We start from the raw sequence: 51,146 nt of genomic DNA, 5'->3' as shown, positions 1-51,146 counted from the left end.
GCAAGGCGATCGCCGGCACGGGCATGGACAGCACCGCGCCAAAGTCAAAGGCAATCGCCCAGCCAAGCACCAGATACAGCGCCGTACCGATCAATCGCGGCGCATCGATCCAGAGCAGCTTGACCGCGATACCGGCCAGTGCGACCAGCCAGACCGCACCAAGGAACACATAGCAGCGCGGCGACGGCATATAGCGTAAGAGAATCGGGGTATAGCTTCCCGCGATCAGCACATAGATCATGCTGTGATCCAGCTTTTTCAGGCGCCGCACCACTGCTTCGCCCTTCTCGGAAAAGTGGTACACGCTGCTTGCGGAATACAGAGCGATCAAGGAAAGGCAGAAGATAACGGCCGCAGCAGCCAGCGAACCTGATACCGCACTGCCGAACAGCAACCGCACCAGTACGATCAGCAAACCAAGCCCGCTGAGCACCGCGCCCACAAAATGTGAATAACTGGAAAACGGCTCCCTGGCTTTCTGGAATACGCGGGGCATATTGTTTCCTCCTCAATTTAATATAGTTTATAAAACTATTTTATATCTTTTATGATACTACATTTTTCAAAAAATGCAAGCACTGTTTTGTAAACATTTTTCCCTTGCAAGCAAAAAATACACCTGCCTTTTCGAGCAGGTGTATTTCCCTTTTAAGCGGTTACAATGACCGTCTGCGATTCCTCGTCCCAATCGACTGCAAAACCGCACAGGTCGCCCAGACTACGCAGCTTATAATAGGTATACCCGTCAACATTATAAGCCGCGACCATGCTGGGTACGCTGTCCGCCACGGTCGGCTCTGTGATGGACTGAACCGTGCGGGTCTCGCCGGACAGGGGCGCGTTTTCCGTCCCCAGCGGCGTGTATGGCGTAAACGACTGCAGCTCCACGCGATTTTTCCCGCTGTTCCACTCTACGTTAAACGCGCTGCCCGTTCCCCCCAGCAGGACCGCAACGTCCCGCACGCGCACATAATTGTTGCCATTGATGTAGTAGGCCGGCAGCTTGGCCAGCTCCCCGTTGACCGATACCGCGGCCAGCGCCGGAACCGCCTGGTCGGTCTGCCGCAGCAGCGCGGACACCGGCCGGTCCATCGTGATCCCGTAACGCGAAAGACCCTGTAGGGTAACGGAAATCTCGGACAGACCAGGATTGGTCAGCGCGCTGACCTGTATCCCCGCCTGTGCCAGCAAGTCCGGCATCCAACTGTCATACGCGCCGAACGGGTAGGAAAAATAATTGACCTTTTCCTGGCCGGTATGCGTCAGGATCAACTGTACGCTGCTCGACAGGTCACCGCCCACCCGCGCGTTATACGCGCTGCGCGATTCTCCCTTAAGGCGCATCACCCCGTTGATGCCATCGGGCGCGTTGTTTCCGCCATACTGCGGGTTATGCAGGTTATAGGTATGCGAGCCGACCTCGACAGCGCCGCTGTCCACCATCTCCCGCAGCTCATCCCAGGTCATATTGTGCCGTGCGGAATCGGCGTCCCCTTCCTGCCGGATATTATGCGCAACAACCGCAATCGCGGCTTTCATACCGGTGTTCTGCAGCACCGGATAAGCATAATCATAGTTGGAGCGGTAGCCATCGTCGAAGGTTACCATCACCGCCTTGTCCGGCAGCTGCATTTTCCCTTCCCGAATATTGATCAGGTCCGCCGGCAGCAGCGGCGTATAGCCGAACTGCTGTAAAAATTCCATATCCAGCCGGAACCGTTCGTCCGTGACCGTCATGCTGTTGGTTTTGGACGGGTCGGTCGTCAAATCGTGATACATCAGCACCGGCAGTTTCGTGCCGGCCGCACCGCAGGTTCCGAAAGCGGAAAGCATCACCGCAAGGCAGGCCGCCAAAAGCCCATCCCTCAAAAACCGTTTCATCGCACTGGTTTGCCCCCTTTTATCGCAATCCCCCATGGTTTATTGTTTAAGTATAGCATATTTTTGTGCCGCTGTCCACCTGCCGGCCGTCTTGCGGCCGGTTCCGGTCTGTGGTATAATCACAGCAATACGCCGCAGGCCGTCCGGCGGCAGGCGCATCGATTTCCCCAAAAGGAGGCTTTCGATCATGGACAACCGTTATCTGATCGATTTCTACAACCACTATGACGAGGACAGCCGGCTGCGGCTCCCGCACGGAACGGTTGAGTTTCTGACCACCATGCATTACATCGGGAAATACCTGTCCCCCGGCAGCCGCGTGCTTGAAATCGGCGCGGGAACCGGCCGCTACTCCCACGCGCTCGCGCAGCAGGGCTACACCGTGGACGCGGTGGAGCTGGTCGAACACAACATCGAGGTGTTCCGCGCGCACACCCAGCCCCAGGAAAAGGTGCGCGTCGTTCAGGGCAACGCACTGGATCTGTCCGCCTTTCCGAACGGCACATACGATATCACGCTGCTGCTCGGGCCGCTGTACCACCTCTACACCAAGCGGGACAAGCAGCAGGCACTGCGGGAGGCGCTCCGCGTAACAAAGCCGGGCGGTATTGTTTTCGCCGCTTATGTCATCTCTGACGGCTGCCTGCTGGACGAAGGCTTCCACCGGGGCAATATCGATGTGCGCGCGTATATCCGCGACGGACTGCTCGATGCGGAAACCTTTGCCGCTACCTCGCAGCCAAAGGACCTGTTCGAGCTTGTTCGCAAGGAGGATATCGACAAACTGATGGCGGATTTCCCCGTGACCCGCCTGCATTATGTGGCGTCGGATGGCTGTGCCCTGTTCATGCGCGAGGCGGTCGACCAAATGGACGAAGCGGCCTTCGCACTGTATCTGAAATACCACTTCGCCACCTGCGAGCGGCCGGATCTGGCGGGCGTCACCAGCCATGCGCTCGATATTTTCCAAAAGTGAGCCGCCGGACAGATAGCCCGCACCCTTGCACCGGCCGAGGGAAAGGACTATAATATAAGGAAAGGAATGAGGTGAACGCATGTCCGAGCTTGATGCGCTGATCGACGAGGTTTTTTCCGATCAGGATATCCAGCCTGCCGATGTGCCGCGGCTTGATCTGTATATGGACCAGGTGTTGTCGCTGTTCGACGAGACACTTTCGGCGGAAAAACGCGACCCAACTGACAAGTTGCTGACAAAAACCATGGTCCACAACTATGTCAAGGAGGGCTTGCTGGCGCCCGTGCGCGGCAAAAAATACACCCGCCAGCAAATCATGCAGCTGCTCTGCGTCTACCATCTCAAGCAGACGCTCAAGCTCAGCGACGTGAAGGCCCTGACCGGACGGGACGGCGTGGATTTTGAGGCCGGCTATACGCGGCTGCTCCAGAACAAGGAGCGCATCCGCGCGCTTATCCCGCCCCTGCTGCGCGAGTATCTGCCCGCCGACCCGCATGATCCGGACGAGCGTCTCGTGCTTTGCCTGACGCTGAGCGAAACCGCGATCTATCTGCGCCGCCTATGCGAGCGCCTGATCGATACCATACCGGAACAGAGTGGAGGAACTACCTGATGTCTATTGAAAAAGCAAAAAACCATTTGTCCCGCTTCGGTGCGGCGCAACGCGTGTTGGAATTCGACACCTCCTCCGCCACCGTCGAGCTGGCGGCACAAGCTGTCGGTTGCGAGCCGGCCCGCATTGCCAAAACGCTGTCGTTCCGCACGAACGGCGGCGTAATCCTGATTGTCACCGCAGGCGACGCTAAGGTGGATAATCCCAAATACAAGGCCCGCTTCGGCTGCAAGGCAAAAATGCTCGCCTTTGATGAGGTCGAGCCGGAAATCGGCCACGCGGTCGGCGGGGTCTGCCCGTTCGGCATCAACTCCGGCGTGACCGTTTTCCTGGATGAATCACTCCACCGGTTCGAAACGGTATTCCCCGCCTGCGGCTCCGCGAACTCTGCCATCGAGCTGACCATTCCGGAGCTGGAGCAGTTCTCCGGCTACAAGGCATGGGTGGACGTATGCAAGGGCTGGCGCGAGGCATAACCGTTTCCCTTGCGCAGTTCGGCGCCGGAACGGACAAGCGGCACAACCTGCACGCCATTCAATCGTTTGCGCAGGAAAGCTCGGATGCCGGCGCATCCATGCTGTTTTTGCCGGAATACAGCATGTTTTATGCAAAAACGAACAGGCGGTCGCTGAACATACAGGCCGCAGAGCCGCTGGACGGTCCGTTCGTGACCGCCTTGGCCGAGCTGGCGCGGCGGCATGGCCTGTGGCTTGCCGCCGGTGTATATGAGCGCACGGATGGCCTGCCGTACAACACCGTCGTTGTGCTGGATGCCCGCGGCACGTTGCGCGGCTGCCACCGCAAGCAAATGCTGTATGATGCGTTCGACTACCGCGAATCCGATGAATGTCGGGCGGGCGACTGTGCTTTTCCGACAGTAGATACCCCCGCCGGACGCCTTGGCATTATCACCTGCTTCGAGCTTCGCTTTCCCGCGCTGGCTGCCGCGCAACGGGCCGCAGGTGCGGAAGTTCTGTTCGTCCCCGCCGGCTGGGTCGCGGGGCCGAACAAGCTGCTGCACTGGCGCACCCTCCTGTGCGCCCGCGCGATTGAAAACCATATGACCGTACTCGGCGCCGATCAATACGCGCCGAACCGCTTCATTGGCCACAGCGCCGCGTTCGCGCCGGATGGCGCCGGACTCGGCGCGCTCGAATCGGGCTGTGGTCTGCTCAATATATCAATATGAATCGAGGAATCAACATGCAATTCGATCCCACGCTCTACGTTATTACGGACAGCAGCTACCACACGGAGGACAGCCTGTTGAGCGCGGTCAGTGAGGCCTGCGCCGGCGGCGCGACGCTCATTCAGCTTCGCGAAAAGGATACCGGCGGCCGCGATTACCTTGCGCTCGCGCGGCGGGTCAAGGAGGTCGCCGACCGCTTCCGGGTGCCGCTCATTATTGACGATCGGGTGGACGTCGCCCTCGCCTGCGGCGCGGCGGGCGTGCATGTCGGGGCGAGCGACCTGCCGGTTGCGGTCTGCCGCAGTCTGCTGGGGCCGGACCGGATCGTCGGCGCGACCGCGAAATCCGTCGAAGCCGCCAAGGCCGCTTATGCGGACGGCGCGGACTACCTCGGCACAGGCGCGATCTATCCCACCACGACCCACGTTGCCACCAGGCTGACGCCGGTTTCCACACTGAACGAGATCTGCCGCGCCGTTCCCATTCCGGTGGTCGCCATCGGCGGCCTGCAGGCAGATAATCTGGACGTTCTCGCGGACAGCCCGATCGCGGGTGTGGCGGTCGTGTCCGCCGTTATGAAAGCGGACGACCCGCGCGCCGCAGCGGCCGCAATCCGTCAAAGGGTGCTGTCCATGCGCGAAAAGCGCTGACGCCGCGCTCCCCCATGCAGCAGAATACGAAAGCCGCAGGTCCTCTCACGGAGCCTGCGGCTTTCTATATGGTGTATTCAGTTGTCTTTTTTATGCCGCTCCCGATACTGCGACAGGGAAAGCCCCTCATATTGCTGAAACAGCTTGTACAGCGCCCGCGATGAGGTGAAGCCGATCTTTTCCGCGATCTCCTCGATGGACAAATCGGTCGTACACAGGTAATTTTTTGCGTATGCAATGCGGAGCAGGTTGGTGTTTTTCATAAATGTTGTAGAGAACATCGCTTTATAGGCCCGATTGATGTGGCGCGGCGATACGTTAAGGGCTTCAGCCACGCTTTCCACCGAAATATTTTCCGGATAATGCGCATGGATATACATGGACACCTGCATCGCCAGGTTTTCATGACCGGAGAAATGCACGTCCCTGACCGGCGCTCTCATGATCTGCCGCAGCGTCAAAACGAAAAACTGATAGCACAGCATGACTGCCTGCGTATTCCAGCCGAGCCGGCGCTCCCTGATTTCCGCAAGGATGCGTTCGACGTTTTGCCGTGCGTCTGCATGTGCGTTGAGTATCTGAAAGCCTGTTCTATCGACCGGAAGCAGCGCCTGCCGGATATCCGCAAGCTCGGCTGTCCCATCCGGCCCGTTCATGGCAAGCCGCTCGCAGGGGACAATGTCAAAGATCAGCGCAAAGTACCGTTTGGGTACGTCAGGGTCGTAATACAGATGGTACTTGATATCCTTGGAAAGGACGCACGCCTGCCCCTCCCGCAATTCCTGCACCGTACCGGCAATATTGATCCTTACATTCCCCTCCAGTACATAATAGATCTCATACATGGGATGGTTATGCGGGAATTCGGCGATCCAGCGGTCGAGCATTTCCGCATAATATACAACAAATTTATATCCGGAAAACGCAAGCTCCGCTATGTTCTTCATATACTGCCGGTCATTCATATTTACAGCAGCGATCCTCCCTCATGGTACAGATGGCCTATCGCATCTGCCGCCTTATAAGCCCCAAGCACCTTCTCATAAGTGACCTCAAACGGCTGGTTGTGTATGAAGCCCTGCTCCAGCGCCGCTTTTGTCATGATATCGTACTCTTCGTCCGTCAGGTCGCTCAAATGCATATCATCAAAGGTGATGGGCAGGCCCACATCCCGACAGAAGCGGTAAACCTCGTCAAGCTGTTCATTGGATGCGCCCTGCATCACGAGCTGGCAGCAGGTGGAGAACGCCACGCCCTCGCCGTGGTAAACATATTCCTCTCGGTCCGGCAGCGCCAAGGTGCCGAAATAAAAGCTGTGATCCGAAGAAGAGCCGTTGTTTTCAAACCCCATGCCGCTCATCAGTATGTTCACTTCTATTATAGCATTATATGCGTCGCTCAGCGCCCTTTTTTCCGCGGCCAGCTTGGCCTGCCGGCCGTACCGGAACAGCATGTCGTAGGACAGCTTGGCGATCGCCAGCGCGCTGTGCGTACCCACGCCGCCGTGGTGATTATTAAAATAATTGTCCTGACACACTAGGCCGCCGACATAGGTGGAAAGCGCGTCGCCCATGCCAGAGACGAATTGGCGTACCGGCGCTTTCAGCAGGATCTCGGTATCCACCAGCACAAGGTCGGGGTTTTTGGGGGAGTTGATCGCCTCGGTCATCATGTGCGTCTGTTCGTCGTAAATGCAGGATGCCGCGCTGGTATAGGCGTCGGTCGCCGCAATTGTCGGAATGATGACCTCGTTGAGCAGCCCGCCCTTAAACGCCGCCGCCTTGACCGAATCCACCACCTTTCCACCGCCAATGCCAATCAGCGTCTGTGCGCCGAACGACTGCGCCGCGTCCATCAGCTTCTGGATATTGGACCAGCTGCATTCGCCGGAAAACTCATAAAAGGAGACTTCTTTTCCCGCGAGCGCGACGGATATGGTGTCCTTCAGGTCGCGCATCCGGTTTTTGCTGGCGACGACCAGAAATTTTGAACCCATCCAGTCCACATATTTGTTCAGGTCGTGAAGCACGCCGTAGCCCTGCACATACTTTCCGCAGCAGCCCATGACTTGTGTCATCATTTCAGTATTCCCTCGCTTTCCCTCTAAAACAGTCGTCCGGTCACAGGCGCAGCATCTCTTCCAGCTTTGCCGTGATGCCATCGCGGTCCATGCCGTAATAATGGTAGATGTCGTCCGTCGAGCCCAGCACAGCGAACTCATCCGGCATGCCGACACGGCGGAAATTGCCCTTGTAGCTGACCTCGCACAGGACCTCGGCCACCGCGCCGCCCAGACCGCCGTTGATCGAGTGGTCCTCTACGGTGACGATATTGCCGGTCTTCTGCGCCACACGCAGGATGGCGTCCTCGTCGAGCGGCTTGATGGTGTGCATATCCAGAACGCCGATGCTCGAGCCATGCTTTTCCTTCATCATTTTGGCCGCCATCAGGCACTCGTACAGGTTGGAGCCGCACGAGATGATGTAGGCGTCCGTACCCTCCAGCGTCTCGATCGCCTTGCCAATGGTCAGCTCATAATCCTCGGCGTAGACGTTCGGCGAGCCTGCGCGGTCGATGCGGATAATCATGGGACCTTCGTAATCCATCGACGCACGGATAAACTTGCAGCACTGCGCCGCATCAGCGGGAACGACAACCGTCAGGTTGGGGATAGCGCGGTAGAGCGCCAGGTCTGCGATGTCGTTATGGGTCGGGCCGCCGCCCGCGGTCACGCCCGAATGGGTGCCGATGAGACGGACCTTCACGTCGTTATACGCAATGTCGGTATGGATCTGGTCGGCCGCGCGCAGGGGCAGGAACGGACCGAACACCTGAGAGAACACCGTGCAGCCGGACAGCGCCAGACCTGCCGACGCGCCGACCTGGTCGGGCTCGGCAATGCCAAAGTTGAAGCACCGCTCCGGAAACTCCTTGAGCAGCTTGCCCGCCGAGGAGGACGGCGCCACATTATCACTGAAGGTAAACACAAAATCCTTGCCCTCGCAGGCCATCTTGTAAAGCTCCTCGCCGTACGCCTCGCGGGCGTTGGAGAGCATCATATCAAAATCGTAAGTCGTTTTCGCTGCCATCGTTCATCACGCCTTTCTCATTTTTGCAACGTCCGCGAGCGCGGTCTTGAGATCCTCTTCACCGATGCCGCCGCCGTGCCACTTGTGGTTGCCTTCCATGAAGGAAACGCCCTTGCCTTTGACCGTGTTGGAGATAATGAACGTCGGCTTGGCGCGCTTTGCATAGTCGCGCTCCGGCAGGTGGTCGAGCGCCGCGCAGACCTGCGCCATGTCGTTGCCGTCCTCGATTTCGATGACCTCCCAGCCGAATGCGCGCACCTTGTCCGCCACCGGATCTATGTTCATGACATGTTCGGTCGTACCCGTCATCTGCAGGCCGTTTTTGTCCAGGATGCAGGTCAGGTTGTTTAGCTGGTAATGGCCGCCCGCCATCAGGGCCTCCCAGTTGGTACCCTCGTCGAATTCGCCGTCGCCGATCATGACGATAACGCGGTAGTTTTCCTTGCGGTAGCGCGCGCCGAGCGCATAGCCGACCGCGATCGGCAGGCCGTGGCCGAGCGAGCCAGCCGAAACCTCGATCTGCGGGCATTTCTTTCGGTTGGAGTGCATGCCAAACTTGTACTGGTCGAGGTTTTCAAAGTGCTCGACCATGTAGTCCTGCGTGTACGCCCCCAGATCGGAAAAGATGGTGTACAGCGTCTCCGAGCAATGGCCCTTGGAGAGGATGAAGCGGTCGCGGCCCTCCTTGTGCGGGTCCATGACGTCAAAGTTCAGGTATTTGTAATACAGCGCGACCGCCATCTCCACAATGGACAGCTCGCCGCCCAGATGGCCCATACCGATGCGGTAAATAAAATTCAGCAGATCGCTCCGGATATCGACGCACTTGTCCTCCAGCTCCGCAATCGTCAACAGCTTTTTCTCGCTCATCTTCAAGACCCTCCTTGTTATTCCCCGTCAAACCGGTTGCATCGGATGACGATTTTCGGATATTTGCCGCTCAGGTGCGCCGCAAACGCCTGCTCGCAGTCATCGATATCAAAGATCTGCTCCGGCTTTGTGAACGCGCTGAAATCCATATCCGGCAGCATCAGCGCCGTGCGCTCAAAGTTGAAATGCGTGCAGTAGGTGCCGCTGACCGTGATCTGCCGGTTGTAGCAGTACTCGTACAGGTTGAACGGCAGGTCGTACGAATTCGGGAACATCGCGGAAAACAGCACGGTGCCGCACTTTGCCGCAAGCGGCAGCACAGACTGCGCCGCGCCCGGCACGCCGGAAACCTCGACAATCACGTCATAGCCATGCCCCTCGGTGATCTCCATGCCGCGCGCAAACAGGTCCTCTTTCGTGGGATCGACCGTGTAATCCACGCCGATGCTCCTGGCGATCGCGCAGCGCTCCTGGTTCGGCTCGGACAGGGTCAGGCAGGCCGCGCCGCGCTTTTTGAACAGCTGGCAGGTGATCAGGCCGATCGGACCGCCGCCGGAAACCAGCACGCGGCCGCCGGTCTGCAGGTTGGACTTATCCATGATGCGCACGCCGATGGAAAGCGGCTCCATCATGCAGCCCTGTAGCAGGCTGACGCCCTTGGGCAGCTTGACCACCTGGGACTTGTGCCAAACGACATACTCCGCCATGCATGGCTCATTGCCCGCGTTCTCACAGTATTCCGGATTGCCGGTCTTGCAGTAATAGCAGCTTCCGCAGTAATGCAGGAAATTGCCGCCCACATGGTCGCCCACCTTGAGTCCAGTATCGCCGGCGCGCTCGCCCAGCTCGACGATCACGCCCGACATCTCATGCCCCAGGCCGAACGGCGGCTCCAGACCAAACGCGCCGCCCACGATATGCGGATCCGAGCCGCAGATCGAGCAATACGCAACCTTGATCTTCACTTCCTCCGGCCCGACCGGCTTTACCGCAAAGTCGACAATGCCGACCTTGCCCCGCTTCGTCTCGTCCGGATCCTTCATATTACCGACCTTAATACCGCATACCACTTTCATTGCGTTTAGCCTCCTTATTCTTGTTGCGTTGTTGTGTTGCAGCTCAGTCCTCCGCCTGCTTGGCAGCCATACGGCGGCGGGTCAGCTCCTCTACGATCTCGTCAAACCGCTTCTCGGTCAGCGAGTACCGCGTATAAACCAGAATGCCAATGATCAGGATGACCGCCGGCACCAGAGAATTCAGCGCCTTGATAACGGTCAGTGTCGCTTCGTTCTGCACCGCGTTCGCCACATAGCCGGTGAAGCTGAACAGGATGGTCGGCAGGATACCCGCGATCGTCATGGAGATCTTGATCGAGAACGATGCGAGCGAGAAGATCAAGCCGCCGCAGCGGCGTCCGGTGACATATTCGCCGTATTCCACGCAATCCGGCAGGGTGGACCAGATCGTTGCCAGCGTCATGCCGTAGCCGAACGAGCCGAGCGCCTTGCCAATGCAGAAGCCGATCATCATTGTGTTTGGCATGACAAAGAACAGCAGCATGCCGATCGTGGAGATCGCGCAGCCGTAAATTACGGTCATTTTTTTGCCCACGCGCCGTGCAATCGCCGGTACGAACAGCATCGGGATAATGGACGGAAGCGTTTGCAGCAGATTCCAAGTACCCATATCCATCGAGGTAGAGATGTTATACTGCACCACGTTGTACTGCAGGAAGTAAGTGCCGACCGAGGAAACCAGAATGTTGTAGGTGTAGGCCGCCAGATACATGACAAACAGGATGAGCAGCGGCTTGTTCTTTGCAAACTGCGTACCGATATCCCGCCAGCGGAACGGCTCCTCCTTATCCATCGCGGATTCCGGCACGCGCTCCTTGCACACCTTACCAGCCACAAGGAACGAAATCACCATTACGACCGAGAGGATCAGCATGGCGCGCTGGTAGCCGTTTTGCGGCGTAGTACCCAGCGATTCGGACAGCTTTGGCACCAAGATAGAGCAGGCCACGCCGCCGATACCCGAGCAGAACATACGGAACGAATTGAGTTTAGCGCGCTCGATCGGGTCCTGCGTCATGGAAGAGGACAGCGAGGTCACCGGAATGATGATGCCGGTAAACAGCATACCAAACAGGATATAAGTAAACCACGCGTACGCAACCTTGCTGATGCTTTCCGGCGTTGTGAATACCAGCACCGTCGAAATGCCGTACGGGATACACAGCCCCACGAACCAGGGGATGTATTTGCCATGCTTGAAATGACATTTTTCCACGATCGCGCCCATCAGAGGGTCGTTGATCGCGTCCCAGACACGCGCGGCCAGGAACAGTGCGGTTACCTGAGCAGGCGTGATGCCGAAGATATCCGTGTAGAAAAACGTTAAGTAAATCGTGATCGTCTGGAATACCAGGTCGCTGCCAAAGCCCCAGAAGCCATAGGCGAGCTTTTCTCCGGTACCAATTTTGACATAGAAGCGTTTGCTTTCATTTTGTAAATTCGTCATACCGTTCTCCTATTCCGTATCATTGTTTTATCCTCTTTTCCGCTTATGCTTGATTCCGTCTCCCCCTCCTAACGCATGCATCATTCCTCAATCCGCGGCTGTCCTGCAGCAACAGCCGCGCATCAATCGCACATCAATCGACGAATTTCCCCATTTTCTCATAGGCCTCAGGGATAACCGTCTCCGGTCCTTTCGCCCAGATCTCCGAATTGAGCACCTCAACCGATACCGGACCGTCATAGCCGCAGGCGCGGACGCATTCCATGTATCGCCGCACGTCGATCCGCCCGTCTCCCGGCATGCAGCGGTGGTTCTGGTCAAGCCGCGCAAACGGAATCTTTTCCGCATCGTTGAGATGCACCATGAACACCTTTTCCGGCGCGATGCGGCAGATCACATCAAAGTCCGCGCCCACATCCCACAAGTACAGGTTGAAATCGTCGATCACCAGCCCGACCTCCGGCCGGTCCGCCGCCTGCACCAGCCGCCAAGCGGTGCCGATATCCCCGATCGCCATGGTTCCGACCGGCTCGAAAGCGATCTTCATCCCTCTCGCCCCGCCCCTGTCCGCTAGGCGATGCAACGCCTGCAGCGTGTCCGTAAAGACCGCTTCGTCGGTGACGCCTGCCGGCAGATCGGCCCGTTCGTTAGAAAGGACGATCACCCGATCCGCACCGGCCGCTTCCCCCAGGTCGCAGGCGAAGTCCAACTGGGCGCATACGTCCTCCCACTGCTGCTCTGTGCAAAAGTTTATGGAAAATATTGCATTTATCGAGGCGCACCGCATCCGGTGCGCTTGCATCAGCCGGCTGAGATCCTGCAGCGTGTGTTCCTGCAGATAGTTTCTCGCCTTTTGAAAATCGATTTCCACCGAGGAAAAACCCACGTCCGCGCAAAGCCTGATATCCTGCTCCAATGATGAATTCGCCGCGCAGGTCTGCAAATTGTAACATTGTTCCATATCCTGTCCTCCTCCGCCTCCAATCGTACTATTGCATATATTTTTTCTTTTTGTACGTTTCATTTTAAACAATTCGCACAAACTTTCCATGTTTCAGAGGGACAGCTTCCAACTTTTTAGGTCCATCTGAATAAAGATTTAACACACTCCCGACAATAATCACAAATTTCCCTACGGCGCTTTGTCAGGATTGCTACAATAAAAATTTATAACCCCGCAAAGAAAAAAGCCGCCGGACGCCTCGGGTGCGTCCGGTGGCTTACCGCCTGTGCTTTTTATCAATATGAATTATCCCCTGTCTTTTCCTGCATATGGCGCAAAAAACGGCCCCTGCGTTTTCGCAGGGGCCGTCCATACCTTTACGGGTTGCTGTTTGCCGTTAACGGATAGTCATAGATATCGTGTCCGGTTTCGAGCGGAGCGCCGTCCACTGTGATCAAAACCTGATCCACGCCGCGCGCCTGCGCGAACGTATTGACCAGCGAATAGATCAGCATGCTCTCTCCCGTGGTGCCGGACGCGCGGACCGCCTCGCCATAGGCGGCGTTCATGTCCAGCTTGAGTACGCTGTCCTCCACGGACGACGACTGGACCTCGACACCAGCCGGCAGGGAATTGGCCGCGATCAGCGCGTCCACCAATGCCTGATCCGAGTCGTCCTTCGCGTCCGCGCCGACCGGCGTCAGGGTTTCGCCCTGTTCATCCGGCACATACACGATCACCGACTCCCCGCCCGAAGGGTTGGGGTTGTCTGGCTGCACCGGCTCCTCGTCCGGCTTGTCCGGCGTATCCGGCCCTTCCGGCTCCGCTGGCTTTTCCGGTTCGCTGACGGGCGGCTCTTCCTGTGTCTGCTGCCGCCCCGACACATAGCCATATACGCATGCCGCCGCGATCAACGCGACTACTATCAGGACCACAATAACAATCAAAGTACGTTTTTTCATCCAAAACGCCTCCTTCCTTTTGCATCACAGCGCCACGGCAGCAGCCTTCCGGCACAAGGGCCGCGCACAGCCAAACCCGCCCTGGCAAATCGGTATTCCTTTTATTATGTTTTCAATTATATCATATTAGACGAACCGGATACAAGCCTTGTTCCATTTGCTTGACAGCATCCCGTTTCCACGATACTATAAAAATGGAAGTTTTATTCACCTCAGCACTGTAAAAGGAGGATACCGTATGAATTATGAAATCAAGGGCGGCGTATTTCCGGTCGTGGTCTGCCAGTTGGCCGACGGCGAGCAGATGATCACGGAAAAGGGTTCTATGGTCTGGATGAGTCCCAATATGCAGATGGAAACGCGCGGCGGCGGCCTTGGGAAAATGTTTTCCAAAGCTTTTTCCGGCGAAAGCATGTTCCAGAACATCTATACCGCGAACGGCGCGGGCATGATCGCTTTCGGCTCCAGCTTCCCCGGCAAAGTCCTGCCGCTCGATATCGCCCCCGGCCGCGAAATGATCGTGCAAAAAAACGCATTCCTCGCCTCGGAAGCGGGAGTTGAGCTTTCCATCCATTTCAATAAAAAGCTGGGCGCAGGCTTTTTCGGCGGTGAGGGCTTCATTATGCAGCGCCTGTCCGGTTCCGGCACCGCCTTTGTTGAGATTGACGGCGAGTTGGTCGAATACGATCTGGCTGCGGGGCAGAAAATGGTGGTTGACACCGGAAACGTCGCGGGCTTTGAGCCGAGCGTGTCCATCGATATCCAGCAGGTACCCGGCCTGAAAAACAAGCTGCTCGGCGGTGAGGGGCTGTTTAACACTACCCTGACCGGCCCGGGCAAAATCTGGCTGCAGACCATGCCGATCTCCGGCGTCGCCATGGCCATCCGCCCGTTCATCCCTACGGGCAACGGCTGACCGGCTGGTCATTATTTGCAAAAAAGTGGAGGAAACAGGAGTTTCCTCCACTTTTTTGCATTTTTACAGCGCATGCACTGCCTGTACCATCTCGCGTACATAGGCTGTGACCGGCGGCACGCAGTCCGCGCCGTACTGGGCGCACAGCTTGACGATCGCCGAGCCGACAATCGCGCCGTCCGACTTCGCCGCCATTTCCGCCGCCTGCGCGGGTGTGGAAATGCCGAAGCCGACCGCGCACGGGATATCGCGCTCCTCCCGCACCAGCCGCACCATCGCGCCCACGTCGGTCGTGATATGTGAGCGCACGCCGGTCACGCCGAGCGAGGACACGCAATACACAAAGCCCTCGGCCGCGCGCGCAATCGCACGGACACGCTCGTGCGAGGTCGGCGCGACAAGCGAGATCAGATCAAGCCCGTACTGCCGGCACAGCGGATCAAATTCACCCTTTTCCTCATACGGCAGATCGGGCAGGATCAGCCCGTCCATGCCGGCCTCCGCCGCAGTGCGGATAAACCGTTCCGCCCCATAAGAGAACACCACGTTGGCATAGGTCATGAATACCATAGGCACGTCGGTTCTGGCGCGCAAACGGCGCACCATGTCGAAAATCTTATCCGTCGTCACGCCGCCCGCGAGCGCACGTTCGTTCGCCGCCTGAATGACCGGCCCCTCCGCGGTCGGGTCGGAAAACGGAATGCCAAGCTCGATCAGGTCCGCGCCCGCTTCCGCCATTGCGCAGACCAGCGCCTCGGTCACCGCGAGCGACGGGTCGCCGCAGGTGACGAACGGGATGAACGCCTTGCCGCGGGCAAATGCCTGCCTTACCTTACTCATGGATATCCTCCCCCCGATAACGCGCGATCGCGGCGCAGTCCTTATCGCCGCGGCCTGAAATGTTGATGACAATGATCTGGTCTTTGCCCATCTGCGGCGCGAGCTTCATCGCATGCGCGACCGCGTGCGCGGATTCGATCGCCGGTATAATGCCCTCGGTTCGGGACAGGTACTCGAACGCTTCCACCGCCTCGTCGTCCGTGACGGCGACGTATTCCGCGCGGCCGATGTCGTGCAGGTAGGCATGCTCCGGCCCGATGCCTGGGTAGTCCAGCCCTGCGGAAATCGAATACACCGGCGCGATCTGGCCGTACCCGTCTTGGCAGAAATAGCTCTTCATGCCATGGAAAATGCCCAGCCGTCCGGTGGCGATAGTGGCGGCAGTCTCGGCCGTGTCCACGCCGCGGCCCGCGGCCTCGCAGCCGATCAGCCGCACGCCCTTATCCTCAATGAAGTGGTAGAACGCGCCGATGGCGTTCGAGCCGCCGCCCACGCACGCCAGCACCGCGTCCGGCAGGCGGCCTTCCCGCTCCAGCACCTGCGCCCTGATCTCCCTGGAGATCACCGCCTGGAAATCGCGCACAATGGTCGGGAACGGGTGCGGCCCCATGCACGAGCCGAGGACGTAATGCGTATCCTCGATGCGGCTGGTCCACTCGCGCATGGTTTCACTGACCGCGTCCTTGAGCGTACCCGTGCCGTTGTCCACCGGATGCACCCGCGCACCCAGCAGCCGCATGCGGTACACGTTGAGCGCCTGCCGCTCGGTGTCCTCGCGCCCCATGAACACCTCGCACTCCATGTCCATCAGCGCGGCGGCGGTTGCTGTAGCCACACCGTGCTGTCCCGCGCCAGTCTCCGCGATCACGCGGGTCTTGCCCATTCTTTTGGCCAGCAGCACCTGCCCGAGCACGTTGTTGATCTTGTGCGCGCCTGTGTGGTTCAGGTCCTCGCGCTTGAGGTAAACCTTCGCTCCTCCCAGATCGCGCGTCATGCGCGCCGCATGATACAGGCGGCTCGGACGGCCTGCATAATCGTTCAGCAGTCCGGTCAGTTCCGCCTGAAAGGTGGGGTCGTTTTGATAGCGCTCATACGCCTGTTCGAGTTCAATGACCGCGTTCATCAGTGTTTCCGGCATGTACTGTCCGCCGTGTACGCCAAATCGTCCTTTGCTCATGGCTGTTCTCCCCTTACCAGCGCCGCCACGCGGCGCATTTTTGTTTCGTCCTTGACGCTGTCCGTTTCGATCCCGCTCGACAGGTCGAGCGCGTACGCGCCCGTGCGCAGGGCGAGCGGGAGGTTGCTTTCATTCAGGCCTCCGGCGAGGAAGTACGGCTTTTCCACCGCCCCGATCAGCGACCAGTCAAATGTGTGTCCGCTCCCACCGCAGACGCCTTTTATCGAAGCATCCAACAGCAGGAATTCCACTGGATAGTCTTTTACCCGTTCAATATCCGCATACGCCCCCACACGGACCGCATACAGCACCTGCGCGCCTGTCATACCGCGCAGGCGATCGAGATACGCCCTGTTTTCCCCGCCGTGAAGCTGCACCAGGTCGATTACGCCCGCGTTTACCAGCGCTGCGATGCGCTCCGGTTCGTCATTGACAAACACGCCCACGGCCTGTATGCCCGGCGCAAGCTGCGCGCGCAGCCGCGCCGCCTGTTCCTCGGTCACACGGCGTCGGCTGTCCGCAAACACAAAGCCGACATAGTCGGGGCGGGCCGCATTTGCAGCCAGGATATCCTGCTTGCGGGTCAGGCCGCAGAATTTGAGCTTCATTTCACCGCCTCCCTCAGGCCGCGCAGCGCCTCCTCCTTATCGAGCGACCGCATCAGGTATTCGCCCACCAGCAGCGCGTCCGCCCCAGCCTGCCGCAGCGCAGCCGCGTCCGCCGGACAGGATACGCCGCTCTCTGCGACAAAGACCGCGCCCGCCGGCACGCCCGCGCGCAGCCGCGCTGCATTGTTCAAATCGACCGAGAAATCCTTCAGGTTGCGGTTATTCACGCCGATTACCCGCGCACCCGCTGCAGCTGCGGAACGCAACTCCGCTTCGTCGTGCGTCTCCACCAGCGCGGACAGGCCGAGCGCGTCACAGACCGCAAGATATCGCCGCAGCGTATCCGTATCCAGCAGCCCACAGAGCAGCAGTACCGCGTCCGCGCCCAACACCTTCGCCTCGTAGAGCTGATATTCGTCCACCGTAAAATCCTTGCGCAGCAGGGGAACATCGACCGCCAGCCGTACCGCACGGAAGATATCGTCCGAGCCGAGGAACCATTTCGACTCGGTCAGCACCGAGATGCAGTCCGCGCCCGCCTCCTCGTACTGCCCGGCAATGCCAAGGTAGTCGAACTGCGGATCGATCACGCCCTTGGAGGGGCTGGCCTTTTTGATCTCGCAGATGAATGCGGCTTCTCTGCCCGCGAGCGCCTTTTCAAAGCGGAAGTCTCCGCGCGGCAGGGCTTCGGCCCGCGCCCTGAGCTCCTCCAGCGGGACACGCGCCCTGGCTGCCGCGACCCGCTCGCGCGCATGGGCGGCAATTTCGTCCAGGATCATGCGGATACCTCCTGTGTCGTCCGGATAAACTGTCCCAGCTTGGCATACGCTGCGCCGCTGTCGATCAGCTCCGCGGCCTTTTTGATGCCATCTGCGAGCTGGATGCCGTCGATACCAAGGTAGAGCGCGATACCCGCGTTGAGCAGTATCTCGCTGCGCTTCGCGCCGCGCTCTTTGCCCGAAAGTACGTCGCGCGTGATCTGCGCGTTCTCTTGCGGCGAGCCGCCGCGCAGGTCGGCCACCGTGCAGGACGGCAGGCCGAGGTCGGCCGGCGTGAACGCATACGGCGTCAGCTTGCCGAAGCGGATCTCGCACACCTTGTTCTCCCCGAGCAGGCTCGCCTCGTCCATGCCCCCGCCGCAGACCACCATGCCGCGCGTCACGCCGAGGTTGGAGAGTACCTGCGCCATCGGCAGCACCAGCTTTTCGTCGTACACGCCGAGCAACTGCATGGTCGCGCGCGCCGGATTGGACAGCGGCCCCAGCACGTTGAACAGCGTGCGCTCGCGCATACCCTTGCGCACGGGCGCAACGTTTTTCATCGACTTGTGATAGCCCTGCGCGAACAGGAAGCAGATACCGGTTTCCGTGAGCACGCGCTCGTTCTGCTCTGGGGACAGGTCGATCGCCGCGCCCAGCGCTTCGAGCACGTCTGCCGCGCCCGACTTGGACGACACCGAGCGGTTGCCGTGCTTGGCGATCGGCACTCCGCCCGCCGCCGCGACAAAGGACGCGGTGGTCGAGATGTTGAACGAGCCGACCTCGTCCCCGCCGGTGCCGACAATGTCCATCACCGCGCCGCGCGGCTCGATATGCGCGCCCTTTTCGCGCATCACCTCGGCACAGGCCGTGATTTCGGTGATGGTTTCGCCCTTCATGCGCAGGGCGGTGAGCAGCGTCGCCATCTCGATATCGGTCGCCGTACCGTCCATCATCTCCTGCATCGTGGCGCGGGCGGTGTCATAATCCAGATCCCTGCCGTTGATCACTGTGTGGATCGCCTGCTGTATCATTTGCTTTGCCTCCTTAGCTCAATGGGTGGATAGGAAATTTTTCAGTATCGTATCGCCCCGCGGGGTCAGGATGGATTCCGGATGGAACTGCACCCCGTAAACGGGCCGCGTTTTGTGCCGCACGGCCATGATCTCGCCGTTCCCATCGCGCGCGGTCACGACAAGGCAGTCCGGCAGGGTGTCCGGCTCGGCCACCAGCGAGTGGTAGCGCGCGACCGTCACCTGCCCTTCCAGCCCGCGGAACAGCGGATCGTCCGGATCGAGTGTGACCGTACTCTGCTTGCCGTGCATCAGCCGTTTCGCGTGTACGATACGCGCGCCGAATACCTCGCAGATCGCCTGATGCCCGAGGCACACGCCGAGAATGGGGATGCGGCCGCCCAGGCGCCGGATCACGTCCTCGCAGACGCCCGCGTCCTTCGGGTAGCCTGGGCCAGGCGACAGGAGGATGTGCGAGGGCTGCATCTGCTCGACCGCGCCGGCCGTTACCGCGTCGTTGCGCACCACCCGAATATCCGGCCGGATCGCCGCGGCCTGCTGGTACAGGTTGTAGGCAAAGGAATCGTAATTGTCGATCAGGAGTATCATCAGCCGTCCACCTCCGATGCGCGTTCGATCGCGCTCATCACCGCGCGCGCCTTGTTCGCGCTTTCCATATATTCGTTATGCGGCACGGAGTCCGCCACGATACCGCCGCCCGCCTGCACGGTGACCATGCCCTCCTTCTTCGCCGCCATGCGGATGGCGATGCAGGTGTCCATATTGCCCGCCAGATCCAAATAGCCGAGCGCGCCGCCGTATACGCCGCGCGGCGCGCGCTCCAGCTCCTCAATGATCTCGCACGCACGTATTTTAGGCGCGCCGGACAGCGTACCCGCGGGCAGCACCGCCTCGAGCGCGTCGAGCGCGTCGCAGCCGTCCGCGAGATCGCCCTCGACCTGCGAGCAGATGTGCATGATCTTGGAATAGCGGTGAATCATCTGATAGGCGGTCACCTCCACCGAGCCGATCCGCGACACCCTCCCCAGGTCGTTGCGTCCCAAATCGACCAGCATATTATGCTCGGAAAGCTCCTTTTCGTCCGCCAGCAGCTCGCGTTCGAGCGTCTTGTCCTCGGCCGGTGTCGCGCCGCGCGGGCGGGAGCCGGCGACCGGAAAGGTGGTCAGCCGCCTGTCCTGCAGACGCACCAGCGTTTCGGGCGAGGAACACATGATCTCGTCTCCGTCGATGGACAGAAACACCATGTAGGGCGAGGGGTTGGTCGTGCGCAGCACACGGTAGGCCGGAAGCAGGCTGCCCGTATAGGGGCTGGTGAACTGCCGCGACTGCACTGCCTGAAAAATATCGCCGTTATAGATGTATTCCCGCGTTTTGCGGACAACTGCCGCGTACTGTTCCTCGGTTATGCTGCAGGAGAAGCAGGGCGTTTCCGCGGCCTGCAGCGGCGGGAGCGGGCTTTGGTCGTTCACCAGTGCGGCCATGTTTTCCAGCTCGGCGCAGGCTTTGCCGTAATTCTCCATCACGCTGTCCGTACTCATGTTGACAACCAGCACGAGCTTTTGCCGCAGATGGTCGTAGGCGATCACCTTGTCGAACAGCAGCAGGTCGAAGTCCTCCCACGCGCCGCGCCGGATGCGCAGCTTAGGTTCGGCGTAGCCCAACATTGCGTAAGCGAAGTAGCCCACGAACCCGCCGGTAAACGGCGGCAGTCCCTCGATGCGGGGCGCGCGGTACTTGCCCAGCAGCTCCCGCAGCACATCGAGCGGCTTTGCGGTCTGTATGGTGCGGTTTTCCGCGCCCTCGATCGTGACCACGCCGTTTTTACACCGTGCGCGCAGCACCGGATCGTAGCCGAGGAAGGAGTAGCGCGCCCATTTTTCGCCACCCTCCACGCTTTCCAGCAGGAAAAACCGTCTGGACCGCGCCTGCAGCCGCCGCAGCAGCGCGATCGGCGTGACCATATCCGCGTAGATTTCGCGGCAGACCGGAATGGTCGCATACCGCTCCGCCAGTTTTACGATTGCATCACAGCCTGGTGTTATCATATTTACCGCCCTCCGTTTGAAAACGATCTGGGCATCGGGGCAAGAAAAAAAGCCTTTGCCCTCACGATGCCGTCCTGCATCATGGGACAAAAGCCGAAACTTCTGCGGTGCCACCCAAATTGGCGTAAAAACGCCCGCTCAACAGCGCGCCAACACGCGCCCTCCCCTGGTAACGGCGGGATGCCCGTCAGCCATACTCTCCGGCGCGCCGGATTTGGGGCTGCCCTCACAAGTCCATTCGGAAACGGCCTTCGCTGCCACCCTCGCACCAACGGGCGGCTCTCTGGGAGCGCGGTCTCGCTCTTACTTACTCTTGCTCTGCGGTTTTGCCTTGTTCTGGTACACAGTATATGCTTTCTATAATAATTTGTCAAGCATTTTCTCTTCATTTTTTATTACTATAAAAATGGACAGGCCGCCGCACGGCAGCCTGTCCGGTTTGTCCGCTACTCGTCATCCTTCGTCTGTACTTTTTTCCTTTTGCGCACCGCTTCGGTGAGCAGGTACTCGATCTGGCCGTTGACCGAGCGGAACTCATCCTCTGCCCATCGGGCCAGCTCGTCGTACAGCGAGGCGGACAGCCGCAACGGCACCTGCTTTTTCGCTTTTTCCTTGTCCGCCATGGCCGCGCCCCCTTAAATCATTTTTCAAACTCGGATATATACCGCTCACACCGCCACCCAGCCGTTTTTCAGGCTATGTCTCATTATGCAAAATGCGCCGCACAAAACGTACCAGTCGTGCCAGGCCTATCACGCCCAGCGCCGCAAGCAGCAATGCCGCCACCATGTTCTCACGCATTGACCACGCGAGGAACAGGCAAAAGCCGGAAGCAGCGGTAATCAGCACAAGGAACAGTATACGCAGCACATACCGCAACGGTTTAGGCAAGATTTCCGATGCGGCAGCATTCATCGCGGCATTGCGCGCGAGCCGCACAAAAAACGTAAACATGTTTTATCCCTCTTTTAGTAAATACTGCCCGAATTAACAACAGGCTGCGCGTCCTTTCCTGCGCAAAGCACAACCATCAGGTTGGAAACCATCTGCGCCTTGCGCTCATCGTCCAGATCCACCACCTGCTTGGCGCTCAGCTCTTCCAGCGCCATTTCGACCATACCTACCGCGCCCTCGACAATCATCTTGCGCGCGTCCACAACCGCGCTCGCCTGCTGGCGCTGCAGCATGGCCGCCGCGATCTCCGGCGCATAGGCCAGCGTAGTGATGCGCGCCTCTTCAATCCGCAGACCTGCGCATGCTACGCGTCCCTGTATCTCCTCCGCCAGTACGGCGGCAATCTCCTGCGCGGACCCACGCAGGCTTTTTTCGTCCCCTCCCTCGGATACATCGTAGGGGTACAAGCGTACCGTATTGCGCAGCGCCGTGTCCGACTGAATGGACAGGAACTCCTGATAGTTATCCACCGCGAACACCGCCTTTGCCGTGTCCTCAATATGCCAGATGACCGCGATGCCAATGACGATCGGATTGCCGAGCAGATCATTGATCTTCTGCTTGTCGTTGTTAAGCGTCATGGTCTTGAGCGAAAGCTTTTTGCTCATGCTCGCCGCCTTGACAATCTTACCACTCGAAGTATTTTCATTCTTGGCAAGATCATCGAGCGCTTTCTCGCTGGCGCTTTCTACCGTCGGATTGACCGAGCTGCAAAACGGATTGACAAAAAAAATGCCCTCACCCTTGAGCGTACCGATGTACTTGCCGAACAGCGTCAGTACGAGCGCCTCATTCGGCCGCAGCACCTTGATGCCGCACGCCAGCAGCCAACTCGGCACCGCCAGATATACGATGCCCACAACCAGCATAGCAGCCGCCATGCCTCCCATTTCATCCAGATTGACCGCGCCCAGTATGATCAGCGCGACCGCTGCGATGCATAGCAGGATGTCCAGCAGCAAAATCCCCAGTCCATTGGGCGCGCGCAGCGCTTTTTCCTCGTAAAATATGTTCTTTTCGTTCATGCTCTATCCCTCACAATGATATTAATTTGATATCATCATAATACACTTCCCTCTCCCCTTTGTCAACCGCTTTTTCGCTTTTCCGAAATCCATGCGCCGCGCACGACTATTGGCAACCTCTCCCATTCCAGCATAGATTGCAGGGAAAGGTGGTTTTTCTATGGTAATTCATGTCGTACAGCCCGGCGATTCGCTTTACCGCATCGCACAGACGCACGGCGTGCCGCTCCCGTTCCTCATCCAGCAGAACGAGCTGCGCGAACCGGCGCGGCTGACTCCTGGACAGACGATCGTGGTGCCGCAGCCCTCCGAAACCTATCTGGTCAAACGCGGGGATACGCTCGGCAGCATTGCGGCGCGGCACGGCACGACCGTCCTGTCCCTCTGGCAGAACAACCCGCAACTCGGCGGCACAGACCGCATCTATCCCGGCCAGATGCTCGTGCTTTCCTATCCGACGCCCAAGCTCGGTGCCTTTGCGGTCAACGGATATGCGTATCCGAATATCGACCCGCGCTTGCTGCGCAAGACCCTGCCCTATCTGACGTACTTATCCGTTTTTTCCTACGGCTTTGACCGTACCGGCCGCATTCTCCCACAGAACGCCGACCTGCTGATCCGCATGGCGCGGCAATATCAGGTCAAGCCGCTGCTGGTTCTGACCACGCTCGGCGAGGATGGCCAGTTTTCCGGCGAACGAGCGCATCTTGTGCTGCAAAATCCGTCCACGCGCGCGGCGCTGATCGATAACCTTGTTCAAACCCTGGAAAAACAGGGATATGCTGGCGTGGACATTGATTTTGAGTACATCCCGCCCGAGGACGCGGAAAGCTATACCGCTTTCATCCGTGAGGTGCGCGCGCGGCTGGAGCCGCTCGGCAAGATCGTCATGGTCGCGCTCGCCCCCAAAACCTCGGCCGGGCAGCGCGGGCTCCTATACGAGGCGCACGATTACCAAATGCTTGGCGAGGCCGCGGACTATGTGCTGCTGATGACCTATGAGTAAGGCTATTAATGATATGTATAAAGCCCGAGGAACAACCTCGGGCTTTCCCATGTCCAAATTGAACACCGTTATCTCAAACCGGCCGCGAGCTTCCGTACCAGCTCGTCGCCGTACTCATATCGCAGAAGATACGCAATCGTCTGCTCCTCCAGCCCGCAAACCTCCTGCAGCGCATCAACCGCGTCCTGCACGGCCTCGTCGCCCTCCGGCACGAACGGTCGGCACTGCGGCGCGGTGATGGCGGGCATCTGCCGCGCCGCATCGAATACCACGTCATAGCCCGCCTGCGTCAGACTGCGCATTTTGACAAAATTATATCCGTCCTTTTCGATGCACTCGCAGGGGTACGCTGTGCCGTTCAGCAGCACGTTCTTTTTCTCGATCATTCCATCCTCCTCCTCGACCAGCCGCCGCTTGAAATCCTCCCACAACTGCGGATTCCGCACCCATGGCTCCGGACACGCCTTGTGCGTCACATCGTAATGTCGGCATACCCGACTGAGCGGGATATTGTATTTGTCCATCAGGCTGCGCACCAATCCGGCTGTGCGCGCGGCCGTCTGCTCGGTGATCGTATACCGGCCGCCCACTACGTCGCTGCACATTTCAATGCCGATGCTGTTGGCGTTGCGCGCGCCATTGAAATAGCTGCCGCCGCGCTCCGCGCCACAGTGCCAGGCGGTGTCGCTGTCCCGCACGGTCTGTGTTATGCTGTCCTCGTCCACGAAATAATGCGCGCTCGCGCCGCGCCCCGCGCCCTGGAAATAATGCGCATTGTTCGTGTCCGTGTCCCCATCGTTCGCGGTATAGTGGACAACGATCCAGAGGATCGGCGCGGTGCGGCCGCGCGCATAGTTCGAGCTGTGCGCCGGAATAAAGGGTATGTCCATATCCTATTCCTCCAGCGGCTTATCGTAGGTTTTCGCCCGATCGCTGTCGGTCACGCCGCTGGTGGTCGGATCGTTGAGCGCGCTCCAGACATTGCACGCGACCAGGAACAGGCAGTAGGGATTGCTCACCGTACCCTTGATGATCTCCCACACGCCCGCCCAGGTCGTCATGTCGACGGCGGTCAGGCCCGCATAGGCCAGCGCCGTCGCAAACGCGCCGAGGATAATCTGCACCCAAAACACGGGATTCTTAATTCTTACTTTCAGGTTCATAGACAAAACTCCCTTTCATGTCGCGGATATCATGCTCCGCCTCCAGCATGCGCCCCTCCAGTTTATAGGTGCGCTCGACGATTTTGTTGTGTTCGGCCACCTTTTTCTCCAGCTGCTCGATACGGTAGCCCGTCAGGTTGGAGGATATCAGGATACCGCCGAACGTACCCGCCAGCGTCCCGATCAGGCTCATGCCCGCCACGATTACCTCTATTGGCATAGATGGTGGGGCGGTTCTGCCCGCCCCGTCACCTCCTCCCTTGTTACTTTGCGGCCTCGGCTTCCAGCAGATCGTTCAGCGGATAGCCCTTATGCTCGTAATACGCCTTGCGCGCCTTGAAGTCGCGCGCGAGGCCGTGACGGTTGTCAAATACGTCGAGGATGTTCCCGATGCCGTGTACCTTGCCCTCTTTCGCAATTGCCTGAATCTCCGCGTCGTTTTTAATGTAGATGTTCATAATAGTATCCTTTCCGGCCTTGCGGCCTGTCCGTGGTTGATTTATGTCCTCACCCTATGGGTGTGCAGCGTCTTATCTTGACGCGCTCCGGTCAAATGCCCATAGGCACCGCCCCCTTTCCATAAGTTGCATGTTGTCGTGTCCCTTTCTGCGGCGTTATAATAAGGCAGAGAGGTGATCGCCATGTTTTATGATGATCCGGCCAGCGGCAACGCCACGATCAACCCCGCGCTGACCTCGCGCAGGGCGCGCAACTTTACCGGCGTGACCGTCGAGACGCGCACCGTTGGCGGGGCGGTCGAGCCGTACCGCATCACCATGCACGGGAAAACCTATACTGTTACCAAATACCTCGGCTGCCGGTATGATCCCAACCTGTGCGCCACCGAACACGGCATATTCATCGGCAAGCACCGGACTCTGATCTGGCACGCGGATGGCCGCTGGTTTGTCCAGCCGCGTTAAACCGTCCCTATGGGGCGGTTTTGTTTTGCCTACGCTTCCAGCGTGCCGAGCTGGACAGCGCTGAGGTACGCGCTCATCGCAGACGCCGTTGGTATACCCAGATAAGATGCGGTATACATCATCAGGGCTTGCCCGTATTGAGGCGACGTTACCCCGATCGACAGCGTATTGCTCCCGACCTCAACGGGATTTACGAGCTGTACAATCCCATTTTTGTCCTCCACCCGAATCATCTCCCCTGCCTCCGGGGAAATTGTGATCGATTTCCCGCGCAGCTGGGAGCCGGTATAACTCACCCGCGCCTGAAACCGCATCCATCCTCCCGTCCCTGCGGTAACCCCTGCCTGTTGCATGATACACCTCATCCCCGCACCGCCTTTCGGCGGCCTGCTATGCCAGCAAATTTACATAGCAGGCGCGGTCGGCATTGCCTGACGACTGTGTCGCCACGATCTTCCCGTTTTCTACGGAGATTTGAACCCAGGTTTTCGTACTGTGCAGCAGCGTTACCGTTTGCGTTTTTGCGTAATAGGCATATACCGCCATAGCATACCAGCTGTTGTTGTAATTGAAATATGATGTGATCAGCGTGTCGTTTTTGGGAGCGTCGCACACCTCCCAGACCGCATACTGGGGAAAGCTCTCCTTTACATACTGCCTGATCTGCGGCGCAGCGGCCGCCGTCTGTCCGTGCATGATACACCTCATTTCCGGCACCGCCTTTCGGTGCCAATGTCGGGAAATGCGTATCTAAATCGCTGTTTAGATACCCCCCCCCCCGCATATTTTTGCGCTTTTCATAACTTTTTCCTCCATTTCAATGCATTTTCGTTTTGTTTATACCTTGTGATACACAATGCGCTGATTACCGTATATCCGGAGGCATGACGTCAATAAAATACAACATAGTTGTAATGCAATCCGCTTGTATTTGCATTTACATCGCTGTATGGGTCGCTGGTCGAGCTGGATGTTTTGTTATGCACGACAAACCCATTATCCGTAACCGCCGCGATCTCCCGCCGCCAATTATATGTTTTAGCGGGCCAGTCGCGCGAGGCCATGCCGCCATAGGCGTCGCTATACGGGTCGCCAATCGAATACTCCGCACAAAGTACCAGCACCATTTCAGGGTGTACGCCGAGTGAAATGGTACGGGTTGCAGTGCCATCCCCTGTATAGGAGCCTGTGATAATCTTTGGCCCGCCTCCCCCGTGGATCATATTGCACCTCATGCGGCCACCGCCTTTCGGCGGCTCAGAAGAACGCGACGTATGCCAGCCCGCAAAGCGTTTTGTTTCCGCTCCCGTCTTTGTTCTGGTAATCCGAGCTTACTTTTTCCACTGTAAAGCCCGTGTCCGTCCGCGTAATCGTTGAGGTCATATTGCCGTACATCTGCAGCGTCTCGGTGTCCCCCTTTTCGAAAAACATAAACCATGTGTTTCCGTAATCTCTGAGAAGCAGATGCTTCGGCTTCGCACCGAGGTTCACCGTCTGTCCCTCGTTTGCATGCCCGCAGACCGGCGCTCTCCCGCCCGCGGTCTCCCGCGTCATGTTGCACCTCATACGCGGCGCCTCCTCTCAGCGCCGTTTTGGGGAAATCCGCACTTAAACCGTGGTTTAAGTACCCCCCCCCCGATTATTTTTCGTCATTTTCATAACTTTTTCCTCCTTTTAGAAGCCAATGCAGCAGGTTTTCCACCTTTACGGCAACAAAGCTAAGCCCGAACCACGCCGCCGAAAACTGCGGGCATACCTGCCCCCAAAGGTTGCAGGGCATGTCCGAGTAGTCCCACACGCCCCAGCCGAGCCAGCGGTTGACCACCAGCCCCACGAGCAGCTCCAGCCCTGTCACGATCGCCGCGCCCTGCAGCATCTGCAGCGGCAGCGGCGGGTGCTCCTGTATCTCGTCCAGCAGGCCGATCAGCACAAAGCACACACCGCCCAGCACGCCCATTGTCCAATGGGTGCGCCCGCGCCAAAGCAATTCGATACCCATGTACGCCAGCCCGCCGAGCACGGCCATGCCGCTATGCAGCGCCAGCGACCGTGCTGTAATCGATCTGCACCGCATTGATCTCCTCCTCACTCTCCGCCGCCCAGATCGCGGCCTTGACCGTTTCCTGATACCGCCGGTACGGGTAAACATACGCGGCAATCGCCAGCGAGAGCGCCGTGTACTCCTCCACCGTGAATACCCTGCACGCCTGCTTCTGCGCGTGCCACTCCAGCACCGCCTCCTGCCGCGCCTGCACCGCAAGCTGGTACTGCATCAGGTTGAGCGCCAGCTCGTCCTGGTCCTCCTGCGTCACGCCGTAGGTCTGGCCGTCCGTCCAGACGAGCGGATGCGCGGCCAGCCAGTCCGCGAGCGCCTGCTTGTTTGCCTCCTGGCGCGCCTCGCGCAGCGTGTCCAGCCCGGGCGCGGGCGGCGGCTCCGGCGCTGGGCTGTTGGATAACGTCAGCGTACCCCCGTCCGTCTCGCACCGCAGCCAGTCCGCCACCGTGTAGCGGCACAGCTCCGCGCCGTCGTCCGCCTGTATCACCAGCACCCCGCCCGGCTCTATGGCCTCCCGCGCCGTGATTACGCACCCGTCTGCCGTCGGCCGGAACGTGACGCCCTCATAGGTCTTATCGTTTGTGAGCAGCTTCATTGATGCACCTCCCTATTTGAAGCCATACATCGGGGATTGATCGCCGTATTGCCATGTCAGCGTTTTGGTGTTCTGGTTATAGTGGTTCTTATTAAACTGACTCGATGAAATAATACTGCCGTTGTTATAATCCACATCAATATAGAATCCATAGTCAGGGAAAAGCACCTGATACCGGTTACTGCTCGCCGCTGCCGCAACCATGCGGTAGTCCCCCACATACAGGCTTCCTCCACTGGGGACTTCGAGCTTTTTTATAGAGGATACCTTGAACGACGGCTCTTTCACGCCGCCCCCGCCCGCTATTGTCCGCATCAGTCCACCCCTCCCTCGAATATCAGCGTCAGGTTGACCGCGGGCTTCTCGTTGCCCCAGCAGGTAGCCACAAGCTGCCCGTCCGCGGTATCGACATAGGCGATCAGGGCATACGCCTCCTGCTCCAGTTTGCGCGCGGACGCATCCGTGGAGTACTGCGGGCCGATGTTGGCGTATTTCATCGTCGCTTTCGCCACGCTGCAGCTCACCGTCTGCGTGTATACGCTGCCGGACAGCGCCCAACCGCTCGTGGGGAACGACGCCGTCGTCCGCACCGGCTTTGCCACCTCTAAATTAGTCCGCGCGCCCTGCGCCGCTGACGCGCCCGTGCCGCCCTTTGCCAGCGGCAGGATACCGGCCGCCTTGTCGCCGGACAAATCGACCGTCATATCCGGCAGCTGCTCCTCCGGCACCTTGCCGTCCGGCCCAAGTCCCGCCACGCCGTCCGGCTGGCCAACCGCGCCCCAGCCGATCACGCCCGCAGGGTCCAGCTCCACCGTCACCTCGGCCGCGTTGCCAAAACTAAAAACATACGTCCAGTCCACCGAAAAGCCCGGGCTTTCCGCTGCGGCTGGGATGGGGTCGCCCGCCTCGTCCTGCACCAGCGCATACAGCACCTCGTCCCCGCTGTCTTCGGCGCGCGCGTAAAAGCCAAGCTGGCGCATGGTGTAGCCCGCCGAAAGGCCGGTGTTGACCAGTACCGCCCGCACCCGTACCTTTGCGCCCTCCAGCACCTGCGCGGGCTGCAGGGAAAGCGCCTGCCGCTCGTCCGTGACTGCGGTCTGCTCCTCCAGCGTTCCGGCGGCCAGCCCCGCGCCGCTTGCCGCGCGCGTGAATACCAGCCCCTTGCCCGTGCCGACGAGCGCCGCCTGCAGGGCGTGTCCCGCGGCCGTGATGGCCGCATTTGTCCAACTCATAGCATCACCTCGTGTTCTCCGTAATGTTTGGCCCGCGTCCCTGCGGCCGCGCTGTACGTCCGGCTCCCGCCCTGGCGCAGCAGCGCCGCGGTGATCTCATACCGCAGGTGTGCGGGGATGACCTCGCGCAGCGCGCGCCGCACACTCTCCATGTTGCCTGGCATGCCCGCCGTGGAGCGGAACAGGATCGTAACGCACGATACCCCGTCATAGGTCACCTCGGCCGCAATGCCGTTCCAGCTCCCGCAGATGGTGCGGATCAGCTCAATGTCGCACTTGCCGGACAGGCTGCGCCATTTCGCGGCCAGCGCCGCGCGCCGGTCCTCGATGGACGCGCCCTTTTCGGGCGTCAGCCCCGCCTCGCGCTCCTCAACAGGCAGCAGCCAGGTCATGCTGTCCAGAAACATCTGGTCCGCGGTCTCGGCGGCGTCCGCGCGCTGGGCGCTGTCCACGCCCGCCACCGCGCCCAGCAGGCCGGTCACCCACGGGTCGCGCCGGTATGCGGACGGCAGGCTGCGCAGCATGTCGTCATATTCAGGCATAGGTAACTGCCACCTCCCCGAGCACGGCGCACTCCCGCTCCCCTATGGCAACGTTGGCCGTGCCGCCGTTTACCGCAAGGTTTTCAAAATCCAGTACGCCCTCCGCGCTCAGGATCGCCGCCGCGATCTGGCCGTAGCTGACAAAATCCTGCTCAAACGCGATCTCGGCCAGATAGGCCGCAATCGCCGCCTTGACCGCTGCGGTCACTGTCCCGTCCTCGTCTCCGGTGTTCAGCTTGGACACCGTGCAGGAGACGGCAACGGCCTTTCCCGTCGCCGCGCTGACATAGCACCGCGCCCCGATCGGAGCCTGCCCGTAGCCCTCGCCCGTGCTGTCCGGATCGATGTAGTCCTGCACCGACTTTACCAGCTCCTCAGCCGCGGGCTGGCCCGTGCTGTCCACCAGCACCACGTCCACCGTGTTGTCCCCGTGGCCCAGCGGGAACACCTTCACACGGCCCACGCCCGCGACCTCCAGCGCCCAGCTTTGGTACTGGTAGATGTTGCCCGACGTGGGCGGCGTGCGCACCTTGAGCAGATGCCGCTCGTAATAGGCCGCGTCGTCCTCCTCGTCGTAGCCGCCGGTCATGGGCGCGGGGTTGTCGCAGGCCGATATGCCCGCGATCGTCACCGGCATCTGCGTCACGCTGTGCGCGGGCAGGTTGCCCGCCGCCCCGTCCTGACGGCAGGTCACGGGTACATCGCCCTCGCCGGTGATCTGGACGGCCTGCGTGGCGTAAAACTGCACGCCGCCCCCGCTCTCAAACAGGTCGCCCTCGCTCACGGTCCCCGTGCCGGTCACATGCACCACGCCGTGCGCGAACGTCGCCTGACGGCGCTCCAGGCCGGTGCGCGGGAAGATATAGCGGTCCAGCTCGTCCCCCGTCAGGTTTTCGGGGTCGAGCTTGGCTTTCGCCGCCTCAAGCTCGGCGTCCGTCCCCTCCATGCGCAGGGCGGCGGCCGCCAGCAGGTCGTAGGTGGGGAAGCCGATGGTTTTCTGGTAGCTGTCCGGCATTGCCGCCAGCAACTCCTGCAGGATATCACTCGCCGCCGACATAGGCGCTCACCTCCACTGTTTCCTCCGTGTGCAGGCGCGCGGTGAACGCCACCTGCAGGCCGCGCCGCAGCCGCGTAAACGCGAAGCTGTCCACCGTGCGCACCGCCGGGCAGAACGCCGCCGTCTCGCGGACGTTCCGCTCGATTTCGGCCTGCACCCAGCCCTCCGGCATGCGGCGGTCGAGCAGCGTGCGGTCCACGCCCGGCTGGGTCGAGCTGTCCGTGCGGTAAACCGGCACAGCGCCCGGCGTCTGCCGCAGCATCAGCTCAAACCACTGTTTGACCGCTTCCACGCCCGTCCGCTCTTTCAGCGCCCCGTCCACCAGCTGGAACGCCCCGCTCCGGCCGTCCTCCTCCCACTGGAACGCGGGCGCGCGGCCGATGCCGGCCGCCGCCTGCGCAGGGATGTCGGTCGGGATCACCGGAAAAATGGTCTGCGTCATTGATGCACCTCCCTGCAAAACAAAAGCGCCCCGTCCTTGCCGTGCTTGACAAAGACGGGGCGCGCGCGTTATAATACAGATACAAAGGGACGCTGTTACAACGATCAGGCCCTTATGCAATCAAAGTTAAACCTCTGACCGCTTGGGTACCAGCCGAGCGGTCAGAACGCTTTTATGGATAAAATACGCAGCAGCACGCTTGCGCATATCAGAAGCCGAAAGGCTTTTCTCCACATTCGCCTCACCTCCCTCCGCCCGAGACGAACGGGGGAAAATGAGCCTGACCGCCATATGTAACAGCGTCCGCCTGTATTATAGCACACGCCGTCGTTCTTTGTCTATCCTCGCCGCCCCTCGGGGCGGCTTTTTCATATTTTGTCGATCACCAGCAGCGAGCCGCCGGACAGGACCGCCGCGGCCTTGTCGCCGCTGTGCCACTCCCGCGCGGCGGCGGTCGCCGTCATGGTCAGGCCGTTTTCCGCAGTAAAGAGGGCGTTCCCGTCCATCACGGAAAAGGCCAGCGGCGAAACCGCCGCGCATACCGCCTCATGCCACGCGGGCGGCGGCTGATACCGGCCGAGCCGCCGGAGCCGCTGCGCCATTTCATAATCATATGCCATGCCTGTTTACCCCCACGGCGTGCAAAAGCCGCTGATCTCGCTGTAATACCGCGTCACATTTGCCACGCTGTCCGAATAGTTGCCCTCCACGGTCTGCACACCCGCGCGGGACGCGCTGCGCACGATGCCGATGTGCCGGTCGCCCTGTATCATCAGGTCGCCCGCCTTGGGGATGTAGCCGCTCGCCACCGTGCGGTACATCCCGCGCGACTGGAAATAGCTCGACATGTCCCCGACATAGCTGTATCCGGTCGGGATGGGCGCGCCCGCCTGCGCCGCGCACCAGCAGACAAAGATCACGCACCAGGCAACGCCGTCCATACCGGCCCACTGGCCGTATTTGTTCCGGTTGCCCGCGCCCTCGCGGTAGCCGACTTCTCCCTGCGCGGCCGACACAAAGGCTGCGGCCGAGCCGTCCCCACCGCCTACCGTCACACCGTCCGCGCCGCCCGCGCTGCCAATATCGTCCGGCAGGCCGTATACGCTCACCGTGTCCGTTGTACCCGCCGCGCGCGGCTCGTCCAGCGCCTCGAGTTCCAGCTCCATCGTGTGTCCCGCGCCGCCGTAGTGGTGGGTGACGCGCGTCACCCTGTTCCGGCCGGACACGCCGAACGCGGGGCTGTTGAAATCCAGCACCACGCCGCTCGTCACCTCGTCGCAGCCCCATATCTCGCTGATGGTGCGCGTGCGCCCCACGCGGTCGAGCCGCGCGAGCAGGTTGCCTGCTATCTGCCGGAGCCGCGCGTCGCCCGGGTCGCCCGTCACGGTCTCCACATGCTGCAAAAAGCCGAACCGCTCCACGCTCGCGCCGTTCGACGCCTGCGCACCAATGTACGCCCTGCCGTCCTGCTCGGCGGCGATAACCACCGCGTTGCGCAGCTCCGCGATGCTGTCCTCGCCCGAAACCTGCCCCAGCGCCCAGGTGATGTCAAACGCCGCGAGATTGTCCGCGGGCTTGTGGTACGCCTTGACCGCCGCCGTGGGCAGCTCCCGCACGGTCAGCCCCTCGTCCGACACAAAATACTGGTACTGCCTGCCGGTCTCGGCCGCGCACGCCTCCAGTATCTCGCTGATGATGTCCGCGGGCGTGTCGCCCGTCCAGACCTGTGTGACTTTGGCAGGCAGGCTGCACACCTCGGCCACGCCCACGCCCGCCTTGGCGCAGGCGCGCCGGATCGCCTCGTCCGCCGCTATGCCGGACGCCTGCAGGATGATCGTACTCTTATTGAGGTACCAGCCGCGGTCGTAAGCGGTCGCGCTGCCGTCCAGCCCGACGCGCTCCACCTGTCCGGCAAACACGGTCCTGTCGTGGTTGACCAGGCGCAGCTTGTCGCCCGGCGTCACGAGGTTTTTCTCCACATAGCCGTCCCACGGCGCGGTGATCACGTCAAAGGACAGCTCCACGCTGAGCGCGTTCAGCTCGTCCACGGCCTGCAGGTTGCCCGCAAAGGCGGTGATGTCGCGCGCCTGCCCGCCGCGGTAGCGGATCAGACGATGCTCGTCTGCATATTCCTGTGCCATGCCGTCCCTCCCTTACACGACAAACCGGTACTCGGTGCAGCGGATGCTGTACGCAATGTCCCCATTGCGCCGCACGCTGAGGTCGAGCGCATCGACCGTGACAGGCGTATTCAGGCGGCACGCGCCGCCGCTGTCCAACACGATCATGCGGAACGGGATTTTACGCTCGCGCCCCCGCTGGAAGAACGCCACATAGTCCCAGCCGTTGTCGCTCGCCTCCGGCGGCATGAACGGGTAACGGCGGCCCACGGGGAAAATGCTCTCCCATGTATACTGCCGCAGCCCCAGCGTGCCGATCCGGCGGTAGTCGCGGCTCAGGCCCTCATAGGTTTCGTTGTGCTGCTCCGGCTCGGGCAGCGGAAAGTCCGGCGGCACATGCGGCAGCACCATGACCTCCTCGTTGTTGTTGAATGAAAGGATAACCTTATAAATATTTACCGCCTTCTTTCAAAAACCCCTTGACTTATACACACTAAATGTGTATAATAGAATCATAAGGAGGACACCTTATGAAAAGACGGGATTTGATAAAACTACTGGAACGTAACGGCTGGTGGCTGAAACGGGACGGCGGCAACCACGACATTTACACAAACGGCACCGATAACGAGCCGGTTTCCCGACAACGCGAAATCAAAGAAGCCGTTGCAAAAGCGATCATCAGGCGGCGGGGGCTGAAATAAAGCCCCGCCGCATATGCCGGAAGCAATACTGAAAGGAGAATTTTCACATGAAAAAGGTCTATCCTGTGATCTTCACGCCTTGCGAAGAGGGCGGCTATATGGTCACCGTGCCGGACTTCCCGCTCAATACGCAGGGGGAGGACATGGCCGAAGCCATCTTCATGGCGCGCGACGCAATCGGACTGATGGGCATTACCCTGCAGGACGACGGACAGCCGCTCCCTGAACCGTCCGCATTGTCTGCAGTGGAATGCGCCCCGGGCGAGATCGCCTCGCTGGTCGATGTAGACTTCGATGCCTACCGCCGCGCGCACGATAACCGCACGGTGCGCCGCAACGTCACCTTGCCCGCCTGGCTGGACGAAAAGGCGCGCCAGTCCGATCTGAACGTCAGCGCCGTCCTGCAGGCCGCGCTCAAACGCGAGCTGCAGGTCGAATAATCCTGCAAGCCCCTGCCGCCCCTCCCCGGGGCGGCTTTTGCTTTATACGTTATCCCACGCGCGGATAATCTTCCTCACAATGGTTTCTCCCAGCTCGTCCGCATACTGGCGGTTGCCGATCACGTTGCCCGCCACGGTGACGTTTACCGTCACCTGCGGCCCGCCCGCCATGCGCGCGGATACGTCGTGTGGGATGATCCGCGCGCCGCTCGGCAGGTTGATGATCTCGCCGCCGCGCTCGTTGACCCGCGTCAAACCGCCGCGCCAGTAGCTCGTGCCGAGCGCGTTGCCGCGCGGCTGGATGCGGGTCGCGCCGTCCAGCCAATCCAGGACGGAGGAGCCGATGCCTTTCGCGCCCTTATATAGCTGCCCCAGCAGCGGCACGCTCTCGATCTTATCGTCCAGCCAGGAGAAAAACGAGCCGACCGCGTCCTTTGCGCTGTCAAACGCGCCGACGATCGCATCCTTGATGCCGCCAAACACGTCCTTGATCTTTTGCCACAGGCCGGCGGCAAACTCCTTGACCTTGTCCCAGTTTGCGATCAGCAGCGCGCCCGCGGCCACCGCCGCCGCAATACCAAGCACAACGGGATTTGCGGAGATCAGCACGCCCGCTGTTTTGACAAAGCCCAGGAGCGTCTTGCCCGCGGTCACGACGCTGGAGGTAAACTGTATCACCTTCGTGATGCCCCACGCCGCGCCGATCGTTTTCAGTACGCGGATAATGGTGTCGCCGTTGTCCTGCACCCACGCGAACGCCTGGCCGCCCTTTTCCACTGCCCACGCGAACCGCTGGTCAAACTGCGTACTCAGCCCGTCCAGGTCCAGCCCCGCGACCCAGTCCGAAAACTGCGTCGCCTTGTCGTTCAGCCATTCCAGCGCCGAGCCTGCGCGAATGCTGCCGTCCGCCTGCGCGCCGAGCATTTCCCACAGCTTGTTTTTGGCCGTCGCGGAGGCATCGCCCAACTTGGCCGTGATCTCGCTCAACGTGGCCTGGTTACGGCGCGCATCGATGACCTGTTTGTTGTTCTGGTAGAACGCCTCCGCCGCGCTCTCATAGGTGCGCGCCAGCGTGTCCATAATCAGCTTGTTGCGCCCCGCTTCCGAGCCGCAAGCGGAGAGACGCTCGTTAAAATCGTCCTCCAGGATGCCCGCCCAGTTGAGCGCGTCGGCCAGCGTGCCGGTCACCTGCCCGACCTTGGCGGTCTCGTTCGCCGCCTCGATCAGCCCCTCAATGGGCAGGCTGTCGCCAAAGGTGCCGGAAACGCCCGCCGCGATCCGCGTCCAGGCGCCGACGTCCCGCTCGTTCTGCGCGAGCTTGGCGAGCAGCTGGCTCGCCTCGGCGGCGGTGTCCGTGTCGCCCAGGATCGCGTAAAAATTGCGGTAGCTTTTGCGCGCCGCGTCGGCCGAGAAGCCCGCCGCGTCAAAGGCGGTGTTCAGCTTGCCCTGCGCCACGCGGTATTCCTCGGTCGCGCCGTCCAGCGCCACAAAGGCGGCGGCAAGGCCGCCCACCGCCGCGCCCGCCGCAAGCGTGGACTTTTTCGCAAACTCCTGCATCGCGGAAACTGCCTTGTTCTTAAACGCAATCACTTTCCGCGTGGACTGGATCATGCTGTCATCGATTTTCGCGCCGCTCTTTTTCGCGTTCTGCGCGGCCTTGAGCAGCCCGCCGGACATGTTGTCGCGCAGGTTGAGGACGGTGTTGATGACCTTATTTTTCGCCATGCACGCCCTCCTTTTTCTCCTCCGCGGGGAACGCCGTTGCGATGCCCCATGCGGTCACCAGCCGCGTTTCCTCGTAATAGCGCGCCCGTCCGACCCGCAGCACCGCCCGATCGGCCAGGCTCATGCGCCGGACCTCCTCGGGCGTGATACCGCGCGGCGCGTAAAACGCCGCAAGGTCAAGCAGCGGGTCGCGCTCGATCAGTTTTTTGCGGCGGCCTCCAGCTGCTCGGCGCGGCTTTGCTCCCCGTCGCTGTCCGGCAGCAGGCCGATCCACCGCGCCAGCGCCGCGCCCAGCTTGTCGATCTCCCTGATATCCATCAGGCGGCGCACCGTGTCGTAAGGGTCGGTCACGCCGAGCGCCTCGTGCAGCGCTGGGTCCTGCAGATCGCGGCAGCAGTCATAAATCAGGGAAACGCTCACCGCAACCGAATCACGCGCGCCGCTGGCCTCGTTGATCGCCTCGACATAGTCCAGCTGGTCGGCCTGCGCGGGCTTGTGGAACAGCATGTCCACGCCGCCTACCGAAAACGTCTTGACCTCCAGCCGGTCCTTTTCTTTCTGCTCGGCCCGCGCCGCGAGCTGCTCCAGCAGTTTCTTGTCCATATGTCCTCCTTACAATGTCTCCAAAATTTCAAAGTTGCCGAACTTGAACGGCACCTCCTGCTCGGTCTTGGCCTTTTTCTCGAACTTGGCGAGCATAAACTCATCCACCGTGATATCGCTGTACGCCACGCGCTCGACCTTGTTCGTGCCTTTCTGTGTTTGCGCCGTGATAACCGTGATCTCCGGCATGATGCCCGTGCGGAACGCCTCGGCCATCTGCACCAGCACGTCGCTGTCGATCTTGAGCCACACGAGCGTCCCCTCGCCCAAGTAGCCGTTATAGATACGGTAGGTCGCGGGGTCGCCGCATACGTTTATGTCCTCAAAATCGCCGGTGACCTTTGCCTCCACGCTCTGCAGGGTGGTCAGCTTTTTGCCGTTCCACCAGGCCGTGCCGCCGTTTCCGTGCATCACACGGTTGGGGTTAAAATCAGGCATGTCTTACACCTCCTCAAAACAGGTTGATCGGGAAAATCAGGTCGGTCATGCTGCCGAGGATTTTCACGTCGCCCGCCAGATACACCGTGCGCTTGAACGGAGTTGCCTTGACGGTATCGTCGTCCCAGTCCGCGGCCTCGGCCTTGCCGCTCGCCACCCACGCGGCGCGCTGCGCTTCCACGTCGATGCTGGCGGCGTTGGCGTGGTCGGGGTCAAGGATGTTCTCGGCCGCAAGCTGCCGTAAATACGAGCTGTTGAGCGCCGCGATGAACAGCATCTGGTTGTCCCGCGTGTTGCGGTAGCTGCCGAGGTAGGTGCCGCGGAAAGTCGAGGTAATATCGTCCCGCATGAGATCCATTGCCTCGACGGTCTCGATAAACTGCATGTCCTCGGTTTTGGTTTTGCCGTCCAGCGTCGTCAGGCTGTTGATGCCCTGGCCAATGCGCACCGCGCCCTCCTCGTCGTTAAACAGGATAAACTTGCCCGCGCCGACCGCCGCGTCGTTGTCCGCAACCTCCTCCACCGCCGCAAGGTTGGAGCAGTGGTAGTTGGTGCAGCCGCGCTCGACGTTGCACACGGCCATGATTGCCAGCAGGCTCGGCAGGTATGCCTCGCCGTCCTGCTCGCCACGCGCGTCCGCAAAGGTGACGCTCCCGTTTACAAAATGCACCACGTGCATATCGTCCGGCAGGGGCGTCACGTTGTGTACAATGCACTTGTAGCTCCGGCTCCTGGCGGCCTGCGTCTTGACCCAGCTCGCCAGCGCCGCGCCGTCCTCGGCAGACTGGCCCGCGACCGCAAGCCATCCCGTCTTGACCGTGCGGCCGATCTCGGCCAGCGTGTCCGCCAGCGTGCCGGTGGTGTCCAAACGGAACACATGGCTCTGGTACGGCGCGAACGCCAGCATGTCGCCGATCGCCGCGTAGTTGTCCTCCGTGTACAGCGCCTCGTCCGCCTGCAGCGCAGACAGGTCTGCGTACTGTTTATGGGTAAAGGTCTTGTTGGTATCGTCTCGGACGATCAGCACCGCCACGCCGCGCGCGCTGCGCGCGATCAGGCTCGTTGCCTGCTGCCGGAACGTGACCTCGATTTTCGGCATGGTAATTGCCATATCAGGTTGTCAGCTCCTCCCCGTTGTAAATAAGTTCCTCCATCGGCTCGCCCTCCTCTGCGGCGGTCTCGACCCACGAGACGCTGAACTGGCACGCCAGCACGTCCTGCGAGCTGTCGCAGCTCGCGTCCTCGTCCAGCGGCAGCCAGATGCCGCCCGCCTCAAAGCCCCCGTCCAGCGCGGCGAGTAGCTGATCCGCCACCGCGTCGCACTCGTCGCGCGGGTGGTCCGTGTCTTTGGGATAATACCAGATGTCCACGTCCACCTCGCGCTCGCGCGCCCCGCCGCAGGCCGCGCCGCCGCTCACCGGCAGCACGTCGATGCGGAACGAGGGACGAGGCACCGGCTTGCGGGCATCCGTTTTCACAACCGGCGCGCGCGGTGCAATCTCCCGCACCAGCGCGGTCAGCGCCGCGCGAATGTCTTTGATCTTCATATCTTGCGGATCATCTCGTCGATCATCTCCTCGGCGTCCTTTTCATAGTCTGGCGCGAACGCCTCAAACGCTTTCTCAAAAACGCCCTTGCCGTCCTGGGCGGCTCCTCTGCTGCCGTCGCGCGCCTTGGGCGTCCAGCCGTCCTCTATCAGATGCGCGATAGGGTCGCCCGAATATACGCGGATGCGCAACGCGCCGTTTTTAGCGTGCAGCTTGCCGCGCTTGATGGATTTATGGTACTGCCCCGCCTCGCGGACATACCGCGGACGCTCCACCCGCACCTTGGGTACCTCTGCGCGCGCCCGTTGCGCGGTTTTGCGCCGCAGCCTGGTCCCCTGATCGCGCAGGAATTTCTTCTGCGCTTTACCTGCCTCCTTGGAGGACTGGATCAGCCGGTCCGTAAATTCGTCCAGCTCGGACAGGTCGATGCCATCACGCGCCATCCGCCTGCACCTCGCCCTGCACCATGCGGCAGAAGATCTCCAGCCAGCCGCGCCGGTTGTAGATGGGATACCAGTACAACACGTCCAGCCGCAGGCCGCGCACGACGAAATACATCCCGCGGCAAATTTCCGGCAGCGACGCCTCGCGGATGGTCACCTTGTGGGTAATCTCCGCGCGCTCGGCCTCGCCCGGCAAGTTCTCCGTGCGGCCGCTTGTGGGCGTCACATTCGCCCATATCGTGCGCAGCGGCTGGTACGCATAATCGGTCTCGTTGTTCTCGTCGGTCACGGGTGCGGCCCGATACACGGCCGCCCGTTCCCGCAGGTCACCCGCCTGTACCGCCATCGTCCGCACCTCCATAATTACATCGTAATTTGAGCTGGTTAAGCATCTGCCGCACCACGGGCGGCACGGTTTCCAGCGCCTGCTGGGGCGTGTCCGCGCCGCGCGCGTCGTACATCTGCAAGGTCATGGCCTGCACGATCAGGTCGTGCTGGGCGGGATTTACCTCCCGCCGCACGCCCGCGCCGCTCAGATAGGCGTCGTTCGCCTGCATCAGACCGGCGATCAGCTCGTCGTCCTCGTCATAGTCCACCTTCATGTATTTTTTGCAGGCGGCAAGGCGCTCGTCCGCCTCCTGCAGCACGGTATCCCTGTCAATCACGGGCTTTCCTCCTCTTCACTGGCGGGGTCGGTCAGCGAGATTTTCGCCGCCGCCACCGCATCCTCGTCGGTCGTCACCGCGTCCAGACGAGTGATCGCGCGCACCTCGGTCGAGTTGGTGTTCCAGGCGTTGCCGCCCACCGTGGTGGAGTCAAGCTGCATGGTCTGGCGGCGGAACAGCGTGCCGAAGCTCGCGAAATCGCCCACATAGAGCGGCGTGGTCGGCGTGTCCGCGTTCGGCAGCACCGCGTCGGACACCACATGCACCGCACGCCCGCCGATCATGTACTGGCTCGGCTGCACGGGGTTGGGCTGCAGCAGCGGACGGCCCTGCGCGTCCTCCAGCGTGTCGAGGAAATTAAATCCGGTCTGGTTGGTCAGGAACGACGCGCCGGACGCGATCATCGGGTCGAGCAGCGTGTTGACGATGGTCTTGATAGATTTGAGCGCGCCGGTCGGGGCAACCGCGGTCGCGCCAGCGTCCAGAGCCTTGAGCAGCGCCAGCAGCAGATTGTTTTCCGTGATTACGTCCTTTTTCGCCAGCCAGCGGGACAGGTACGCGATCAGGTTCTGGTCGGTGTCGTTCAGCAGGTCGTTGGATACCGGCACGATCAGCGCGTAGTCCTCCACTGTATACTTCACCTGCTCGAACGAGGGCTTGTCGTCGCGGGAGATGGTGCCCATTTCCGCGACTTTGGTAAATCCCTTGGTCGGCTGGGTGTCGTACACGCGCGAGCCGGTGTTGGTGGACACGGTCTCAACGTGGAACAGCGCGGAAAGCGGGTTCAGCGCGCGCTTGCGCTCGTTGATCGCGGTCTGGATGTCCTGCGGCACGATCAGGCCGCCGTCCGCAGGGGTACCCTCGGTCAGCGCGCCCTCGTTTAGCACCGCGCGCGTCACGATCTCCGCGTTTTCGAGAAAGCGGGTGCGGTCGCCGCGCGCCTGGGCGCGGATGCACTCGCAGAACGCATGGAGGCACTCGTTCGAGTTGACCGGCGTGCGCGGCGCGCCCGTCGGGTCCATGCCTGCGTTGCCCTCCGGCAGCCCCTCTTCAGCGTGCATGATTGCCTTAACGCGCGCGATCTCCGCGTCGATGGGCGCAAGCTCGGCCTGCGCCGCATCGAAAGCAGTCTGGTCGTTTGCGGTGTCAGCGGCTTTCATTTTATCCAGCACGGCCTTTTTCTTGGCCAGCAGGTCCAGCAGTTTCTTTTTCATTCCGTAAATCCTCCTTACAGCAGTTCGGTTAAATCCATTTCAGCCTCGGCCAGCGCGATCGCGCGGGCGCGGGCGGTGTTCCAATTGGACACCGGTTTGTCCATCTCCTCGGGGGCGGGCGGCGTGCCGCCGTCCGCGTGCGCCTCACGGTAGGCCGCGCGCAGCTTCTCAATATCCGGCGCGCCGCCCACAGCGTTAAATACGTTCATCGGGTTTACCGGCGTTCCCGCGCCCGCGCCGATGATCTCGTCCAGCAGTCCGGCGTCCAGCGCCTCCTGCGCGGTTAGGAACGTCTCGCGGTCCATCATGCGGCGCAGCGCGTCGCGGCTGGTCTTGCCCTTGACCTTGGTCTCATAGGCCGCGATGATCGAGCCGGTCACGGCCTCCAGCATCTGCACGCTCTCGCGGTGTACGATCTGATTGCCCTCGGTCCATGTGCTCGGCAGGTGGATCATCACCTGCCCTACCGGACTGGCCGCGGCCACATCCGCACCCGCCAGCACGACGGACGCCGCCGATCCGGCAAGGCTCTGCACCTCGGCGCGCGTCGGCACTGCCGCGCCGCGCAGCAGGGAGTACATTTCGAATCCCGCGTACACCGAGCCGCCGCCCGAGTTGATTTCCAGCACAAACTCCTCGCCCGCGGGATTGTCCGCAAGCGCCTGCCGGATATCGGACGGGCTGACCGCCGCCAGCCCGAACCAGCGGTAGATGGGCGCATCCTCGTCCGCACAGATCGTGCCTTTCAGGTTGTATCTCATTTGTTCTCACCGCCCTCCTTTGGTTCATTGCGGTTAATCGATAATTCTCGGAACAGATCAGCCGGAATATAGTTGCGCGAAGCGTAATGCTCATCGCCGCCCGCAATGTCCGGCATATCCTCCAGCGCGAGGATATTGTTAATGCTGTATGCGCCAATCTCGCGCATGCTCTTGAACCATGCGGCGCGCGCCGCCCAATCCCCGCGCAGCTCGCCCATCATGTTGCGCCGGAGCTGCAGGCCGCGCGCCTGCTCGCTGGCAAGCAGCAGCTTGTAGGTGTCCTCCTGCTCATGCTCGGCCACGATTGGGGAGAGCGTCCGCTGCATGTACTCGATCGCCGCCTGCACGTTGCTCGCGTAGGTCTGCTTACCCACGCCCAGCTTGTACAGCGGGATATTAAACAGCCGCCCCACGTCCTCAATGGACGCCGCCTTGCTCTCAATAAACTGCGCGTCGCGGTTGGAGGCCGTGACCGGCGTGTATTTCATGCCGAAATCCATGACCGCCGTGCGGAAAGCATTGTCCGCGCCCGTGTACAGGTTCTCCCACTCGCGCCGGATCGCGTCCTTAATGGAGATCGTCGTTCCGTCCGCCTGTTTGATATCCGGCTTGTTTGTCAGGTCGGTTTCCGTGTACAGAATGCCGGTCAGCTTCGCGCCGTTTTTATAAAAGCCGACCTCGTATTTCTGCGCCTGCAGCGCGGCCTCGATGGTTTCCGCGCCGCGCCGCAGATAGCTCACGCCCTCCAGCCCGTCGGTCGAGAACGCCTTGTAATGCAGCACATCGGCGGGCCAGAACTTGCGGTACTCGCCCGTGCGCGGGTTGGTGCCGACGTACCACAGCCGCCCGTTATCATCCAGATAGGGCTGCATATAGCCAGGCGCAATCGGGAGCAGCTCGGCCGGTGCGCCCCAGCGGTCCCGCCAGATCAGCGCATAGGCGTTGCCGTAGGCGATGCGGCGGCTTTCCATCAGCTTGTGGTAGTCAAAGGCCGTCATCGCCTCGGTCGGTCGGCTGGTCAGCAGGCGCAGCGCGGGGTGATCGGCCTGCCGCTCGCGCGTGCCGCTGTCCATCAGGTAGATGGGCATTTTCGCCACGCTGTCCGAGATGATCTCGATGCAGGCGTTCACCGCGGGCAGCTTCATGGCCTGCAGCTCTCTGCCGCCGAACAGCGGGCCGCCCGTGTTCCAGCCCGAGGGGTCGTCCAGCGTCAGCCTGCGCCCCTCGTTTTTAACGCGGCGCACCAGCTTTTCCATGATCACTCGCTGTCACCCCCCAACCGGACGAGCAGCACTGCGCCGCCGATCAGCGCCGCGCCTGTCGCCAGCAGTCCGGCCACCGGCGACACCAGCCACAGCGCCACCACGATGCACACCGCGCCGCAGGCGGCAAGCGCATCGGGCAGGTACTTCAATATGCTTTTCATTTCTATTCCTCCATGCCATCCAGCAGCACGCATTCGCCGGTCGTAGCGATGCCGATATGCACAAAAAACCGGGCGCGCGCCCGTTCGTCGCGGCCGTGCTCCTGTTCCCACACCTCCACCGCCTCGCGCCAGGTCATCAGGCGCGGCTCGCGGCCGCGCCCCTGTGTGATCGCGCGGATGTCCTCCAGCGCGGCGATGTAGTCCGGTCGTTTTCCGGCCATTGTCTCCCTCCTGTCTGTCACAGCGTCCATTTGCCGGTCGCAACCGCGTCGGCAAGGTCTGGCTTCGGCGCGAGCCTGCTCGCCGCAAACGCGATGATCCAGCTCACGGTAATGTCGATGCGCCCGCGTGAGCGCTTCTTGTTGGGGTGTATATTCTCATTACTGTCCGTATCGCACCGCACGTTTGCAAAGCACTGCCGCGCGGCCGTGTTGTGGACGTGCAGCATCTCATGCGTGCGGATGAGGTGTTCCATTTCTTTCATGGGTGGGCTGATGCTTTTCATGCTCTGCGGAATCTCCACGATCTGCGTCGGCCTGCCCGCCCCCGCGATCAGCGACATGAGCCGCTGGGTGATCGTGGTGGAAAGCCACGGGTCAAAGCCAACAATCCGCAGGTCGTAGTCTTTGGCGGCCTGCATGATGGTGTCGATCACGTCCTCATAATCGATCACATCGCCCTCGCAGCCGCGGAGAAAGCCCGCCCGTATCCAGTCGCGGTAGGGCGCGTGGTCCGCGCGCTCGCGCGCCTCGATGTCGTCCAGCGGTATCCAGCCTGTGAACAGCGCCACCCACTTGTCCAGCCCCTCCTGGGGCGGGAACAGCAGCGTAAACGCGGTAAGGTCCGTACTCTTGGAAAGGTCCCCGCCGCCGAAGCAGCGCTTACCGCGCAGCAGCTTCACCGCGTCGCGCCAGTGCGCGCACCCCTCGGGGTTCCATTGCGTCTTGTCGTAGATCGTGACCGGTATCCAGCCCACCGTATGCGTGGCAATCCACTGGTTGAGCCGCAGCCAGCGGAACAGCCGCTCCGCCGCCTCGCTGCGCTTGGCCTCCTGCGCCTCCGCGCGGATGGTACTGAGCTTCACCGTCCTGCCGATCGAGGGGTTGCAGCGCCGCCACAATGCCTCGTCGTAGATGTTGATATTCTTCAGCTCGTCCTCGTCCTCAATCAGGCCAAGGCCGTACACGATCGGCAGCCAGCGCGGGTCGTCCATATCGCCCTCGCGGGCGCGCCCCTCGCGGCACCGCAGGATGGACAGCGCCTTTTCGTGGACCTCCCAGCCGATGCTCTTCCGGTCCGGATCGTCGCCCGCCGTCGTCAGCACGATCCACACAGGCTGCTCGCGCGCGTCGCCTGCGCCGAACGTCATAACGTCCCACAGGTCGCGGTTCGGCTGCGCGTGCAGCTCGTCGAAAATGACGCAGGACGGCTTGTAGCCGTGCTTGCTGTATGCCTCCGAGGACAAAACCTTGAGCTTGGAGCCGCTCACCGTGTCGTAGATGGTCTTGGTGCTGTCCACAATACGGCTGCGCTTTTTCAACGCGGGCGAGTGCTCCACCATCCATTTCGCGGCCGCGTACACGATGCCCGCGTTATCGCGGTCCGCCGCGACGACATACACCTCGCCGTTGATTTCCCCGTCCGCGTACAGGTGGTACACGCCCAGCGCGGCGGCAAGCTCGGACTTGCCGTTTTTCTTGGCGATCTCCAGATAGAGGTACTGGTACCGCCGGATGTACAGTCCGGCGGGGTCCGCCCCGCCGCCCTCGGCCTCGATCAGCTGGCCGTAGAACTCGGTGACAGCGTCGCGCTGCCAGTCCATGAGCCGGAACGGCGCGCCGTTCGAGCAGGTCAAACACTCGATAAAATCACATACAAACGACGCCGCCTCGGCGTCAAACATCCGGCGCACCTCCTCCGCGTCCGCGTTCGGTGTTCAATTTGGACAAGGTGAATTGCCCCGCAGGGGCAAGAGAGGGTCCCCTGGGGGACACCGTCCCGCGCAGTTTATCATGCGGGCACTCCTGCACCCGCTCGACGCGGCGCAGCGCGCTCTCGCAAAAGCCGTACTTGTTGATCATTGGGCAAAGCAGGCTGCACATGATTCCGTTTTTCATGCCCTGCGCCGCCTTTCCGCCCGCTCGCGCAGCATTTCGGCCATCGGGTCGCCCGCCGCCTCGTCCTCGGGCGGCTTCGGCACCACCAGACGGCACCGGCTGGAGATCGTCAGGCCCAGCGCGGCCGCCGCGCGGTCGCACTGGTTGAAATACCGCGTCTGCGTTTTGGACAGGTCCTCCAGCAGCGAGATCGCCTGATTTGCGATCGCGCGGTTGACCTGCTCGGTGACCGCCAGGTACGCCTGCTCTGCCAGCAGGTAGCGCGCCAGGCAGTCGTAATCGATCTCCGCTAAAATGCCGATCTCGATGAGCTGCTTTGCCAGCGCGCGGAACTTTTTGTGCAGGCTCTCCGGCAGGTAGGCCGGTGGCTTCACCCGCTTGCTTTTGGGCGGCGGCGCTTTCACCTCGGCCGCGCGCCGCGCCTCGGTCTCGGCTTTGGTCAGGTGCTTGTTTCCCTTGTATTCCAGCAGGTCAATCGGCTGTCTCGGTCCCGCCATCGGCCGCACCTCCCTCCAGCAGCACGGCCTTGCGGCCGGTCATTTCCTCCCACCGCCGGATGATCACATCGCAGTTATGCGGGGACAGCTCCATCGCCCTGCACCTGCGGCCATAGGTCTCGGCGGCAAGCACCGCCGTACCCGAGCCGCAGAACGGGTCCAGCACAAGCTCGCCCTTTTTCGTACTGTTCCGTATCTGCCGCGCGAACAACTCCACCGGCTTCATCGTCGGATGCTCCGCGCTCGCTTGCGGCCTGTCGCAGAAATACACCGTGCACTGCCCGTCCCCGCCGAACCAGCGGTGCGATGCGCGGCCGTCCCAGCCGTAAAGGCACGGCTCATATTGGCTGTTGTAGTCGCCGCGGCCGAGTACGAATTGGTTCTTGACCCATATCAGATGGTCGTGTACGTCGAGCTTTGCCGCCTTGCAGGCGGCGTGGAACTCATCCGTGCAGTTTGACGCATACCAGATGTAGAACGCCGCGCCCGGCTGCATCGCCGACCGCGCCGCCGTCAGCGCGTCGGTCAGAAAAGCTGAGAAGCGGCTGCTCGACATCGCATCGTTCTCAATACCCGCCCGCTCTGTTTTCTTGCTGTGGTAGTCGACGTTGTACGGCGGGTCGGTCAGCAGCAGCCACGCCCGCTCGTCCCGCATCAGCCGCCGCATGTCCTCCGGTCTGGTCGCGTCGCCGCACAGCAGGCGGTGGCTCCCCAGCTCCCACAGGTCGCCCCTCCTGCACTGGTCAATTTCTTGACCCCCGTCGGGCAGGTCGGGCGCGGCGTCCCGCGCCAGCGCGTCGGACAGCCGGTACTCCCCGAAGCCCGTCAGCTGCAGGTCAAACCCCGCGTCGAACAGCTCCTGCAGGCAGGCGTCGAGCAGGCCGTCGTCCCAATGGGATTTCTCAGCAAGGCGGTTTGATGCGATCATGTAGGCCTTACGCTGGGTAGGCGTCAGATGCTCCACATACACGCACGGCACGGCAGGCACGCACTCCGCAAGCGCCGCCTCCACCACCGCATGCCCCGCGATGATGTTCCGCTCCTGATCCACCAGCACCGGCGACACCACGCCGTACTCGCGCAGGCTGGCGCGCAGCTCGCGGATCTGCCGCTGGCTATGCACCCGCGGGTTTGCCGCGGACGGGATCAGCGCCGCAGGGTCGAGCAGCTCCAGTTTTGTTGTCGTTTCCATTCGATTCACCTCGTTTCCTCCCGCTATGGGGACACAGTTGACCATCGTTTTCCCGCCGTGGGGAGAAAATCCCACGCGGAGGGGGGCCTGCGGTCTTACGCACCCCGCCCCGAAACTTTTCCAGGGTGGGGGGATGTACGGGAAATCCACGGATTTCCCGCCAGGGTTCGGGCGCGTCAGGCCCGCGCCGCGCCTGTCCGAGCGTCCGGCCGGTCACCGGCGTTTCGTCCTCGCCTTTGCCCTGCTTTCGGCGGCGGTTTTGCGGCCGTGGCACGAGTGACAAAGGCTTTGCAGGTTCTCTGGGTCGATAAACTTCGACCAGTCGCCATCGTGCGGCACGACATGGTCCACGTCGGTGGCGTACACCCGCAGGCCGTGAGCAGCGCACTCTCGGCAGAACGGCTCGCGGGCAAGCTGCTCCGGCCGCAGGTCGTCAGTCCAGACCGGCAGGCTGTACCAGCGCCGCCAGCGGCGGCTGTCCTCGCTGCGCCGCTCCACGCGCGGCGGCCGGTGCCGCTCGCAGTAGCCGCCACGCACCAGCGCCGTGCATCCTGGGTGCAGGCAGGGACGCAGCGGCTTACTTGCCATAGTCCATCATGGCCGCCAGCGCCGCCGTGGTGCTGGCGATGATCTGGTTGATCGCCACGATGCGGCCGGTGAGCCGGTACCGGATCTCAAAGCGCGGCTCGGTCCGGCGCTGCTCCAGAAGTTCCAGCCGCCGCGCCCGCAGTGCGTCCAGGTTGGCCTCGTATTCCGGTATCATTTCGGCTATGGTTTTCACGCCGCTCCTCCTTTCGGGCAAATAAAAAGCGCCGACCGACCGCACCCCTCGCTTGGGGTTTGGTCAATCGGCGCTTGGCTCAAAGGCTCTTGGCTCTGGTGGGATATTTACTTTCAGCTCGTGCTTACATGCCCTGCACTTGTGCGGCAAATTGTGCGCTGTAGTGTCCGGCTCAACCGGAAACAGTTTCTTGCCGCAATACGGGCAGCAGTACCATCCGTTTTTGATCATGGCAACTCTTTATCTCCTATTATACGCTGTTTTTCGGGTTTGTCGAGGTGGTCGCGGCTTTTTCTCCATGCCTGTGTGAGATGTTAATGGGCATTCCAAGCCAGCAACAACGCGCGTGCGTGCGCGTTGTTTATATGGTTTCGGCTCCCGCCTTGGGAGCAGGTATTTAATGTACCGGCAGCTCGCCGTCTCATTCCGGCCGCCGCCCTCGTCCAGCACCTGCGCGCCAGGCGGCGCATCCACGCTTGCGCCGTCGTCCACCCATTCATAAGTGGTGACCGGCTGCTCGAGGCCCCGCGAGCCGACGAACTGCTTTTTGCCATTGAGGCTGGCCTCCCGCCGCTCCTTGGTGAGGTAGCCCGCCCAGCCATCGTACCCGCGTTCGCGGATGTAACTCAGTTGGATGTCGTCTCCCCATATCCAGAGCGACTTAAACAGTTCGAGGTCGCCGCCGACCGCATTCAGGATAATATGTGCGTGCGGCCGGTGGTCCCCGTGCCGCCCCTCCAGCACATAGATATATTTCAGGTCCGGCAGGCCGCGCGCTTTCCGGTAGGCGCGGAGCTGCGCAAACACCTTGCCGAGCCGCCGCCGCGTGACCTCTGCGCTCTCTGGCAGATCCGCGTCACGGTATGTCGCGGTGATCATCAGGTCCTCCGGATCGAAATTGGCAGCCATCAGCATTTCCAATTTGCGCTGGGCGTTATTGCAGTTGGTGCGCGCGATCTGCTCCGCTGTCACCTCGCGGATACGCTTGCGCTCCTCTTTGCTGGCGTTCGGCCGCGGCACTGTGTAGGCGATGTCCCACACCAGCCGACCCGCGCGCGTTGTTTTGCGTCGTTTCATTTGCCCTCCGTGTTCAAATCGGACACTAAAACGGGTTCAGGGAGGCCGCAGCCTGCCTCCCCTCGTTTTTATGATTTTTCAGAATATCCGCAAATTTCGAGTTTGTCAATCTTTTAATGATCTTTTTTACAATTCATCGTCTGACCAGCGTCCCAAAATATGCACTTTGCCACTCCAAAACCAGCGGAACAGTCCCATAAACAGGAGGTTTGCCGCCCTGCTCCACTCGGCATGCACCTCGCCGCAGTTCCGGCAGATGCGGACGCGGAAAACGGGCAGCATCACATAGCCGGTATAATAGCCCTGCCGGTTGTAATGCGTGCAGCAGTCCAGGTCTTTATTCATCGCTTTTAACCCCCATCAGTTTACGCCACACCCGATCAGCAGCACGCGCTCTGGAAAGCGCTGCATCAGCCTGCTCCAGCGTTTTGGGTGGGATATCTTTAATTGCTTCCCCTCACAGCGTCGTAGCAGATCAATATACTGTTCGGTCGCGACGCGCTGCTCGGCCAGCAGTGCGTTTGCCTTTTCGATCCGGTCACTTTCGCGTTTATATTCGAGGTCGTTCAGTGCAAGCCGCAGCTCCCGCTCTGAGAGCGCATACTGGCACATTCTCCGTATCACCCAAATCAATTCGGGTTTAGAGCATTTTTCCAGTTTCACTTTTTTTCTCGTTCTGGTCATCAGGCATTCTCCTTTCCCTCCTTTGGTCCGCGCCATTGCGGGAGGCACTGTTTTGTCCCGCGCCTCACCTCCGCAACGTCGGCAGCGGGGAGGGCAGACAGCATGGCTTCTATTTCATTGCTGTCGTAGTTGCCACATTTAAGAACAATCATGCAGCCGTCGTTGCCGTCGTTTTCTGGGTCTATTGCCCAAAATAGATCGATTGCATCCTCTCGCTTGATGTATTCAGCCATCCTGCTCCCTCCGTAGTGCGGCCTCGGCTTCCTCGCGGGTCAGAAAGACGGATTTTCCCAGTGCGGAAATTTCAAATCCATTCAGATTGGAATAAATTCCATCAATCAAATTCCACCCTACCAAGACAGAGCAATAAGAAATATGGACTGAAATAACCTCGTATGTGGAAACAAAACCCCGCTTGTTTGGCTCATACACTTTTTCCCCAAGAAGCCTGTCTGCCTGGGCCAGTTCGCGGAGGCGGTCAGGTGTTATACCAAGGGCTTGTCCAGCCAGCTTCAAAACGGCATCCTCATTAAATGCCCGTTTGAAGTCCTCCGGCTCCAGCCCCGTGTCCTCGTAGGTGGCGAGGCGGTCAACGATTTTGTCCAAGATGCCACAGTCACCACAATTAAGCGTTTCGCAATTC

The 51,146-nt window shown here is 61.0% G+C and carries 73 protein-coding genes (1 of these 73 only partly in view); 10 read left to right on the top strand and 63 right to left on the bottom strand.

Annotated features, from left to right (window positions below; translation table 11 throughout):
• On the bottom strand, positions 1 to 496 hold the 5' portion of the coding sequence (trhA, locus tag OCV66_RS06010; RefSeq protein ID WP_054326814.1) for a PAQR family membrane homeostasis protein TrhA. The gene continues 158 nt to the left of window position 1, outside the view; only the first 496 of its 654 coding nucleotides appear in the window; it begins with the start codon at positions 494 to 496; the stop codon falls past the left edge of the window.
• Positions 497 to 648: 152 nt separating this feature from the next.
• On the bottom strand, positions 649 to 1,881 hold the full coding sequence (locus OCV66_RS06005) for a polysaccharide deacetylase family protein (protein WP_159068066.1): 1,233 nt from the start codon (positions 1,879 to 1,881) through the stop codon (positions 649 to 651).
• 187 nt (positions 1,882 to 2,068) lie between these two features.
• Here OCV66_RS06005 and OCV66_RS06000 point away from each other — a divergent pair, with 187 nt between their 5' ends.
• The 5 genes from OCV66_RS06000 (at position 2,069) to thiE (ending at position 5,309) form a co-directional block, all read left to right on the top strand.
• Positions 2,069 to 2,857 carry a class I SAM-dependent methyltransferase gene (locus tag OCV66_RS06000; RefSeq protein WP_054326812.1) on the top strand — a complete coding sequence of 263 codons (789 nt, stop codon included), beginning with the start codon at positions 2,069 to 2,071 and terminating at the stop codon, positions 2,855 to 2,857.
• 79 nt (positions 2,858 to 2,936) lie between these two features.
• The gene (locus OCV66_RS05995) at positions 2,937 to 3,470 is read left to right on the top strand and encodes a DUF1836 domain-containing protein (protein ID WP_107630885.1); all 534 of its coding nucleotides are present in this window, start codon (positions 2,937 to 2,939) and stop codon (positions 3,468 to 3,470) included.
• Positions 3,470 to 3,946, top strand: a complete 477-nt coding sequence (locus OCV66_RS05990) for a YbaK/EbsC family protein (RefSeq protein WP_054326810.1) — start codon at positions 3,470 to 3,472, stop codon at positions 3,944 to 3,946. Before OCV66_RS05995 ends, OCV66_RS05990 begins: the two co-directional genes overlap by 1 nt.
• Positions 3,922 to 4,659: a nitrilase-related carbon-nitrogen hydrolase gene (locus tag OCV66_RS05985; protein WP_186949604.1), complete on the top strand. Its 738-nt coding sequence runs from the start codon at positions 3,922 to 3,924 to the stop codon at positions 4,657 to 4,659. Before OCV66_RS05990 ends, OCV66_RS05985 begins: the two co-directional genes overlap by 25 nt.
• Before the next feature lie 14 nt (positions 4,660 to 4,673).
• On the top strand, positions 4,674 to 5,309 hold the full coding sequence (thiE, locus tag OCV66_RS05980; RefSeq protein WP_107630887.1) for a thiamine phosphate synthase: 636 nt from the start codon (positions 4,674 to 4,676) through the stop codon (positions 5,307 to 5,309).
• Between the two features lie 77 nt (positions 5,310 to 5,386).
• Here thiE and OCV66_RS05975 read toward each other — a convergent pair whose 3' ends face one another.
• The 8 genes from OCV66_RS05975 to OCV66_RS05940 form a co-directional block, all read right to left on the bottom strand.
• On the bottom strand, positions 5,387 to 6,274 hold the full coding sequence (locus tag OCV66_RS05975) for an AraC family transcriptional regulator (protein WP_147573955.1): 888 nt from the start codon (positions 6,272 to 6,274) through the stop codon (positions 5,387 to 5,389).
• A gap of 2 nt (positions 6,275 to 6,276) precedes the next feature.
• Entirely contained in the window at positions 6,277 to 7,389 is a 1,113-nt protein-coding gene (locus OCV66_RS05970) for a glycerol dehydrogenase (protein WP_054326805.1), read from the bottom strand.
• A 40-nt stretch (positions 7,390 to 7,429) separates the two neighbouring features.
• Positions 7,430 to 8,398, bottom strand: a complete 969-nt coding sequence (locus OCV66_RS05965) for a transketolase family protein (protein ID WP_107630889.1) — start codon at positions 8,396 to 8,398, stop codon at positions 7,430 to 7,432.
• 6 nt (positions 8,399 to 8,404) lie between these two features.
• Entirely contained in the window at positions 8,405 to 9,268 is an 864-nt protein-coding gene (locus tag OCV66_RS05960; protein ID WP_107630890.1) for a transketolase, read from the bottom strand.
• Positions 9,269 to 9,285: 17 nt separating this feature from the next.
• The gene (locus OCV66_RS05955) at positions 9,286 to 10,344 is read right to left on the bottom strand and encodes a zinc-dependent alcohol dehydrogenase (RefSeq protein ID WP_054326803.1); all 1,059 of its coding nucleotides are present in this window, start codon (positions 10,342 to 10,344) and stop codon (positions 9,286 to 9,288) included.
• 43 nt (positions 10,345 to 10,387) lie between these two features.
• Positions 10,388 to 11,791 (bottom strand): MFS transporter, encoded by a 1,404-nt coding sequence (locus OCV66_RS05950; protein WP_107630892.1) that lies wholly within the window; start codon positions 11,789 to 11,791, stop codon positions 10,388 to 10,390.
• 133 nt (positions 11,792 to 11,924) lie between these two features.
• Positions 11,925 to 12,752 (bottom strand): sugar phosphate isomerase/epimerase family protein, encoded by an 828-nt coding sequence (locus tag OCV66_RS05945; protein WP_054326800.1) that lies wholly within the window; start codon positions 12,750 to 12,752, stop codon positions 11,925 to 11,927.
• 359 nt (positions 12,753 to 13,111) lie between these two features.
• Positions 13,112 to 13,696: a GerMN domain-containing protein gene (locus tag OCV66_RS05940; protein WP_054326799.1), complete on the bottom strand. Its 585-nt coding sequence runs from the start codon at positions 13,694 to 13,696 to the stop codon at positions 13,112 to 13,114.
• A gap of 238 nt (positions 13,697 to 13,934) precedes the next feature.
• On the opposite strand from OCV66_RS05940, the gene OCV66_RS05935 reads away from it, so the two are divergent.
• Entirely contained in the window at positions 13,935 to 14,612 is a 678-nt protein-coding gene (locus tag OCV66_RS05935; protein ID WP_054326798.1) for a TIGR00266 family protein, read from the top strand.
• Positions 14,613 to 14,675: 63 nt separating this feature from the next.
• On the opposite strand, the gene trpA is transcribed toward OCV66_RS05935, so the two are convergent.
• The 10 genes from trpA to OCV66_RS05885 all read right to left on the bottom strand — a co-directional run bounded on the left by trpA (position 14,676) and on the right by OCV66_RS05885 (position 23,053).
• Positions 14,676 to 15,452 (bottom strand): tryptophan synthase subunit alpha, encoded by a 777-nt coding sequence (gene trpA, locus OCV66_RS05930; RefSeq protein WP_054326797.1) that lies wholly within the window; start codon positions 15,450 to 15,452, stop codon positions 14,676 to 14,678.
• Positions 15,445 to 16,629 carry a tryptophan synthase subunit beta gene (gene trpB, locus OCV66_RS05925; RefSeq protein ID WP_054326796.1) on the bottom strand — a complete coding sequence of 395 codons (1,185 nt, stop codon included), beginning with the start codon at positions 16,627 to 16,629 and terminating at the stop codon, positions 15,445 to 15,447. Before trpB ends, trpA begins: the two co-directional genes overlap by 8 nt.
• Positions 16,626 to 17,237, bottom strand: a complete 612-nt coding sequence (locus OCV66_RS05920; RefSeq protein ID WP_054326795.1) for a phosphoribosylanthranilate isomerase — start codon at positions 17,235 to 17,237, stop codon at positions 16,626 to 16,628. Before OCV66_RS05920 ends, trpB begins: the two co-directional genes overlap by 4 nt.
• On the bottom strand, positions 17,234 to 18,016 hold the full coding sequence (gene trpC / locus OCV66_RS05915; RefSeq protein WP_054326794.1) for an indole-3-glycerol phosphate synthase TrpC: 783 nt from the start codon (positions 18,014 to 18,016) through the stop codon (positions 17,234 to 17,236). Before trpC ends, OCV66_RS05920 begins: the two co-directional genes overlap by 4 nt.
• The gene (gene trpD / locus OCV66_RS05910; protein WP_054326793.1) at positions 18,013 to 19,029 is read right to left on the bottom strand and encodes an anthranilate phosphoribosyltransferase; all 1,017 of its coding nucleotides are present in this window, start codon (positions 19,027 to 19,029) and stop codon (positions 18,013 to 18,015) included. Before trpD ends, trpC begins: the two co-directional genes overlap by 4 nt.
• Positions 19,030 to 19,047: 18 nt before the next feature.
• Positions 19,048 to 19,617: an anthranilate synthase component II gene (locus tag OCV66_RS05905; RefSeq protein ID WP_147573953.1), complete on the bottom strand. Its 570-nt coding sequence runs from the start codon at positions 19,615 to 19,617 to the stop codon at positions 19,048 to 19,050.
• Positions 19,617 to 21,074 (bottom strand): anthranilate synthase component I family protein, encoded by a 1,458-nt coding sequence (locus OCV66_RS05900; RefSeq protein WP_107630897.1) that lies wholly within the window; start codon positions 21,072 to 21,074, stop codon positions 19,617 to 19,619. Before OCV66_RS05900 ends, OCV66_RS05905 begins: the two co-directional genes overlap by 1 nt.
• 446 nt (positions 21,075 to 21,520) lie before the next feature.
• On the bottom strand, positions 21,521 to 21,697 hold the full coding sequence (locus OCV66_RS05895; RefSeq protein WP_082396942.1) for a ribbon-helix-helix domain-containing protein: 177 nt from the start codon (positions 21,695 to 21,697) through the stop codon (positions 21,521 to 21,523).
• A gap of 73 nt (positions 21,698 to 21,770) precedes the next feature.
• Positions 21,771 to 22,028, bottom strand: coding sequence for a hypothetical protein (locus tag OCV66_RS05890; protein WP_147573952.1), 258 nt, complete (start codon positions 22,026 to 22,028; stop codon positions 21,771 to 21,773).
• A 14-nt stretch (positions 22,029 to 22,042) separates the two neighbouring features.
• Positions 22,043 to 23,053, bottom strand: a complete 1,011-nt coding sequence (locus OCV66_RS05885; protein WP_107630898.1) for an SPFH domain-containing protein — start codon at positions 23,051 to 23,053, stop codon at positions 22,043 to 22,045.
• A gap of 160 nt (positions 23,054 to 23,213) precedes the next feature.
• Between OCV66_RS05885 and OCV66_RS05880 the strand changes: the two genes are divergently transcribed.
• On the top strand, positions 23,214 to 24,059 hold the full coding sequence (locus OCV66_RS05880; protein ID WP_147573951.1) for a LysM peptidoglycan-binding domain-containing protein: 846 nt from the start codon (positions 23,214 to 23,216) through the stop codon (positions 24,057 to 24,059).
• 68 nt (positions 24,060 to 24,127) lie between these two features.
• Here the strand turns inward: OCV66_RS05880 and OCV66_RS05875 are convergent, their stop codons facing one another.
• From OCV66_RS05875 to OCV66_RS05860, 4 genes are read right to left on the bottom strand one after another with little or no spacing between them, the layout of a single operon-like run.
• On the bottom strand, positions 24,128 to 24,949 hold the full coding sequence (locus tag OCV66_RS05875) for a peptidoglycan recognition protein family protein (RefSeq protein WP_054326786.1): 822 nt from the start codon (positions 24,947 to 24,949) through the stop codon (positions 24,128 to 24,130).
• A gap of 3 nt (positions 24,950 to 24,952) precedes the next feature.
• Positions 24,953 to 25,222, bottom strand: coding sequence for a phage holin (locus OCV66_RS05870; RefSeq protein ID WP_147573950.1), 270 nt, complete (start codon positions 25,220 to 25,222; stop codon positions 24,953 to 24,955).
• Positions 25,200 to 25,442 (bottom strand): hypothetical protein, encoded by a 243-nt coding sequence (locus OCV66_RS05865; protein WP_107631482.1) that lies wholly within the window; start codon positions 25,440 to 25,442, stop codon positions 25,200 to 25,202. The genes OCV66_RS05870 and OCV66_RS05865 overlap by 23 nt, the downstream gene beginning before the upstream one ends.
• 43 nt (positions 25,443 to 25,485) lie before the next feature.
• Positions 25,486 to 25,680 carry a hypothetical protein gene (locus OCV66_RS05860; protein WP_147573949.1) on the bottom strand — a complete coding sequence of 65 codons (195 nt, stop codon included), beginning with the start codon at positions 25,678 to 25,680 and terminating at the stop codon, positions 25,486 to 25,488.
• 183 nt (positions 25,681 to 25,863) lie between these two features.
• Here OCV66_RS05860 and OCV66_RS05855 point away from each other — a divergent pair, with 183 nt between their 5' ends.
• A complete protein-coding gene (locus tag OCV66_RS05855) occupies positions 25,864 to 26,145 on the top strand; it encodes a hypothetical protein (RefSeq protein ID WP_147573948.1) in 282 nt (93 codons plus the stop codon).
• 29 nt (positions 26,146 to 26,174) lie between these two features.
• Here OCV66_RS05855 and OCV66_RS05850 read toward each other — a convergent pair whose 3' ends face one another.
• The 14 genes from OCV66_RS05850 to OCV66_RS05785 form a co-directional block, all read right to left on the bottom strand.
• Positions 26,175 to 26,498, bottom strand: a complete 324-nt coding sequence (locus tag OCV66_RS05850; RefSeq protein WP_147573947.1) for a hypothetical protein — start codon at positions 26,496 to 26,498, stop codon at positions 26,175 to 26,177.
• A 37-nt stretch (positions 26,499 to 26,535) separates the two neighbouring features.
• On the bottom strand, positions 26,536 to 26,853 hold the full coding sequence (locus OCV66_RS05845; protein ID WP_262563959.1) for a hypothetical protein: 318 nt from the start codon (positions 26,851 to 26,853) through the stop codon (positions 26,536 to 26,538).
• Between the two features lie 182 nt (positions 26,854 to 27,035).
• Positions 27,036 to 27,380, bottom strand: coding sequence for a hypothetical protein (locus OCV66_RS05840; RefSeq protein ID WP_262563957.1), 345 nt, complete (start codon positions 27,378 to 27,380; stop codon positions 27,036 to 27,038).
• Between the two features lie 22 nt (positions 27,381 to 27,402).
• Positions 27,403 to 27,711, bottom strand: coding sequence for a hypothetical protein (locus OCV66_RS05835; protein WP_147573944.1), 309 nt, complete (start codon positions 27,709 to 27,711; stop codon positions 27,403 to 27,405).
• A 73-nt stretch (positions 27,712 to 27,784) separates the two neighbouring features.
• Positions 27,785 to 28,219 (bottom strand): putative ABC transporter permease, encoded by a 435-nt coding sequence (locus OCV66_RS05830; RefSeq protein WP_147573943.1) that lies wholly within the window; start codon positions 28,217 to 28,219, stop codon positions 27,785 to 27,787.
• Entirely contained in the window at positions 28,176 to 28,796 is a 621-nt protein-coding gene (locus tag OCV66_RS05825; protein ID WP_147573942.1) for a hypothetical protein, read from the bottom strand. Before OCV66_RS05825 ends, OCV66_RS05830 begins: the two co-directional genes overlap by 44 nt.
• A 12-nt stretch (positions 28,797 to 28,808) precedes the next feature.
• The gene (locus tag OCV66_RS05820; RefSeq protein ID WP_147573941.1) at positions 28,809 to 29,111 is read right to left on the bottom strand and encodes a hypothetical protein; all 303 of its coding nucleotides are present in this window, start codon (positions 29,109 to 29,111) and stop codon (positions 28,809 to 28,811) included.
• Positions 29,111 to 30,028: a hypothetical protein gene (locus OCV66_RS05815; protein WP_147573940.1), complete on the bottom strand. Its 918-nt coding sequence runs from the start codon at positions 30,026 to 30,028 to the stop codon at positions 29,111 to 29,113. Before OCV66_RS05815 ends, OCV66_RS05820 begins: the two co-directional genes overlap by 1 nt.
• Positions 30,025 to 30,570, bottom strand: coding sequence for a putative phage tail protein (locus tag OCV66_RS05810; protein ID WP_107631473.1), 546 nt, complete (start codon positions 30,568 to 30,570; stop codon positions 30,025 to 30,027). The genes OCV66_RS05815 and OCV66_RS05810 overlap by 4 nt, the downstream gene beginning before the upstream one ends.
• Positions 30,563 to 31,627 (bottom strand): baseplate J/gp47 family protein, encoded by a 1,065-nt coding sequence (locus OCV66_RS05805; protein ID WP_147573939.1) that lies wholly within the window; start codon positions 31,625 to 31,627, stop codon positions 30,563 to 30,565. Before OCV66_RS05805 ends, OCV66_RS05810 begins: the two co-directional genes overlap by 8 nt.
• Entirely contained in the window at positions 31,611 to 32,069 is a 459-nt protein-coding gene (locus OCV66_RS05800; protein ID WP_147573938.1) for a DUF2634 domain-containing protein, read from the bottom strand. Before OCV66_RS05800 ends, OCV66_RS05805 begins: the two co-directional genes overlap by 17 nt.
• Before the next feature lie 368 nt (positions 32,070 to 32,437).
• Positions 32,438 to 32,689 carry a hypothetical protein gene (locus tag OCV66_RS05795; RefSeq protein WP_147573937.1) on the bottom strand — a complete coding sequence of 84 codons (252 nt, stop codon included), beginning with the start codon at positions 32,687 to 32,689 and terminating at the stop codon, positions 32,438 to 32,440.
• A 6-nt stretch (positions 32,690 to 32,695) separates the two neighbouring features.
• Positions 32,696 to 34,210 (bottom strand): CHAP domain-containing protein, encoded by a 1,515-nt coding sequence (locus OCV66_RS05790; protein WP_147573936.1) that lies wholly within the window; start codon positions 34,208 to 34,210, stop codon positions 32,696 to 32,698.
• Positions 34,211 to 34,222: 12 nt separating this feature from the next.
• On the bottom strand, positions 34,223 to 34,600 hold the full coding sequence (locus OCV66_RS05785; RefSeq protein WP_147573935.1) for a hypothetical protein: 378 nt from the start codon (positions 34,598 to 34,600) through the stop codon (positions 34,223 to 34,225).
• A gap of 119 nt (positions 34,601 to 34,719) precedes the next feature.
• Here OCV66_RS05785 and OCV66_RS05780 point away from each other — a divergent pair, with 119 nt between their 5' ends.
• Together OCV66_RS05780 and OCV66_RS05775 are read left to right on the top strand one after the other, a co-directional pair.
• Positions 34,720 to 34,893: a type II toxin-antitoxin system HicA family toxin gene (locus tag OCV66_RS05780; RefSeq protein WP_107631467.1), complete on the top strand. Its 174-nt coding sequence runs from the start codon at positions 34,720 to 34,722 to the stop codon at positions 34,891 to 34,893.
• A gap of 47 nt (positions 34,894 to 34,940) precedes the next feature.
• Positions 34,941 to 35,333 (top strand): type II toxin-antitoxin system HicB family antitoxin, encoded by a 393-nt coding sequence (locus OCV66_RS05775; protein ID WP_107631466.1) that lies wholly within the window; start codon positions 34,941 to 34,943, stop codon positions 35,331 to 35,333.
• 42 nt (positions 35,334 to 35,375) lie between these two features.
• Here OCV66_RS05775 and OCV66_RS05770 read toward each other — a convergent pair whose 3' ends face one another.
• From OCV66_RS05770 to OCV66_RS05650, 25 genes are all read right to left on the bottom strand, one after another.
• Positions 35,376 to 37,058 (bottom strand): hypothetical protein, encoded by a 1,683-nt coding sequence (locus tag OCV66_RS05770; protein ID WP_147573934.1) that lies wholly within the window; start codon positions 37,056 to 37,058, stop codon positions 35,376 to 35,378.
• Positions 37,045 to 37,182, bottom strand: coding sequence for a hypothetical protein (locus tag OCV66_RS05765; protein ID WP_262563951.1), 138 nt, complete (start codon positions 37,180 to 37,182; stop codon positions 37,045 to 37,047). The genes OCV66_RS05770 and OCV66_RS05765 overlap by 14 nt, the downstream gene beginning before the upstream one ends.
• A 74-nt stretch (positions 37,183 to 37,256) precedes the next feature.
• Positions 37,257 to 37,661 (bottom strand): hypothetical protein, encoded by a 405-nt coding sequence (locus OCV66_RS05760; RefSeq protein WP_147573933.1) that lies wholly within the window; start codon positions 37,659 to 37,661, stop codon positions 37,257 to 37,259.
• A gap of 9 nt (positions 37,662 to 37,670) precedes the next feature.
• Positions 37,671 to 38,099 (bottom strand): phage tail tube protein, encoded by a 429-nt coding sequence (locus tag OCV66_RS05755; RefSeq protein WP_147573932.1) that lies wholly within the window; start codon positions 38,097 to 38,099, stop codon positions 37,671 to 37,673.
• 13 nt (positions 38,100 to 38,112) lie between these two features.
• Positions 38,113 to 39,210 carry a phage tail sheath C-terminal domain-containing protein gene (locus OCV66_RS05750; RefSeq protein ID WP_147573931.1) on the bottom strand — a complete coding sequence of 366 codons (1,098 nt, stop codon included), beginning with the start codon at positions 39,208 to 39,210 and terminating at the stop codon, positions 38,113 to 38,115.
• A 1-nt stretch (position 39,211) separates the two neighbouring features.
• The gene (locus OCV66_RS05745; RefSeq protein WP_147573930.1) at positions 39,212 to 39,646 is read right to left on the bottom strand and encodes a phage tail terminator family protein; all 435 of its coding nucleotides are present in this window, start codon (positions 39,644 to 39,646) and stop codon (positions 39,212 to 39,214) included.
• Entirely contained in the window at positions 39,643 to 40,089 is a 447-nt protein-coding gene (locus tag OCV66_RS05740; RefSeq protein ID WP_147573929.1) for an HK97 gp10 family phage protein, read from the bottom strand. Before OCV66_RS05740 ends, OCV66_RS05745 begins: the two co-directional genes overlap by 4 nt.
• Positions 40,079 to 40,435, bottom strand: a complete 357-nt coding sequence (locus OCV66_RS05735) for a head-tail adaptor protein (protein WP_262563948.1) — start codon at positions 40,433 to 40,435, stop codon at positions 40,079 to 40,081. The genes OCV66_RS05740 and OCV66_RS05735 overlap by 11 nt, the downstream gene beginning before the upstream one ends.
• Entirely contained in the window at positions 40,416 to 40,754 is a 339-nt protein-coding gene (locus OCV66_RS05730) for a head-tail connector protein (RefSeq protein ID WP_147573927.1), read from the bottom strand. Before OCV66_RS05730 ends, OCV66_RS05735 begins: the two co-directional genes overlap by 20 nt.
• Complete coding sequence (locus OCV66_RS05725; RefSeq protein WP_147573926.1) at positions 40,751 to 41,968, bottom strand: phage major capsid protein; 1,218 nt, start codon at positions 41,966 to 41,968, stop codon at positions 40,751 to 40,753. The genes OCV66_RS05730 and OCV66_RS05725 overlap by 4 nt, the downstream gene beginning before the upstream one ends.
• Positions 41,969 to 41,982: 14 nt before the next feature.
• Positions 41,983 to 42,729: a Clp protease ClpP gene (locus OCV66_RS05720; RefSeq protein ID WP_147573925.1), complete on the bottom strand. Its 747-nt coding sequence runs from the start codon at positions 42,727 to 42,729 to the stop codon at positions 41,983 to 41,985.
• Positions 42,726 to 43,985 carry a phage portal protein gene (locus OCV66_RS05715; RefSeq protein ID WP_262564025.1) on the bottom strand — a complete coding sequence of 420 codons (1,260 nt, stop codon included), beginning with the start codon at positions 43,983 to 43,985 and terminating at the stop codon, positions 42,726 to 42,728. The genes OCV66_RS05720 and OCV66_RS05715 overlap by 4 nt, the downstream gene beginning before the upstream one ends.
• 2 nt (positions 43,986 to 43,987) lie before the next feature.
• Complete coding sequence (locus tag OCV66_RS05710) at positions 43,988 to 44,155, bottom strand: hypothetical protein (RefSeq protein ID WP_159068145.1); 168 nt, start codon at positions 44,153 to 44,155, stop codon at positions 43,988 to 43,990.
• Between the two features lie 2 nt (positions 44,156 to 44,157).
• On the bottom strand, positions 44,158 to 44,376 hold the full coding sequence (locus tag OCV66_RS05705) for a hypothetical protein (protein ID WP_107631454.1): 219 nt from the start codon (positions 44,374 to 44,376) through the stop codon (positions 44,158 to 44,160).
• Between the two features lie 17 nt (positions 44,377 to 44,393).
• Positions 44,394 to 46,058 carry a terminase large subunit gene (locus OCV66_RS05700; protein ID WP_147573921.1) on the bottom strand — a complete coding sequence of 555 codons (1,665 nt, stop codon included), beginning with the start codon at positions 46,056 to 46,058 and terminating at the stop codon, positions 44,394 to 44,396.
• Positions 46,051 to 46,272 carry a hypothetical protein gene (locus OCV66_RS05695; protein WP_147573919.1) on the bottom strand — a complete coding sequence of 74 codons (222 nt, stop codon included), beginning with the start codon at positions 46,270 to 46,272 and terminating at the stop codon, positions 46,051 to 46,053. The genes OCV66_RS05700 and OCV66_RS05695 overlap by 8 nt, the downstream gene beginning before the upstream one ends.
• A complete protein-coding gene (locus OCV66_RS05690; protein ID WP_147573918.1) occupies positions 46,269 to 46,769 on the bottom strand; it encodes a phage terminase small subunit P27 family in 501 nt (166 codons plus the stop codon). The genes OCV66_RS05695 and OCV66_RS05690 overlap by 4 nt, the downstream gene beginning before the upstream one ends.
• Positions 46,744 to 47,961, bottom strand: coding sequence for a site-specific DNA-methyltransferase (locus tag OCV66_RS05685; RefSeq protein ID WP_262564022.1), 1,218 nt, complete (start codon positions 47,959 to 47,961; stop codon positions 46,744 to 46,746). Before OCV66_RS05685 ends, OCV66_RS05690 begins: the two co-directional genes overlap by 26 nt.
• 213 nt (positions 47,962 to 48,174) lie before the next feature.
• Positions 48,175 to 48,549, bottom strand: a complete 375-nt coding sequence (locus tag OCV66_RS05680) for an HNH endonuclease signature motif containing protein (RefSeq protein WP_147573915.1) — start codon at positions 48,547 to 48,549, stop codon at positions 48,175 to 48,177.
• Positions 48,539 to 48,742: a hypothetical protein gene (locus OCV66_RS05675; RefSeq protein WP_147573913.1), complete on the bottom strand. Its 204-nt coding sequence runs from the start codon at positions 48,740 to 48,742 to the stop codon at positions 48,539 to 48,541. The genes OCV66_RS05680 and OCV66_RS05675 overlap by 11 nt, the downstream gene beginning before the upstream one ends.
• 240 nt (positions 48,743 to 48,982) lie before the next feature.
• Positions 48,983 to 49,819 (bottom strand): rolling circle replication-associated protein, encoded by an 837-nt coding sequence (locus tag OCV66_RS05670; protein WP_147573911.1) that lies wholly within the window; start codon positions 49,817 to 49,819, stop codon positions 48,983 to 48,985.
• A 126-nt stretch (positions 49,820 to 49,945) separates the two neighbouring features.
• Positions 49,946 to 50,164: a hypothetical protein gene (locus OCV66_RS05665; RefSeq protein ID WP_147573910.1), complete on the bottom strand. Its 219-nt coding sequence runs from the start codon at positions 50,162 to 50,164 to the stop codon at positions 49,946 to 49,948.
• A gap of 15 nt (positions 50,165 to 50,179) precedes the next feature.
• On the bottom strand, positions 50,180 to 50,503 hold the full coding sequence (locus tag OCV66_RS05660; protein ID WP_147573908.1) for a hypothetical protein: 324 nt from the start codon (positions 50,501 to 50,503) through the stop codon (positions 50,180 to 50,182).
• Positions 50,503 to 50,736 (bottom strand): hypothetical protein, encoded by a 234-nt coding sequence (locus OCV66_RS05655; RefSeq protein WP_147573906.1) that lies wholly within the window; start codon positions 50,734 to 50,736, stop codon positions 50,503 to 50,505. The genes OCV66_RS05660 and OCV66_RS05655 overlap by 1 nt, the downstream gene beginning before the upstream one ends.
• Positions 50,729 to 51,146 (bottom strand): hypothetical protein (locus OCV66_RS05650; RefSeq protein WP_262563941.1); only part of this gene is annotated, 418 nt, incomplete at its 5' end. The genes OCV66_RS05650 and OCV66_RS05655, both read right to left, overlap by 8 nt.

It is taken from the genome of Agathobaculum ammoniilyticum (assembly GCF_025567315.1).
GTDB classification, from domain to species: Bacteria; Bacillota; Clostridia; order Oscillospirales; family Butyricicoccaceae; genus Agathobaculum; species Agathobaculum ammoniilyticum.
This window is presented reverse-complemented; position numbering and strand designations above follow the sequence as displayed.

Excerpts from the sequence above, each read along its gene's own strand:
- OCV66_RS06005 (WP_159068066.1), bottom strand. The coding sequence starts at position 1,881 with ATGAAACGGTTTTTGAGGGATGGGCTTTTGGCGGCCTGCCTTGCGGTG.
- OCV66_RS06000 (WP_054326812.1), top strand. The coding sequence starts at position 2,069 with ATGGACAACCGTTATCTGATCGATTTCTACAACCACTATGACGAGGAC.
- OCV66_RS05995 (WP_107630885.1), top strand. The coding sequence starts at position 2,937 with ATGTCCGAGCTTGATGCGCTGATCGACGAGGTTTTTTCCGATCAGGAT.
- OCV66_RS05990 (WP_054326810.1), top strand. The coding sequence starts at position 3,470 with ATGTCTATTGAAAAAGCAAAAAACCATTTGTCCCGCTTCGGTGCGGCG.
- OCV66_RS05985 (WP_186949604.1), top strand. The coding sequence starts at position 3,922 with ATGCAAGGGCTGGCGCGAGGCATAACCGTTTCCCTTGCGCAGTTCGGC.
- thiE (WP_107630887.1), top strand. The coding sequence starts at position 4,674 with ATGCAATTCGATCCCACGCTCTACGTTATTACGGACAGCAGCTACCAC.
- OCV66_RS05975 (WP_147573955.1), bottom strand. The coding sequence starts at position 6,274 with ATGAATGACCGGCAGTATATGAAGAACATAGCGGAGCTTGCGTTTTCC.
- OCV66_RS05970 (WP_054326805.1), bottom strand. The coding sequence starts at position 7,389 with ATGATGACACAAGTCATGGGCTGCTGCGGAAAGTATGTGCAGGGCTAC.
- OCV66_RS05965 (WP_107630889.1), bottom strand. The coding sequence starts at position 8,398 with ATGGCAGCGAAAACGACTTACGATTTTGATATGATGCTCTCCAACGCC.
- OCV66_RS05960 (WP_107630890.1), bottom strand. The coding sequence starts at position 9,268 with ATGAGCGAGAAAAAGCTGTTGACGATTGCGGAGCTGGAGGACAAGTGC.
- OCV66_RS05955 (WP_054326803.1), bottom strand. The coding sequence starts at position 10,344 with ATGAAAGTGGTATGCGGTATTAAGGTCGGTAATATGAAGGATCCGGAC.
- OCV66_RS05950 (WP_107630892.1), bottom strand. The coding sequence starts at position 11,791 with ATGACGAATTTACAAAATGAAAGCAAACGCTTCTATGTCAAAATTGGT.
- OCV66_RS05945 (WP_054326800.1), bottom strand. The coding sequence starts at position 12,752 with ATGGAACAATGTTACAATTTGCAGACCTGCGCGGCGAATTCATCATTG.
- OCV66_RS05940 (WP_054326799.1), bottom strand. The coding sequence starts at position 13,696 with ATGAAAAAACGTACTTTGATTGTTATTGTGGTCCTGATAGTAGTCGCG.
- OCV66_RS05935 (WP_054326798.1), top strand. The coding sequence starts at position 13,935 with ATGAATTATGAAATCAAGGGCGGCGTATTTCCGGTCGTGGTCTGCCAG.
- trpA (WP_054326797.1), bottom strand. The coding sequence starts at position 15,452 with ATGAGTAAGGTAAGGCAGGCATTTGCCCGCGGCAAGGCGTTCATCCCG.
- trpB (WP_054326796.1), bottom strand. The coding sequence starts at position 16,629 with ATGAGCAAAGGACGATTTGGCGTACACGGCGGACAGTACATGCCGGAA.
- OCV66_RS05920 (WP_054326795.1), bottom strand. The coding sequence starts at position 17,237 with ATGAAGCTCAAATTCTGCGGCCTGACCCGCAAGCAGGATATCCTGGCT.
- trpC (WP_054326794.1), bottom strand. The coding sequence starts at position 18,016 with ATGATCCTGGACGAAATTGCCGCCCATGCGCGCGAGCGGGTCGCGGCA.
- trpD (WP_054326793.1), bottom strand. The coding sequence starts at position 19,029 with ATGATACAGCAGGCGATCCACACAGTGATCAACGGCAGGGATCTGGAT.
- OCV66_RS05905 (WP_147573953.1), bottom strand. The coding sequence starts at position 19,617 with ATGATACTCCTGATCGACAATTACGATTCCTTTGCCTACAACCTGTAC.
- OCV66_RS05900 (WP_107630897.1), bottom strand. The coding sequence starts at position 21,074 with ATGATAACACCAGGCTGTGATGCAATCGTAAAACTGGCGGAGCGGTAT.
- OCV66_RS05895 (WP_082396942.1), bottom strand. The coding sequence starts at position 21,697 with ATGGCGGACAAGGAAAAAGCGAAAAAGCAGGTGCCGTTGCGGCTGTCC.
- OCV66_RS05890 (WP_147573952.1), bottom strand. The coding sequence starts at position 22,028 with ATGTTTACGTTTTTTGTGCGGCTCGCGCGCAATGCCGCGATGAATGCT.
- OCV66_RS05885 (WP_107630898.1), bottom strand. The coding sequence starts at position 23,053 with ATGAACGAAAAGAACATATTTTACGAGGAAAAAGCGCTGCGCGCGCCC.
- OCV66_RS05880 (WP_147573951.1), top strand. The coding sequence starts at position 23,214 with ATGGTAATTCATGTCGTACAGCCCGGCGATTCGCTTTACCGCATCGCA.
- OCV66_RS05875 (WP_054326786.1), bottom strand. The coding sequence starts at position 24,949 with ATGGACATACCCTTTATTCCGGCGCACAGCTCGAACTATGCGCGCGGC.
- OCV66_RS05870 (WP_147573950.1), bottom strand. The coding sequence starts at position 25,222 with ATGAACCTGAAAGTAAGAATTAAGAATCCCGTGTTTTGGGTGCAGATT.
- OCV66_RS05865 (WP_107631482.1), bottom strand. The coding sequence starts at position 25,442 with ATGCCAATAGAGGTAATCGTGGCGGGCATGAGCCTGATCGGGACGCTG.
- OCV66_RS05860 (WP_147573949.1), bottom strand. The coding sequence starts at position 25,680 with ATGAACATCTACATTAAAAACGACGCGGAGATTCAGGCAATTGCGAAA.
- OCV66_RS05855 (WP_147573948.1), top strand. The coding sequence starts at position 25,864 with ATGTTTTATGATGATCCGGCCAGCGGCAACGCCACGATCAACCCCGCG.
- OCV66_RS05850 (WP_147573947.1), bottom strand. The coding sequence starts at position 26,498 with ATGCAACAGGCAGGGGTTACCGCAGGGACGGGAGGATGGATGCGGTTT.
- OCV66_RS05845 (WP_262563959.1), bottom strand. The coding sequence starts at position 26,853 with ATGAGGTGTATCATGCACGGACAGACGGCGGCCGCTGCGCCGCAGATC.
- OCV66_RS05840 (WP_262563957.1), bottom strand. The coding sequence starts at position 27,380 with ATGAGGTGCAATATGATCCACGGGGGAGGCGGGCCAAAGATTATCACA.
- OCV66_RS05835 (WP_147573944.1), bottom strand. The coding sequence starts at position 27,711 with ATGAGGTGCAACATGACGCGGGAGACCGCGGGCGGGAGAGCGCCGGTC.
- OCV66_RS05830 (WP_147573943.1), bottom strand. The coding sequence starts at position 28,219 with ATGCGGTGCAGATCGATTACAGCACGGTCGCTGGCGCTGCATAGCGGC.
- OCV66_RS05825 (WP_147573942.1), bottom strand. The coding sequence starts at position 28,796 with ATGAAGCTGCTCACAAACGATAAGACCTATGAGGGCGTCACGTTCCGG.
- OCV66_RS05820 (WP_147573941.1), bottom strand. The coding sequence starts at position 29,111 with ATGCGGACAATAGCGGGCGGGGGCGGCGTGAAAGAGCCGTCGTTCAAG.
- OCV66_RS05815 (WP_147573940.1), bottom strand. The coding sequence starts at position 30,028 with ATGAGTTGGACAAATGCGGCCATCACGGCCGCGGGACACGCCCTGCAG.
- OCV66_RS05810 (WP_107631473.1), bottom strand. The coding sequence starts at position 30,570 with ATGCCTGAATATGACGACATGCTGCGCAGCCTGCCGTCCGCATACCGG.
- OCV66_RS05805 (WP_147573939.1), bottom strand. The coding sequence starts at position 31,627 with ATGTCGGCGGCGAGTGATATCCTGCAGGAGTTGCTGGCGGCAATGCCG.
- OCV66_RS05800 (WP_147573938.1), bottom strand. The coding sequence starts at position 32,069 with ATGACGCAGACCATTTTTCCGGTGATCCCGACCGACATCCCTGCGCAG.
- OCV66_RS05795 (WP_147573937.1), bottom strand. The coding sequence starts at position 32,689 with ATGGCATATGATTATGAAATGGCGCAGCGGCTCCGGCGGCTCGGCCGG.
- OCV66_RS05790 (WP_147573936.1), bottom strand. The coding sequence starts at position 34,210 with ATGGCACAGGAATATGCAGACGAGCATCGTCTGATCCGCTACCGCGGC.
- OCV66_RS05785 (WP_147573935.1), bottom strand. The coding sequence starts at position 34,600 with ATGGTGCTGCCGCATGTGCCGCCGGACTTTCCGCTGCCCGAGCCGGAG.
- OCV66_RS05780 (WP_107631467.1), top strand. The coding sequence starts at position 34,720 with ATGAAAAGACGGGATTTGATAAAACTACTGGAACGTAACGGCTGGTGG.
- OCV66_RS05775 (WP_107631466.1), top strand. The coding sequence starts at position 34,941 with ATGAAAAAGGTCTATCCTGTGATCTTCACGCCTTGCGAAGAGGGCGGC.
- OCV66_RS05770 (WP_147573934.1), bottom strand. The coding sequence starts at position 37,058 with ATGGCGAAAAATAAGGTCATCAACACCGTCCTCAACCTGCGCGACAAC.
- OCV66_RS05765 (WP_262563951.1), bottom strand. The coding sequence starts at position 37,182 with ATGAGCCTGGCCGATCGGGCGGTGCTGCGGGTCGGACGGGCGCGCTAT.
- OCV66_RS05760 (WP_147573933.1), bottom strand. The coding sequence starts at position 37,661 with ATGGACAAGAAACTGCTGGAGCAGCTCGCGGCGCGGGCCGAGCAGAAA.
- OCV66_RS05755 (WP_147573932.1), bottom strand. The coding sequence starts at position 38,099 with ATGCCTGATTTTAACCCCAACCGTGTGATGCACGGAAACGGCGGCACG.
- OCV66_RS05750 (WP_147573931.1), bottom strand. The coding sequence starts at position 39,210 with ATGGCAATTACCATGCCGAAAATCGAGGTCACGTTCCGGCAGCAGGCA.
- OCV66_RS05745 (WP_147573930.1), bottom strand. The coding sequence starts at position 39,646 with ATGAAGATCAAAGACATTCGCGCGGCGCTGACCGCGCTGGTGCGGGAG.
- OCV66_RS05740 (WP_147573929.1), bottom strand. The coding sequence starts at position 40,089 with ATGGCGCGTGATGGCATCGACCTGTCCGAGCTGGACGAATTTACGGAC.
- OCV66_RS05735 (WP_262563948.1), bottom strand. The coding sequence starts at position 40,435 with ATGGCGGTACAGGCGGGTGACCTGCGGGAACGGGCGGCCGTGTATCGG.
- OCV66_RS05725 (WP_147573926.1), bottom strand. The coding sequence starts at position 41,968 with ATGAAAAAGAAACTGCTGGACCTGCTGGCCAAGAAAAAGGCCGTGCTG.
- OCV66_RS05720 (WP_147573925.1), bottom strand. The coding sequence starts at position 42,729 with ATGAGATACAACCTGAAAGGCACGATCTGTGCGGACGAGGATGCGCCC.
- OCV66_RS05715 (WP_262564025.1), bottom strand. The coding sequence starts at position 43,985 with ATGGAAAAGCTGGTGCGCCGCGTTAAAAACGAGGGGCGCAGGCTGACG.
- OCV66_RS05710 (WP_159068145.1), bottom strand. The coding sequence starts at position 44,155 with ATGAAAAGCATATTGAAGTACCTGCCCGATGCGCTTGCCGCCTGCGGC.
- OCV66_RS05705 (WP_107631454.1), bottom strand. The coding sequence starts at position 44,376 with ATGGCCGGAAAACGACCGGACTACATCGCCGCGCTGGAGGACATCCGC.
- OCV66_RS05700 (WP_147573921.1), bottom strand. The coding sequence starts at position 46,058 with ATGTTTGACGCCGAGGCGGCGTCGTTTGTATGTGATTTTATCGAGTGT.
- OCV66_RS05695 (WP_147573919.1), bottom strand. The coding sequence starts at position 46,272 with ATGAAAAACGGAATCATGTGCAGCCTGCTTTGCCCAATGATCAACAAG.
- OCV66_RS05690 (WP_147573918.1), bottom strand. The coding sequence starts at position 46,769 with ATGGCGGGACCGAGACAGCCGATTGACCTGCTGGAATACAAGGGAAAC.
- OCV66_RS05685 (WP_262564022.1), bottom strand. The coding sequence starts at position 47,961 with ATGGAAACGACAACAAAACTGGAGCTGCTCGACCCTGCGGCGCTGATC.
- OCV66_RS05680 (WP_147573915.1), bottom strand. The coding sequence starts at position 48,549 with ATGGCAAGTAAGCCGCTGCGTCCCTGCCTGCACCCAGGATGCACGGCG.
- OCV66_RS05670 (WP_147573911.1), bottom strand. The coding sequence starts at position 49,819 with ATGAAACGACGCAAAACAACGCGCGCGGGTCGGCTGGTGTGGGACATC.
- OCV66_RS05665 (WP_147573910.1), bottom strand. The coding sequence starts at position 50,164 with ATGAATAAAGACCTGGACTGCTGCACGCATTACAACCGGCAGGGCTAT.
- OCV66_RS05660 (WP_147573908.1), bottom strand. The coding sequence starts at position 50,503 with ATGACCAGAACGAGAAAAAAAGTGAAACTGGAAAAATGCTCTAAACCC.
- OCV66_RS05655 (WP_147573906.1), bottom strand. The coding sequence starts at position 50,736 with ATGGCTGAATACATCAAGCGAGAGGATGCAATCGATCTATTTTGGGCA.